Source organism: Streptomyces sp. NPDC052301, from assembly GCF_044593395.1.
GTDB lineage: Bacteria > Actinomycetota > Actinomycetes > Streptomycetales > Streptomycetaceae > Streptomyces.
On sequence record NZ_JBIUBE010000017.1, the window covers coordinates 1 to 57671 of the forward strand.

Genomic DNA, 57671 nt, shown 5'->3' on the forward strand with positions numbered 1-57671 from the left:
CAGCGTCACCGACCCGGTGGCCAACATCACCGCCGCCGCCAACTACGCCGCACACCGCTACGGCTCCATCGACAACGTCAACTCCGCCTACTGACCGGGCCCTTCCAGTCGTAGGACACGGCGTCGGTCGGTAGTTCCCTACAGCCGGTCCGCGGCCGGCAGGTCCTCGCCGGAAGACGCCATGGGCGTACGGCTGCGCGGCCGCTGCTCGGAAAATGGGCTGCCGGTCGGGAGGGGGACGACGTAGGGTGGGTTCATCGACGCGGGGTGGAGCAGCTCGGTAGCTCGCTGGGCTCATAACCCAGAGGTCGCGGGTTCAAATCCCGCTCCCGCTACGCCAAAGCGGCCCTCGCCGGCACATGCCGGCGAGGGCCGTGTGCATGGGGGAGCGTGCCGAGTGCATGTCCGTCTCTCCCGAGCGTGGTTGCGCTGTGGCCGCTGGCGGATTTGCGGCGGATGAGCAGGATGCCGCTGCTGTCGGCTCTCTGCGGGGCCGCGGGTGCGGAGGTGGATGCCCCGGACAAGCAGGGCGATACGCCTTTGTGGCAAGCGGTGTTCACGTACCGAGGTGATGGTGCGGTGCTGTCGCTCCTGGTGGGGCCGGTGCCGATCCGGACAAAGACCTCGACACCCCTCGCGCGCTGCCGACCTCGACGACGTGCCGGTGAGACGCGTGCTCGGCGTTGACATCAGCAGCCGAACGGCGGCGTCAGCCGGTCGGTGCACCGACCTTGTCCAGGGCCGCCCGCGTTCCCTACACTTCCGGCGACCGTCGCTCACCCGCCGTGGCCCCAGAAGAGATGGGCCGGGACGTCCACTGGTGCAACTGCCGCAGGTGCGCCATGCGCGACCCTGCTGGTCGGCATGGCTCGAGCAGCTCGAAGCCGGCTGCGAGACGAGGAAGCGCAAGGCCGAGAAGGAAGCCGGCCGGGACCGGCTTCGCCGCCGAACGTGCCATCGCCTCAGCTCAAGCCGGGCGGCGCCGCCTCACCACGGCTGTCACCCGGCTCTGAACCTGCCGGGCGAACCGTTTCTTCCACTGCCTGCCGCGGGGGCTTCTTTCCCGCAGTCATCGCAGCAGCCGCACGAGCCAGCTGCACTTGCACCTGCTCGAACGCTCGCGAGCCTGACCGCTTGCGCTTATGACTTCCGCTCATACACGTTCAACGCCCCACAGCGCCGTCTGTAACCGCAGTACCTCCGAATGGAGCACATAACTCCGGCCTCGAGCAACGTCAGCCGGTGACCACCGAGGAACCAACCCACCCTGAAGCAGGGCTGAGCCTGTGATGATCCGGCTGTGCCTCAGTACTCCTGGCTCGGTTGGCGGAGCGGCAAGGGCTACGAGCCCGTCGTAGCCGCCCGGCCCGACACCATCCGCAGCCTCCCCTCGGCACCCCGTCACGGGAGAGGCCGTCGACCAGAAGAACCCCCTCGGTGTCCCGGCCGTCCTGGTCACGCGTGGAGGCCTCACCGCATACAGGCGGGTTGAGCCGCCCACGGCCCGCGCCTTCGTGTGCACCCGAAACTCCCTCGGGCGTGCTGAACCTGTCCGGCCGCATCCTTTCGGTGGCCACGGCCCGCGCCTAGCCTCGACCGGGCAGCTGTCCGTTGGAACTGGCCGGAGCACCACAGGGTGGGGGAAGGGCCATGACCTCAACGCTTGCCTGCGTGCTGTGGACGGCGCTGTACGGCTGTGCCGCGGCCGTGCACGAATGGATACGGCGCAGGCGGGTCGATCCTGGCCCAACCCGTTTCGCGACGTGGGCGAGCGCCCGGCCGAGCGTGGATGTCCTCATCCCCTGCTACAACGAACACCCTACGGAGCTGGAGGCGTGTCTCTCCTCGGTGGCGGCGCTCGCGTATCCGGGCACCCTGACGGTCCATGTCGTCGACGATGGATCGGCGGAGTCCCCGGAGCTCAAGGATGTGTACGAGCGGTATGCCGCCCTGCCGGGATGGCAGGTCATCCGCTTGGGCGTCAACAAGGGGAAGCGACACGCTCAGGACGCCGCCTTCGTATGCGGGAGGGGAGAGCTCGTTCTGTGCGTCGACTCCGACACCCGCATCGCACCGGGCGCGGTCACCGCACTCGTACGACATATGGAGGACACCCGCGTCGGCGCTGTGAGCGGCACCATTCACGTTCGTGCTGCGGGCACCCTTGCCGAGCTGTGCGACCTCGAATACCAGATGACCAACGCGGACCGGGCCTGTCAGTCGACGTACGGAGCGGTGCTCTGCTGCGCCGGCGCCTTCGTGATGTACCGCCGCTCGGCTCTGAGCGCGTTGTGGCCGGCCTACCGGGACCAGCGGTTCCTTGGCGTGCCGTGCCGGCAGGGCGAGGACCTACATCTCACCAACCTGTTGCTGAGGGCCGGGCTACGAACACGCTTCGCCGCCGACGCGCACGCCTGGACGACGTCACCGGACCGGATCCGCGGCTACCTGCGCCAACAGCTGCGCTGGAGCCGCAGTCACTGGCGGGAACTGCGCTGGCTCCTCCCGCAGTTGCGCAAACTGCCGCCCTACGCTGCCCTCGACGTCTTCGTACGGGTGGCTCCGGCCCTTCAGTACGCGGCGCTGCCCCTGCTCTGCGTGACGGCACCCATGTCGCACGCGGCCGTCGTCGGGGCCGCCCTGGTGGTCGAGGAATGCATCCTCATGTTCTTTCGTGCGCAGGGGCACCCCCTCTGGCCACGCTACGCCGCGCTGCGTGTCCTGGTGCAGATTCCGGTACAGGTCTGGGCAATGTGCACCGTCTTCAGCCAAGCTTGGCTCACACGCGGTCCGACCCGGACGCCGGCAGTCGAACCACATCCCTGGAGACGTGAGTAGCGGAAAGGAACACCGAGTTGATCGAACTCTCGGCGGCGGTCGCCGCGATCCGCGAGGAAATCGTGGCCTCGATGTCCGCCGCCAACACCAGCGGCATCCATTTCCCGGTTGGCCGGATTCAACTCGAGTTCCAGGTCGGTGTCACCCGTACGGACAACGGCCGAGCAGGCCTGAAGCTCTGGGTCCTCGAACTGGGGGGCGACAAAGGCCGGTCACGGCAGGAACTGCAGACGGTCACCGTGACGCTGGAGGCGCCGGTCGACGACCACGGCGCGCCCGTGAAGGTGTTCCATACCAGCGAGAGCAAGCCGTAGTCCGATGACCGAGGTCGTCCCGGCCGATGCGTACGGCACGCGCGCCGTCGAAGTGCTCCGCCGGTACCGGACGCCGACGGGGGAGCAGTGGAGCGTCGGCTCCGGATATCTCATCACGGCCGAACTCGTACTCACCGCAGGCCACAATGTCGGCCCTGTCGGCCCACTCGGCGGGTCCGGGGGGCGGAACGAGACGTGCGAGCTGCTGGTTCGCTTCTTCGATGAGCGGGAACATCGGGCGGAGGTCGTAGCCCTGGGCAGCAGTGCTGACGCGGACATCGCTCTGATACGGCTCGCTGACGGCCACCGTCTGCAAGGGGACGTCGCACCGGTCAGGTTCGCGACCGTCGACCGCTCCGCCACCCGGAGTGTGCCGGGATGCTGGGCGGTCGGCTTCCCGCGCTACAAGCAGAAGGCCTGGCCCGGCCGCACCACGAGCAAACGCGACAGCGAGCACCTGGAGGGCACCATTCCGCCGGGCGCCGACCTGCGCCGCGGGCTGCTCGGGTTCCGGGTCACCGCGACCCCGGCCGGTCTCGGCACCGGAGGGTCCCAGTGGCAGGGCATCTCCGGCACCCTCGTCTTCGCCCCCGACGGACGCGCCCGGCCCCGCGCCGTCGGCGTGGTTACCGAGCACCATCTCCCCGAAGGCTCGTCATCCCTGACCGTCGTGCCGGTCACCGCCCTCAGCCCCGTGGGTGTCGACGGCGTCACACGCGTGTGGGACCTGCTCGACATCCCGGACCCGGACGCAGTGCCTCGACTGCCGGCCATGTCCTCTCCGGAGCGTCCATACGGCACCGGGCCCGGACCGACCGGGGCCCGGATGACCCTCAAGCGCTTCCTCGTCGACTTCGGCGGACGCGAGGCGGAACTCACTCGAATCAGCACCCTGTTGCGACGGCACGCGGGACGTGGTGCCGTCATCGTCGTCTACGGAATGGGCGGTGTCGGCAAGACGTCCCTCGCGACCCACATCGGCCACCTGCTCGCCGACGATTTCTACCACGCCCGTGTTTTCGTGGAGCTGGGCGGCATGGGGGCGGTGGAGGTGCCGGTGCCTGCCGCGATGCAGCAACTCTTCGACGCCTTCGGCGTACCGGACAGTGCGATTCCGCAAAGCCCCGGCCGCCGAGCGGAGCTGCTGCAGTCGCTGTACCACGAGGGGCCCACACTGCTCATCATCGACAACGCTACCCGGGAGCGGCACGTGGAGCCCCTGTTACCTCGGGAGCCCGGCCCCACCAGTGTCATCGTCACCAGCCGCTCCTCACTGCCCAACCTGGACGGCGTGCGGCGGATTCATGTGCGGCCGATGGCGAGCGACGAGGCCCTGGCCACCCTCGCGGGGTTCGTCGAGGACGAGGAGGTCCTCGAGGACCGGGAGAGCGCCCTGCGCATCGTCGGCCTCCTCGGTGGCCTCCCCCTCGCGCTACGGCTCGTCGGAGCCATCATCAACGGTCCCACCATGCGCGACCAGCCGCTGAGCGCCCTGGCGCGACGCCTGGAAGACGAGGAACGCCGATTGACGTACCTGGACAATGAGGACCGGGGGGTACGGGCTTCCCTGGAGGCCAGCTACCGCACGCTGCCGGAGGCGACGGCCGGCTGCTTCCGGGCGCTCGGTCTCGTCCCCGGTGTCACATTCACCACCGGCCTGGTGGCTGCGGCCACCGCAACGGACCCGTCGACGGCGCACCTGTGGATCACCGAACTGCTCAACGCCCAGTTGCTGGAGACCACTCCGCAGGCCGCCGACCGCTACCGCGCACATGACCTCGTACGCCTCTACGCTCGGCAGAAGGCCAGGGAGGTCGACCCGCCGACAGTGCTCGACGACACCGTCCGAAGGATCGTGAACTGGTACGTCGAGGCGTCCCGCATCAGCCTCATGCCACCGTCCTCCGCGCACCGGCCGTCGTCGGAGGCCCTCGCCTGGTTCGGCGCCGAGGACGTGAACGTGATGGCGGCTGCCGAGGCGGCGCGAAAGACCGGTGCTTGGGACGCGGTCGGTGCGCTGGCCGAGGCGCTTCGGCCCCTCCTGTGGTACCAGCGCCGCTGGGAAGAGTCCCAGGACATCGAAGAGGCCGCGGTCGAGGCCGCGAACCGGCGGGAGGAGCCGCAGCGTGAGCTGGAGGCGATCATCCAGCTCGCCGAGGCCCGCCGGAAGTCCGGCCGCCCCGAGGACACCGTGGTGCTGTACGAACGCGCCGTGCAGATCAGCCGCGCGCACGGCGGCCCTTCCCTCGAGGGCTGGGTGCAGACGCACTACGGCGACATGTATTGCGATCTCAAGAGGCGCGAAGCGGCGCTCGAACGCTACGACACGGCACGGTCCCTGTTCGAGTCCGGTGGCGGCGTCGGGGACCTGATCTGGCTGTCGGCGCACTACATCGACGCCCACCGCCAGTTCGGCGACCCGCGGGAGGCCGTCCGCGTCGCCGAGCGCATGCTGCCCATGGCGGCCGAGCCGTCCCAGAGCGTGTGGGTGCACTGGCATGTCGCGCTGGCTCGGGCGGACCTCGGCCAGTACGCCGAGGCCGAGGATTCCCTCCAGATCTCAGTGGACCACCACCGCACGGTGCACGACGACGCCGGTCTGGCCCACATGTTGCTACTCCTCGGCGAAGTCCGTGCCGCCGCCGGCCGCACGAACGCGGCGCGCGTGGCCCTCGCTGAGGCGCTCAACCTGGCGGAACGCGTCAACGTACCCCGGATGGTCCGCCAGATCACCGAGGACCTGGACCACCTCCATGAGGGCCGCCCCCTGCGCGGCGCCCTGGCACCCGACTCTGACCTGTAAGGGTGGCCACGCGACCCGCGGCACCGATGCCCCGTTCCGAGCATGCGCCCAAGCACCCTCTCCGACCATGCCGAACCGCCGGATCGTCGCGACTAGGCGTATACCGGGCACGTCACCTTAGGTATGACGCGTAAAACCAAACGCGAACTGTGCCATTCCTGCCCGATTTCAGGCAGGAACGTGGACGCCCCACGGTTCCCGACCTAGGGTGATTGCTCATGATCACCCTAGACGCAATAGGGACTTTCGCCCTGATAATGGGACTCCTGACGCTCACTCCGGGACTGGACACCGCACTCATCCTGCGTACCGCGGCGCTCGGGCACCGCCGTCGTGTCTGGGGCGTGGTCCTCGGCATCCAGAGCGGCACGCTGGTCTGGGGCGTGCTCACCTCGCTCGGTGTGACCGCGCTGCTGACCGCGTCACATCTCACGTACGAGACTCTTCGTTGGGCCGGAGCGGCGTACCTGGTGTGGATGGGCGGCAGGCTGCTGTGGGCCACCTGGCGCCATGCACCGAGCGAGAGCCCGCAGACGGCGGGGACCGGGGGCACGACCGGGGCCAGGACAGGCGCCGGCGACACTCTCCTCGGCGGCTGGCGGCAAGGGATCGTGACCAATCTCCTCAACCCGAAGATGGGCGCCTTCTACGTTGCGATGCTCCCGCAGTTCATTCCCGCCGGCGCCTCGCACCTCGCTCCAGGCGTGCTCCTGGCCGGTGTACACATCCTCCTGGCCGTCGCCTGGGCGTGCGCGCTGATCGCCTTCGCGCATGTGCTCCGAGACCGCCTGCAGCGACCCGCGGCCCGCCGCTGCCTCGACCGCATCACCGGCACGGTCATCGCCGCCTTCGGTATCCGGCTCGCACTCGAACAGTGAGCACGGGGCGACGCTACCGCAAGGCCTCCGACAGCGGCCGAAAGGGCAACCCGTGCATCACCTGAAGTGGAAGGACATCCACATGTGCTCGCTCCCCACCAACACAGAGGCCGTGGTCTTCGACTGCGACGGCTTGCTGGTCAACACCGAAGCCTGCTGGACCGTTGCGGAGACGGCCATCTTCGCGGCGCACGGTCAGCCCTTCGGTCCCGAACAGAAAGCCCTGGTCATCGGCCGCACCGTGGAGGGCGCTGGTGAGGCCATGGCCCAATACCTCGGGCGCCCCGGCGCTGGTGCCGAACTCGCCGCCGAACTCCTCGAAAGAGTCCGCAGAGAGCTTTCCCGAGGCGCCGTAGCCCTCCCGGGGGCGGCAGAACTGGTGCGCGCCTGCCGAGCAGTCGTACCCATCGCCGTAGCCAGCAACAGCCCTCGGGAACTGCTGGACACGGCACTGTGGTCGGCCGGTCTCACCGACTGCTTCACTCACTCGTTCGCCGCCGACGAAGTGCGCTCTCCCAAGCCCGCACCAGAGCTGTACCTCACGGCATGCGAGGCACTCGGTACGACTCCCCAGCGGTCCGTCGCCTTCGAGGATTCGGCCACAGGCATCGCCTCGGCACGTGCTGCCGGGCTCTACGTCGCGGTCGTACCGTCCCTTCAAGGAGCCGACCTCGACCACGACTGGCTGAGCACCAGCCTGGCCGAACCCGCATTGCGGGACTGGGCCAGGAAACTCGGAGTTGGCACGGTCCGCTGACCCACTCCGTTTGGTAGGCACGGGCGGGCCGCCTCGACGAGCATCTCGCCCCGGCGACCCGCAGCAGCGTGGCGAGGGGCACCGGGGCCGGCGTGCAGCAGCGGTCGTAGGCGAGTTCACCGGTGGTGCGCTTGCCGTGTCACCGAAGGCTCAGCGATGCCAGTGAAGCTCGATGACGCGTCCAGTGGGGTTGAATTCGCACGGGGCTATGACAACTGCGGTCGGGCGCCGGTACCGTCACCAGGTCAGGGGTTCATCCGAGGGGGCGGCATGCTGGAAGCGGCGTTGACGGCTTTGGCGGCGGCTGGAGGCACTGCAGTGGTTCAGGCTGCGGGCACGGACGCCTGGGGCGAGTTCAGGTCTGGGGTGGCCCGGCTGCTGGGCCGCGGGGACCAGGCCCGCGAGTACACGGAACTCGAACGCCTGGACCAGACCGTGACCGTGCTGGAGGAAGCACGTCTCGATGAGGCCGTACTGGTTCGGGCGCGTCAGGAGTCCTCCTGGCAGACCCGTTTTGAAACGCTGCTGGAGGGTTTGGCGGGCGAAGAACGTGGCGTGGCCGTTACCCAGCTTCGCGCCCTCGTCGAAGAACAGTCCCGTGGGTCTGGTGCTGTGTCGGCGGGCGACGACGGTGTTGCCATCGGGGGGAGCGCCACCCTCCAGGCTGACCGCGGAAGTGTCGTCGCTTGGAACGCCGGAGACGTGACCGTTACCCCTCAGACGCCGGGTCCGCATCAGGGCTGAGCGCACTCGGCGTCACTCCGGCCCCACAGATCACCGCTCGCACGGCGGTTTACGCCGACCGCCAAGGGCTGTCCGTCGGCCACGCCGACCACGTCACGCACTACGCCACGGCCCGGAGCCCGGCCTCATGGCCGCACCAGGTCGGGGTCATCCCGCCCAGAGCACGGTCCTTCCAACACCGACCCGAGGGGCAGCGACTGCGGTCGGCAGGCGAAGGGGTAGCGGTGTTGTGTCAAGTCCTGGTCGGAACAGGGGGAGTGGGCAAGACGCAGCTCGCCGCCGATTATGCGAACAGCTTCTGGGAGGACCGCGCCCTGGACGCGTTGGTGTGGATCACCGCATCCACACGCTCCGCGGCTGTGACCGGCTACGCCCAAGCTGGTGTGGAGCTTCTGTGTGCCGATGCCACAGATCCGGAGCAGGCGGCCAAGCAGTTCCTGGCTTGGCTCACGCCCAAGGGCTCCGCCCGCCCGTGCAGATGGTTGGTCGTCCTGGACGATGTCGCCGATGTTGCGGACTTGCACGAGCTATGGCCTCCCGCCGTCCCCAATGGTCACACAGTGATCACCAGCCGTCGGAGAGATGCGGCGTTGACCGGCCGCGGCCGCCTGATCGAAGTGGGCGTCTTCACGCAGACCGAGGCCCTGGCCTACCTCAACGACACTCTCGCGGCCCAGGGCCGGACCGAACCAGCCGACCAGCTCGCCGGCCTGGCCCACGATCTCGGATACCTGCCCCTTGCACTGTCCCAGGCGGCCGCCTATCTCACCGACGCTGGTCTGGACTGCGCCACCTACCGTCGGGACCTCGCCGACCGGGCCCGAGCCCTCGCCGACCTGCTGCCCGAACCGAGCGCCCTGCCCGACGACCAGCCGACGTCCGTCGCCGCAGCCTGGTCCCTGTCCATTGACCGTGCCCAGAGTCTGCGCCCGGCTGGGCTGGCCCGCCCGATGCTGCAATTGGCGGCCATGCTCGATCCCAACGGCATCCCGGCATCCGTCCTGACCAGCCCGCCCGCTCTGAGCCATCTGTCCGCGTGCCGCGCGGGAGCCGCTGCTTGGCGGGCGACGCCACCGCGACATGACCCCGGCCGAGCTCCTGCCGGCATCGAAGAGGCGGAGATGGCAATACGACTACTGCACCGGCTCAGTCTGGCCGACCACACCCCTGGGACCCCTGACCAGGCCATGCGTGTGCATCAGTTGGTCCAGCGCGCCGTCCGCGACCAACTCTCCTCCCACCGGCTCGATGAACTCGTCCGTGTCGCCGCCGACGCCCTGATCTCCGCCTGGCCTGCTCCTGAGCGGGATCTCAGCCACGCCCAGGCATTGCGCGCCAACACAGACGCTCTCACCAGGCATGCAGGGAAAACCTTGTACAGGCCGAGAGCGCACATCGTGCTCTACCGCGCAGGTACCAGTCTCGGCCAGACCGGCCAGGTCACCTCTGCCCGCGACTACTACCGCCAACTCTCCCGAACCACCCACCACCATCTCGGTCCCGATCACCCCGACACCCTTCGCGCTCGAAGCCACCTGGCGTGGTGGCAGGGGGAGGCCGGGGACGCCGCCGGCGCCGCCGCGGCCTTCGCGGACCTTCTGCGAGACCAGCTCCGGGCCCTCGGCCCCGATCACCCCGACACCCTCCGCACTCGACACAGCCTCGCCGAATGGCGGGGGGAGACGGGAGACGCCGCTGGCGCCGCCGCAGCCTTCGCGGACCTACTGCAAGACCAGCTCCGGGCACTGGGCCCCGACCACCCCGACACCTTCACGACACGGCACAATCTCGCGTGGTGGCGGGGGAGAGTGGGAGACGCGGCCGGCTCCGTCGCCCAGTTCGCGGACCTGCTACAGGACCAGCTGCGCGTGCTGGGATGCGACCACCCCCATACCTTGCGCACACGGCACAATCTCGCGTGGTGGCGGGGGGAAGTGGGAGACGCGGCCGGCGCCGTCGCGGAGTTCGCCGACATCTTGCGCGACCGGCTCCGTGTGCTGGGCCCTGACCACCCCGACACTCTGCGCACGCGGCACAACTTCGCATGGTGGCGGGGGAGAGTGGGGGACATGGCCGGGGCCGTCGCGGAGTTCGCCGACGTCTTGCACGACCGGCTCCGTGTGCTGGGCCCTGACCACCCCGACACCTTGCGCACCCGGGGGCACCTCGCCTGGTGGCGGGGGGAACTGGGCGATGTGGTCGGCGCCGCCGTGACGACTGCTGAGCTGTTGCAGGACCAGCTTCGGGTGCTGGGTCCCGATCACCCCCACACCCTGCGCACGCGTGGTCAGCTCGCCCGGTGGCGGGGAGACATGGGCGATGTGGCCGGGGCTGTGACAGCATTCACGGAACTGCTGCAGGACCAACTGCGAGTCCTTGGACCGGATCATGCGGACACTCTCGCCACCGGTCGAAGCCTCACTCGCTGGGAGAGCGCATCAGGCCGCCAGGTGTGCTGACCGGACCTGGTTGCAGCGACAGCAAGATGCCCGGCGGCCCCAGTGGCCGCCGGGCATCGTCGGTGCGCCACGGGTGTCATTCCCCCGTCTCGTCGGGTCCGGCGGAGGCGTCGAAAGACGCGAAGAAGAGGACGAGCAGACGTACGCGGAGTACGAGTTCCAGGTCCGCGACGACGACATCGTCACGATGCCCGACGAACTGGAGCCGGCGCTCGCTGCACCGCTGCCCGTGGCGACGAAGAGTGATGGGGTGCCTCGGATCGCTGTCGCGCTCGCTCGCCGGCCCCACTACCGAGGCGCAGAGACACCCGGGAGACGCTCTCAGAGGAAGACGCGCGCCACCTCCAGCCACTTCTGAGCGTCCTCGCCGGTCGCCGTCATGTTGGTCTCGGACGAGGGGCGACGCCGGGTGACACACAGGCAGAAGTCGACGGCGCCGCCCTGTACCCGTTGCGCGGCAGCCTCGGGGCCCCACCCCCACGTCCGTCCGTCAGGTGCTGTCAGCTCGACGCGGAAGGCGTCCGCCGGCTCAGGCAGTCCGACGGCGGCGAAGGACAGCGCCCGTCCCAACACCCCCAGCGAAGCCACGTGCCACAGTCGATCCGTCGGGCGGTGCGCCACGCCCACGGCATCGAAGACGTCCTGCCCGTGTGCCCAGGTTTCCATCAGACGAAGGGGCGCCATCAGGGCCGGGGTCACCTTCGACATGTACCAGGGGAATGCGTGGTCCCACGGTGTGTCGCGCAGTGCCGCCGCCAGTTCGGCTCGCCCGGCCCGCCACTCGTCCAGGAGTACCGACCGCGGTTTTGCCGCTCCCGCGGTGGCGGCCTTGTCCGCGTACCCGCTGCCTTCTGCTTCCGCCCGCACGAGCTCGGCGCCGAACGCGTCCGGAGTGCGTAAGGCGCTGAGTGCGTTCGCGTCCGCCCACGCGAGGTGGGCTATCTGGTGGGCGACCGTCCAGCCCGGTGCCGGTGTCGGTATGGACCAGTCGTCCACTGCACTGACCAGGACATCGAGCTCGTCGCCCTCAGCCACCAGCGCGGACAGGACTCCGGCGACATCTTGAGAGGGGACGGCGAGGTTGTAGTTCAACATGTCCGCCATGGTGTCACTCCTTCCTGGCCAACGGCGGAGACGAAGTGTGCGGGCAGACACCGATGTTGCCGGAGTCCGCCCTCTCAGCGAAGCCGAGACCCCTGACGCGGCCGCCCGACGGCTACGCCGGCGATTCGCTGTCCGGCTGCCCATCGAGGTCATCACCACCCGCTACCCGGACGCCGAAAATCAGATGCTCCTCAACGCCGCTGTCCCACCCGGACGGCCTGCACATGGGGGTCGGGGCACGGATCCGATCGGGACGGGACACAAGCAGGCGCTGTCGGTTCGGGCGGTCGGGGTCACCGCTGGGCGGCCATGGCTGCCGCGGCCGCGTCCAGGATGCGGTTCAGGACGGGGACCGGGATCGCCGGATTGGTGACCGCCGCGCGGGCCGTGTCGCGGTCGTGCAGCAGCCCGGCCAGGACGCGGGACGGCAGTCGGGGGTGGCGCGTCGCGGTCCCGCGCACGTGGTCCGCCGGGTCGTTCAGCAGCCGTACCGCGTCGGCAGGTGACAGCCGGGGGTCCGCGGCTGCGCGTTGCCGCACTTCGGCCTCGGGGTCCCGGGCGAGGCGCGCGACGTCAGCGGCGGTGGACTGCGGGTCGTCGAGGACCAGGCGGCGCATCCGTCCGCTGGGGTCGTCGGCATAGCGCCGCAGGCCCGCACGGGGGAAGTTGGGGTGGCTGCGAGGGCGGTCGGGGTGGCTGAAGCTGCCGTCCCACCAGCGCCAGACCTCCAGTAGCAGGTCGGCGGGCGCGTCGTCGCACGATTCGGCGAGGAACAGGCGGACCACCCGGTCCTCGTCCCGCGCCAGACGCTCCACGGCGTCGGGCGGGAGATGCCGGGCGCGGGCCACGCTGCGGCGGACGAGCGGATGGGGCGACGCGGCGAGGCGGCGCATCGCGGCGGGGTCACTGTGCAGGTCCTCGACCCAGGGCAGCGTGTGCGACATCGACGTCGGGTCGAAGTCGTAGCGCACCGCGGCGCGCTGTTCTTCGGTGAGGTCGGGGCGCAGTGCCACCGCGGACCGGACGTCGTCGTGCGGGTCCTGTGCCAGGACGGCGACGCCGGGCGCGCCGAGGCCCGGGTTGCCGGCCAGCGCCCGGCGTACCTCCGTGTCCCCGTCGCGAACCAGCTCGGCCTCCAACTCCGCCTCGAAGCGGCACTGTTCGAGTGCTTGCCGGTGTGCAGCCAGCGAGGCGAAGACCTCGCGGGGCATGGGGATCGCGGTGTGGTGGGCCAGGAGCGCCGCCGTTCGCACCGTGTCGTCGGTGTCGGCGAGCAGCCGCGCTCGCAGGGGAGCGGCAAGATCTTCCCATCGATTGCAGGCTGCCGCCCGGACAGGGGGATCGGCGTCGGTCACGAGGCTGGGTAGGTGGTGTGCGGGGAGCCCTGGGAGTTCGGCGGCCTGGGCGCGGGACGGGCCGGCGAGGAGGTCGTCGTACAGGTCCTCGGGGAGTGCGGCGCCCCAGGTGCAGGCTTGCTCCGCCCAGAGGACGCGCCGCCTCGGTGAGGGTTCGGCGCGGACCAGGCGTACCCACTGTTCGGCGGTGAGCTTGGGCCGGAAGGTGTCGGCAGTTCTCGCGCGCACCCGCGGGTCGGGGTGCGCCACGGCGGCGTCGAGGACGGCCGGACGGCTGCAGCCGTGCAGGAAGTCGTCCGCTACGTCCAGCAACCTGATCAGCAGCTCGTCCGGCGCGGCCGGATTGGACCCGATTCCCTCCGCCCAGTGCAGGGGCCACGCCGGCAGGCCGGGCACGGCCGCCCACACCTGGGCGCGCTCGGCCTCCGTCTCGGGTCCGGCGGCTGCCGCGGCTTCCTCCAGCCGTTCCGGCAGCCGGTCGAGGGCCGTTACCCGGGGTCCGTCGGGGCCCGGGATCTCCGCCAGCAGCACCTGTCCGTCGAGGGAGAGGGCCACGAAACCGGGGTCGCCGGTCAGTTCCGGTACACCGTCACCGGTGTTGCGGACCCGGATCCACCAGGAGTCGTTTCCGCCGATCCGATGTCCGAGCACGGCCACCAGGAACTCACCATTGCCATCGATGAGTTGGCGCCACCGCGTGGCGTCGAGCGCCTGCCCGGCCGCGCCGTCCGGCGCTGCGATCCCACGCGCGATGCGCCAGCCGGCCTCCGGCGGGAACAGGCTGCCCGGGGTCATCTCCTCGACGACGGTGAGCCCGGCGCGTTCGAGCAGTTCATGGAGCTCTTCTCGGCGTTGCACGCGGTCATGATCCCGGCGGGCTCGCGATGGGGCAAGGCCTCAGCGGATCACCTGCGCAGCGGCGATACCCCGAGGGGCCGCACCGGTTGAGGTGCGGGCCCTTCGACGTGCCCCGCCTCATTTCAGCCAGGGCTCTCCCTGCTCACGCCAGCGAGAACTTCTGGGCCGCGGAGCCGTTGCAGTCCCAGATCTGCAGGCGCGTGCCGTTCGCGGTGGCACCCGACGGCGAGTCGATGCACCTGCCGGTGGTCGGGTTGGACATCGAGCCGTCGGAGTTGGCGACCCAGTTCTGGTAGCCGCCGCCGTTGCAGTTGGCCAGCTGGAGCTTCGTGCCGGCCGCGTTCACGCCGCCTGCGATGTCCAGGCACTTGCCCAGCGTGCGCAGGGTCTGCCCGTTCCAGGTCCACTTCTGGTCGAGCGAGGTGGCCTGCTGGCAGTCCCAGAGCTGGACTGCGGTGCCGTCGCCGCCGGTGTCGTCACCCGCCACGTCCACGCACTTGCCACCCGGTCCGTAGATCGGGGTACCGATGGCGAACATCTGGGCCGCGGAGCCGTTGCAGTCCCAGATCTGCAGCCGTGTGCCGTTCGCGGTGGCACCCGACGGCGAGTCGATGCACCGGCCGCTCGTCGGGTTCCGCAGCGAGCCGTCGGGCTGGCGCACCCATGACTGGTAGCCGCCGCTGTTGCATGTGGCGAGCTGCAGCTTCGTACCGGCGGCGCTGTTGCCGCCGGCGATGTCCAGGCACCTGCCGAGGGTCTGCAGGGTCTGGCCGCTCCACGTCCAGTGCTGGTCCTTGGCCGCCGACTGGCAGTCCCAGAGCTGGACCGCGGTGCCGTCGCCGCCGGTGTCGTCACCCGACACGTCCACGCACTTACCGCCGGGTCCGGTGATCGTCTGGCCGCTCACCGAACCACCGTCGCCACCGCCTCCGGAGCCGGGCGCCTTGTTGTAGACGGCCACCGAGTCGATGACCAGCTTGCCGCCCGAGACCGTGGACGCGTTCGGGCCCCCGCCGAAGGCGTCCGGGAAGCCGCCGCCGATCGCCAGGTCGTAGATGATGAAGAAGGGGTGGTCGACCGCGTCCGACCAGGTCGTGGCGTCCACCTGGTTGGCGTTGACGGTGAAGAAGTTGTTCCCGTCGAGGTAGAACCTGACCTGCTCCGGCGAGACCGAGCGGTCGATCTCCGCCGCGTAGTCGTGAAAGCCGGTCTGGCAGCCCGAACAGGCGCGTTCACCCGAGCCGATGCCGGTCGATTCGTTGCACGGGCCACCCGGGTTCACCCCGCAGTGCAGGGTGCTGAAGAGGGAGCTGCGGCCGTTGATGTCCTCCATGATGTCGACCTCGCCGGACTTGGGCCAGGTCACACCGTCGCGCAGCGGGGCGCCGAGCATCCAGAACGCCGGCCAGTAGCCGGCGCCGTTGGCGGTGGTGACGTTGGGCTGCTGGAGGACGGACTCGATGCGTACGACGCCGCCGGCCGGGGCGCCGAAGCCCGCCGCCTGGGTCTCCACGCGCCCGGAGGTCCATCCGCCGCGCGCGTCGGAACCCGAGTGCAGGGCCTGGAGCACCAGATGACCCTGACCGTCGTGGTAGACGTTCGAGGTGCTGTCGGTCATCGTCTCGATCTCACCGGTGCCGAAGTTGCTGCCCGGCCCGGTGTCGTACTTCCACGAGCTCTGATCGATGCCGGTGCCGGACGCACCGTTGAAGTCGTCGCTCCAGGTGAGCGTGAAGCCCGACGGTGTCGGGGGTACTGCCGCCTGGGCGTCCAGTGTCGCGGTGACGGTGGCCGCCACCGTCACCACGACGACGGGAATCAGCGAGAGCGCTCTCTTCCACCGGCCGCGCTGTGCCCTTGCAGGGTGTGATTGCATAGATCTGGCCTCCGAAGAAGAACACGATCGCGTCTGTTCGCCATGCCGCCTCTGGTGATCTCCATCAACGGTGAGCAGTCCCGCGCCCTTGTGGATCTGGATCACGACGAACGGGGCGACGGCCGGCGCTCGGGCTGCGTCGACAGGCAGGCCCACAGTGGACGGCCGGGCTCCCCCCGATCGGCGGATGCTTCGTCAACTTGCCTGAGGATTCGCGGTGTTGAGCGATGTGGAATTCTGTGCGAGGCAGACGGTATTGGCCCAGACCAATACCGTCAAGGCTGCGCAACAAACTGAGAACGGCTTGGGTGCCGACCCTGTTCTGCCGGACGAGGTTGCCCAGCGGATGGGCCTGCTGGTGCCGCCCGGCAAGGAGGTGCCGGCCGGCCTTGAGAGGCGGCCGGATGACCTCGGCGAGCTTGCGGCGGCCGGCCTGCGCAGAGCGGCCGGGGGCCGTGGCGCTCCAGGAGCCAGGCGACGGCGGGAAGGTCCAGGCGGAGTCCCAGGACTCGTTCGAGGCTGGGGTGGAACTGGGTGAGCAGGCCGCGGCTGCGGTGGGAGGCGCGGTCGGCCTCACCGGCCAGGTCCTGGTCGAAGCCGGCCGCCATGGTAGCTCGGCGGTGATCCCGTCGGCGAGTTCGAGGGAGTGCGGGGTGTGGGGCATGGTGCGGGCGGCGTCCGCCGTCGCGGCCGCATCGCGGGCGTCGGTCTCGGGTTCACCGGGGTGGAGGTCGGCGATCCGGCGCATTGCGCGCCCGGGCAGGTAGGCGACCTTGCAGCCGGCGTCGCGGCCGACGGTCAGCGGCACATCGCCGAAGGAGGCGGGCTCGTCCACGACCGCCAGGACGGTGCCGAGCCACGGCTGCGCCGTGTGGACGCGAGTGACCGGAAGCGTTGCCGCAGGCAGGCGGCGGCGGGGCCCGAGGGCCCCGGCTGCGTGCCCGCCGGGACGGTGTGTCAGAGCACGGCGAGGCGGTCCACCAGCAGCACCACCCTCGGCTCGGCGTCCTCGGGCAGCAGGCGGCCCGCGCGGCTCAGGGTTGCAAGGCCGTGCAGGGCCGCCCAGAACACCTCGGTGAACAGCCCCGGGGGGACGCCGTCGCCGGTGACCTCGTCGAGAGTCTCCACCAGGGCGGCGAAGGCGTCCTTCAGCGGCTCGGGGGTGTCCTCCTGCGCGTACGCCAGGCCGCCGTCGAGCTGGAACAAGGCGTCGTAGACCGCTGGGTTGCGGGCGGCGAAGTCGAGGTAGGCGCGGGCCAGGGCGACGACCCGGGCGCGCGGGCCGTCCGCGGCGGAGGTCGCGGCCCGCACCGCCGTGGCCAGTTCGGCGGCCCCCTGCAGGGCGACGGCGCCGATGATCTCGCGCTTGCCGCGGAAGTGGCTGTAGAGGACGGGCTGACTGTATTCGATGCGCTCGGCGAGCCGCCGGGTGGTGACTGCGTCCCAGCCCTGCTGCTCGGCGAGTTCGCGGGCTGTCGCCACGATGAGGCGCTCGCGTTCCGCCCGTTCGCGCTGCTTGCGTTCCTGTACCGACATGAATCGATCCTAGCATCGCTAGACAAGCGAGCGGCAGCAGTACTAGCGTTGCCTCATCTGCTAGCAACGCTAGTTCACGGAGGGGTCGTCATGCTCAACGCTCTCGAGGTCGTCACCACCGTCGTCGTCGGGCTGATGGTGGGGGTGGAATTCTCCGTCGCTTTCATCATGAACCGGATCCTGGACGCGCTTCCCGAGGACAGCGGCCAGCTCGGCCACGCCCACGGCGGCCGGATGCTCGGCGCCCTGATGCCGTTCTGGTACATGGGCTCGCTCGTCCTCAGTGCGATCTGGGCCATCGCCGGACGGCACCACCACGGCGCCGGACTCGTCGTCACCGCCGCCGGCCTGCTGATCGTCAGCGTGGTCATGTCGATGCTGCTGCTCGTCCCGATCAACAACCGGAACAAGACCTGGACCCCCGACAACCGGCCCGCCGACTGGAAGCAGCAGTTGCGCCGCTGGGACCGCTACCACTACGTCCGCGTCGCCGTCATCATCGCCGCTTTCGCCCTGCTGGTCACCGCCCTCACCTGATATCGCCGCTGCCCCGGCATGTACTGGTCTGCCCCTGTTCACCGACGGCTTTCGCCCTGTCGGGGTGAGCCCGATTGGGCTTCGGATCTCTGGCCCTGCGGGCCGACGCCGCGCCGGCGGCGCACAATTCCCACTCCCGGGGGCGGCTGACCACCGAGGTCCCGACATTCGGGAATGCAGCTGCCGCTCAAATCCCCCGACCGCGATCCCGGCAAGCCGCGCCCCACGATCAGCCGCGTCCGCCCGGCCTGATCGGGCCCCGTACGACTCGGCAAGCTCCACGAAACTCACCAAGCTGACGAAGACTCGCAAGGAGAAGAACGATGTCGCTGAAGAAGATCAACACCGTCCTGGTCGCCGTCTTCATCCTCTTCATCCTCTGGTTCGGGACGGAGTTCATCCTGAGCCCGGAGACGACGGCGCCGGGCTTCGGACTGCCGAGCTGGCCGTCCGGCGACGGCGACGGCTTCCTGATCGTCAAGGGCATCCGCGACGTCGTCCTGGCCCTGGTCCTGGGCATCCTGCTGGTGACAGGCCACCGCCGGGCGCTGGGCTGGGTGCTGCTGGTGGAGGCCCTCGCCGCATACGGCGACATGGCCACCGTGCTGGCCCACCACGGCTCCGTGGCCACCGCGCTCGGCGTCCACTGCCTGACCGCGACACTGATGGTGGTCAACGGCCTGCTGATGATGCGCGAGACCCGCAAGGTCGCGGCCGCTCCGGCGACACCCGCCCCGCAGCCCGCCTGACCAGCTCTGACCAGGTGCCGCAGTCCGCGGCATGGGCGGCACCAGTCGGGATGGCGACGAGGGCGGCCGTCGCCGAGGCGACACCAAGGACCGCGAAGGCGCGACGCAGGCGGGTACGGATGGCCATAGTTCCCCCAGACTCATGGCTGACGAGCCGGAAATGTCGTGTTCATGCCCAAGCGTTTGGGGGGCTGGATGTTGGGTCCCGCAAGGGGGCAGGAGGCGCAGTAGTAGTAAGCGAAGCCGAGCGACCCACCACTTGAACGAGTCATCGCGGCAGGCGTCACCCGCATCGTGGCCGCCCAAGCCCCAGGGCTTCGGCGTAGTCGGATGACGTCCGGTCTGCGAACATCTGAGGCCGAGAAGCGTGAGGGGATCGCGGGGATCGCGGGCGTTGGCGGAGGTCGGCCGCGATGCCGACGGCACCGGCGAGCTTCAGCGCGCCGATGGCGCAGTTGCGGCAGGTGGCCATGGCGCGTCGCCGTCGATCCGGGCCAGCAGCCGCCGTACCGCCGACTCCGAGGGCAGCCGCCGCGCGGGCAGCACCGGGTCCGGGTGGACGCCGAGCCGTTCCAGCACCTGGGCGGGCGCGTCCGCGATCCACTCGCCCACGGACAACAGCGAGGTCGCCCCGGTCGGCACCGCGCATGCTGCAAGGGCCAGGACGACGGCCAGGGCATGGCGCACGCCGCGCGGATCACGCGAGTCCGGCACCTCAGCCGGCCGCTCCAGCAGACCCGGCACCTCCTCACGTATGGGCTCTGGCTGGTCGCGCAGCTGGTCAAGAACGAACGGGATCGGGGCCTGTTCGGGCGGTATCCGGGAGCGGTATGCAGGAACGCCTGCCCGAGCAGCCGACCCGCCGCACGAAGGCACCCTCCGGTACGAGATACTTTCCCGATGGGTTCACGCACTTCCCCGATCAGTCGGTCGATCACGATACGGAGGGCCGTCGCGCGGGATGCCAAACGGCTCACGCGGCTCGTGCGTGGCTCAGGCGCCTACGAGGGCAAGTACGCAGCCGCAGTCGCGGGTTATCGGGTCGGTCCTGATTACATCGAGGCGCACCGCGCCTTTGTGGCCGTCGGCGCCGACGAGCATGGAGGCCGGGTCCTCGGCTTCTACTCGCTCGTCCTCGCTCCACCGGAGCTCGACCTGCTGTTCGTCGCCGACGAAGCGCAAGGACGGGGTATCGGGCGACTGCTCGTCGCGCACATGCAGTCCGAGGCCCGTGCCGCCGGGATCGACCGCGTCAAGGTCGTGTCGCATCTTCCCGCAGAGGATTTCTACCGCCGCGCCGGTGCGGTGCGGATCGGGACCGCGTTCGCGAACCCGCCCGCCGTGCCGTGGGACCGTCCCGAATTCGAGTTCCGCATTCCTTCGGAATGACGCGGTGTGCAGGTTCGCAGGGCGCCGGCTTCGCCTGCATGGGGGCCGGCATGCAGGAGCCGCTGGACGCCGCGCGCTCCATGTGTGCCGTCGTCCCTGCGTCGCGGGGGTGTGTCTTGCAACGGGAAGGCCGTCGGTCAGCGTGGACACCTGATGAGCTGCTCGGACCAGATCGTCTTGCGGTCTCTGCATGGCGGCCGCCCCGTCGCCCGCCGAGTCGGGCGACGAGGAACAGGCCACGTCCTTCCTCGTCGGTGGTGTGGGCGAGCTTGCACGTTCGGCTGTCGACGTACAGGGCTACCACCCCGGGGGGCGTCCCCGCGCATCCTCCGGACGGAAGGCGCACAGCGACAGGCCCCGCCGCCGCTCCGGATCGTGCCGCCAGCTGAAGTGCCGGCGCCTGCGGATGACCGGGGCGCCCGTCTCCAGCACCTGGTGCAGTGACCGCATGGTCACGCCGCCTCGGATGCAGTGGATGGAGGAGGGCCCGCTCTTCGTGATCGCCGGGGCGGCTCCCGCGGCGAGGGCGGGTTCGTCCTGACCGCAGGGCAGGCGGCGGACAGCCCGCAGTGCATCCCCGTGCTGGAGAAGACACGGGTTCCCGGTCCCGTCGGCCGCCCCGCACCCGGCCGGACGCAGTCGCCGGGGACAAGGCCTACTCCACCCGCAGCAACCGGGCCCACCTGCGTTGACGCAGCATCGAAGCCGTCATGCTGGAGAAGGCGGACCAGGCCGCCAACCGAAAGAGGAAGGGCTCCAGGGGCGGACGACCCGTGAGCCACGACGCCGACCTCTACAAAGAGAGGAACGCCGTGGAGCGCCTGATCAACAAGCTCAAGGCATGGCGAGGCATCGCCACCCGCGATGACAAGACCCCGGACAGCTACCTCGCCGGCCTCCGCTCACGCGCATCGATGATCCGGATCAAAGAGCTCGCTTTCGCCACTCATCGCTTTCGAATCGGTGCCCACCCTGGTGCGGGCCTACAGCCAGCGGTCATACCAGGCGCGGGTGCGCCGGAGGGCGTCGAGTTGATGGGCGCGCTCGTGAAGCCCGTGGCCCTCTCGGGGGTAGACGACGAACTCGTGCTCGACGCCGAAGTGGCGCAGTGCGCGATGGAAGTGGACGGCCTGGCCGAGCGGGACGTTGGTGTCCTGCTCGCCGTGCAGGATCAGGACCGGGGTACGGATCCGGGACACGTAGGAGATCGGACTGTTCCGGTCGTGGATGTGCGGTCCCGGTCCGTTCCAGCCGGTGCTGCCGCCGAGCGCCGCGTCCAGGATTCCGTCGTCGCCGGTCCCGGCCTGCATGCCCCAGTCGCTGATGCCGGCGCCCATGACGGCGGCCTTGAACCGGACGGTTCGGCCGATGGCCCAGGCCGCCATGAAACCGCCGTGGCTCCAGCCGGAGATGCCCAGGCGTTCGGGATCGGCGACTCCCTCGGCGACCAGCAGGTCGATCCCGGAGAGGATGTCGGTCCACTCGTCGCCGCCCACCGCGCCCGCCGCCACGGCGGCGAACTCATGGCCGTGGCCCGACCCGCCCCGGGGGTTGGGCAGGAAGACCGCGTAACCTGCCGTCGCCAGCCACTGGCCGCAGTCGACCACAGTGAGTGCGAACTCGTCGGCGGAGCGGAAGTAAGGGCCGCCGTGGACCAAGGTGACAAGCGGGAAGGGACCGTCGTCCCGAGTCCGGCCGGCAGGGAGGATCAGCAGGCCGTCCAACTGGAGTCCGTCGGACGCCCCGTAGCTGAGCCGTTCCTGGACCCCCCAGCGGATTGTGTGCAGTTCGGGACTGGTGTCGCTGAGCCGCAGCAGCGGCCCGCCCGTGCGTCCCGCGTGGACGTTCTTGGGCTCGTACGCAGTGCTCGCCAGCACAGCGAGGGTCTCTCCGGAGTGACTCGCAGTGAGCCCGGCGAGCGTGCCGGGCGCGGAGGACACCTGGTGGAACCGTAACGACTGCGGATCGAGCCTGTACAGCGCGGTATCCAGCCCGTCGGCGAACAGCGCCAGCGGCGGTCCGTCGGCGACCTGCACCAGCTCGGTGGGGCAGACGGACATGCCGACCGTGAGATTGCGCTGTTCGACGGTCGGGCCGACCGCCGGCGGGACCGTGTCGATCACGGCGAGCGCGCCTACCAAGTGCCCAGGTGTCTTCGCCAGGTGGGCCAGATGCCATTCCCCATCGTGATTCCACCAGACCGGGGACTGGGCCTCGACTCCGACCGGGCCCAGGTCCTGGACGGCTCCCGTCTCAGGGGCGACCAGATGCAGTCTTGCCGTCGTGACGCCGGGGTCGAGCTCGGGGGTGGTCCAGCTCAGCACGGCCAGCGGGCCGCCGTCCGGACGCTGGGTCACCTCCACGACATGGCGGTCCCCGAGGCCGTCTGCAGTGCGGACCACGCCGGTCGCCAGGTCAAGCAGGCGTAGCCGGGAGACCGGGAGGTGCCGGCCCCAGACCTTCGCGTCGTCACCCTCGGCCTCCCGACGTTCGTCCTCCGCGGTGGGCTCGTCCTCGGCGAGCAGCGCGACGGTGCTGCCGTCGGCGAGCGGGTAGTAGTCGCAGATGCCCCCGCGCCACCTGGTCAGGGACTCTGCCTTGGCGATGTCCTCGCTGCCGTCCAGACGGATCCGCCGGAGTTGAGCGGTGCCCCGCTCCTCGCGGTCGGAGGTGAAAAACAGAAAAGCCGAGTCCGGCGCCCACTTCGGGACTGCGTCGCGGGCCGTGCCGTCGGTCAGCCTGCGCGGGGCTGCGCTGCCGTCGGCGGCGGCGACCCACAAAGAGCTGTGCGGACGTCCGTCCCTCCCGCTGTTCGCGACCACACCGTAGGCGACCAGGCGCCCATCCGGCGAGATGGCCGGCGCCACGGGGACGGCCATGTCCACCACCAGCTCCGCGGTGAGCAGGTCGATCGACTCGGGAATCGGTTGCGGTGCAGGGTGCGGCATGCGGACCGTCTTTCACTCGTCAGTACGGCGACCGGACATCCTGTCGCACTGACGAGCCTGTGTCAGTCGGGTTTGGGAGAATCGGGCCGCACACGACCTGCCCCGAATGCCCTGCCACAGCCCGTGGCCGGCACTGAACACGTCCCGGCGGAAGGGATGGCGAGCTGCACGCCTGATCGTCGCTACGCCTCGGGGCCATCCACGAGGGCAGATCGATGAACTCCTACGTAACGTCAGGTTGGTGCGCCGGTACGTGACGACCAGCAGGATTCGGTCTCCAGCGGCAGGCTCCACGGCCGGCCCTTGCGAACGGGGTCTGCGCCCTCGCGTCGTAACGCCGTGATCAGCTCGGCGAATTGTCGCGGGCTCAGACCGCTGAATGGGACTATCAGGACGGTTCCGACGCAGTGATCACACCAGTCACAGCGAGATCATCTCAACTGCCGACCAGTCGCGATGACCCGGTGAGCCACGCGTGCGGGCCGAGAAGACGGCTTTGCACCCCGTGTGATCGGCGTGGAAGCCGGCTCGCCGGGGGTACTGAAAATGACCGACGTTGTGTTGAAGCTGTCAGCCCGTGACTTGGTGCATGCGGACCTGGCATCGTGCGGGTGGTCATCAAGCCTGTCACCCGTCCCAGGGACGCCTCCGGCTTCGTCATGCTGCCCCGCCGTTGGGTCGTCGAGTGGCCGCTCGCCTGGATCATGCACGCCCGCCGTCGTGCGAGGGATGACGAACGGCTGTTTTTCCCGAACCCCTGCCCCGGGCGGGACGACGCCGAGGCGCGCGGTTATCAGGAATGCCGTGGCGGGTCATTGCCACGCCGACGCCATGATTTGTTGGTGTGCCTGTTCCCGCGGCCTGCACGACGCTAGCGTCGAGTCTCATGATCGTATGGCTCAACGGCACCCATGGCGCAGGCAAGACGACAACCAGTGCGCTCGTTCAGCAGCTGATCCCGGATTCACGGGTGTTCGACGCCGAGAAGGTCGGCGAGACCCTCATGGACATCAGACCGGGGCTGCCCGCTACGGACAACTTCCAGCACTGGCCGCCATGGCGGCCGCTCGTGGTCGAGACCGCCCGTCGCGTACTCGACTACACCGGCGGCACCTTGGTGATGCCCATGACTGTCCTGGTCGAGCAGTACTGGCGCGAGATCAGTTCGAGCCTTGCCCAGCATGCCATCCCGGTGCGGCACTTCGTCCTCCATGCCGACCAGGACACCCTCCGTGCGCGCATCGCGGGCGACACCGTTCTCGGCCCCAACTCCCCCTTCCGTCTCCGATACCTTGAGCCCTACGCCGAGGCGGCCCGCACGTGGCTGCATGCCGAGGCCGAGGTCGTCGACACCACGCACCTCACCCCCGCCCAGGCCGCCCTGCAGATCGCAGAGGCCGTAAAAAGTTGAGACGACCTGCCGGCGTCAAGCCTCGGGAGTGAACAAGAAGCCTGACTAGATGACAACCAGCGTGCTGCGGCTCTTGATCAGCAAGGTCGAACCTCCGGAAACACGCACATGATCAGACGAAGGCCGCCTCAGCGTCACTGCCGGTGTTGAAGCCGGCCAGTAAACTGGTCGAAGCCTTATGTGCCCACCGCACCTTGCACGAAGCGCCGAAGGTGGGCACGCACGATATCGGGCTGTTCCAACCAGGGTTCGTGCCCAGCTTCCTCGATCCGCGTCAGCGGAAGATCGAGCCGGAGCGCGAGTGATTCAAGTGCCGACACAGGGCGAGGATCACCGGTCCCACCGAGGAGCTCTGCTCGTGCGGGCAGACGGGCGCGCAGCTCGGCCAGGTGCGCATCGAGCGGGTCCGCGCGTCCTTCTCTGCCGAGTTCGACGTTCATGGCCCAGTTGATGGGGCGACGCCGCCGGGCGCCCTGGGCGGCCCAGTGCCACCCGCGTTCCGGATCGGCGTGGTCAGTGAACCAGGCCAGTGTGAGCAGCTCGACCTCCTGTTCCTCCGTGCGGTCCGGCGTCTCCTCCAATGCATGGAGTCGCTCCTGCTGTGCTGCGGACATGCGGCGGTCGCGCTCCGCGCGGTCCCTGCTGCGCCAATCACCGACGAACGGCCCGCACATCAGCAGCATCGCGGCAACCCGGTCAGGGTGCGTCAGGCAGAACCGGCTCGCCAGGTCGGTGCCATAGGAATGCCCGATGAGCACGGCCTTGGGGACGTCCCATGCGTCGAGCAGCTCGGCGAGATCGTCGACGTGCCGGGCGAGGGAATGGCGACCCTGCCACGGGGACCGGCCCGTGCCACGCTGGTCGTAGCGGTACACGGGCGCAAGGTCCCCGACCATGGCGGCGACATCGCCCAAGTAGTCCGGCAGACCCGGACCACCATGGAGCATGACCACGGGCAGCTTCCGGGTCGTGTCTCCCAGCGCTGTCCAACGCAACTGGGCCCCGTCGGTCATCGACGTGAGGCCTTGCGTCTCCATCGACGTCACCGCGGAGAACTTACCGGTCACACCGAAGCTCCGCCAAAGGTCAAAGAACAACCTCCTGGCCAGCGACACGTGCATCATCTCACTCTGCAAGATCCCACTCGCCCTGGACGGCTCCAGCTGGGCGACAGGCCGTCAGCTGCCCCGGCGCACGTCTACCGGTGACACTAGGGCAGGCCGCAACTATTGCTTCATGGAAACTTCTCGGCCGAGTTCACCAGTTGACTCGGCCGCCTGGACTGTCCCGCCCTCGTCGATCTCCACATCTTTGTCCCTCCTTGGACCTCTCTGTCCAGGAGAAGAGGAAGGGCCGATTCAGGCCCGCATGCACTGGACGTTCGCGGGAATGCACCGGAAATTTGTGCGACCTCCGTGGCAGGTTGTGCGCGCCCAGTGGCCGCAGGGGCCACCGGGGTCCGTCTTCCTGTGGGGGAAGTTCATGCACACCCGTGCCTTCGGCATGCCCGAACGGCGTGCCAGGAAAAGATCAACCACCGCCCTCGCGGTGCTCACCTCGGCCACGCTGGCCCTGACTCTGCTCCCCGCGGCGACCGCGGTCGCCGCGGAAGCGAAGCCGAAATCGGCATGGGGGCCGAACAGCCCCCACTTCAGGATGCCGGCCGTGAAAGTCGGCCCGAACCGGCCGGTGAAGTCGCAGCCGTCCAAGCCCCCGACAGACGCGTGGTACCTGCCGTGGCTGCGCGACCAGCGCGAGCACGCCCAGCACCCCACCCGCGGCAACACCGGCAGCAAGCCCACGAACTCCCCGACGGCCGCAGCGGGCGCCTCGCTGATGAACCTCGTCCCCGAAGGCCAGGGCAACGTCCCCTGGCACCGCACCACGTCCTTCGCCATCACGGACGCGCTGAGAGCGAAGATCGACTACTCCACCGGCAACCTGATGCTGACGGCAACAGACTTCGACATCGCCGGAGTTGGCCAGCGTCTGCAACTCGCACGCACCTACAACTCACTGGACGCTCCCTGGGGCAGGGTCTCCCAGCGCTGGTGGCAGCAGTACGAGCGCTACCTCTCCATTTCCAGCTCCGAGGTGATCTTCTACGACGCCTCCGGTGCCACCGTCCGGTTCACCGAGAACAGCGACGGCTCCTTCACCACGCCCAAGGGCTACTCCGAGGATCTGAAGAAGAACGCGGACGGCACCTTCACGCTGACCAAGTGGAAGTCGGGCACCAAGGAGACCTACAACGCCAATGGCTGTCTGACGAAGGTCACTGACCGCAACCACGGCACGATCACCCTCGACCAGCATGACGAGAACGGGGAGAACAAGGGCTTCAAGCTCACCGACACCCGTTCCGGTCGCTGGATCGACCTGTACAAGACCTACCCCTCGCAGTGGCAGGCCAAGGACAACACCGGCCGCACCGCCGTCTACAACCTCGACCCCAGCGGCAACCTGGCCACCACCACCGACACCGAGGGCAAGACCGTCACCTTCGGCTACGACTCCTCCGGCCGAGTCGACAGGATCATGACCGCCGAGGGCCGGGTCACCGTCTTCACCTACGACGACGCCAACCGCGTCACTTCCATGCTGCGCGCGACCGGCTTCAACGGCTCCGGCGACACCGGACCGACCTGGACGTACACCTACAGCGCCACCTCGCCGACCGCGGCCGGCACCACGACGGCCAAGGACCCGGAACTGCACGCCACCCAATACGTGCACGACAGCGACGGCCAGGTCACCGACGTCACCGACGCGCTCGGGCACAAGCGGTCGACGAAGTTCGACGCCAACCACAACATCGACACCGCCACCGACGCAATGGGCTCGGGCACCACCCCGGGCAACGTCACCGACTACGGCTTCGACTCCCGCAACAACCTCGAGACGGTCGCCCTTCCGACCGGCGGCAAGACGGTCAACACCTGGCAGACCATCGCCGGCGGAGACGTACCCAAGGACTCCACCGACGCCGACGGCGAAAAGACCGCCTTCACCTACGACACCGTCGGCAACACCACCTCGGTGGCCCGCACCGGAACCGGCGGCGGCAGCGTCTCCTACACCTACAACCCCGCCACACCCACCTGCGGCGGCTTCGAAGGCCAGCGCTGCACCGCGAAGACGAAGATGACGTCCACGAAGACGGTCACCACCGACTTCCACTACGACGCCAACGGCGACCTCGACCGGGTCACGCCCCCGGCACCGCTCGACAGGACGACCTACACCTACGATGACCTCGGCCGCACCAAGTCCGTCACCGACGCCCGCGGCGTGACCGTCGACTACACCTATGACAACCTCGACCGCATCCGCACCGTCACCTCCCCGAACACGGTGAAGGTCGAGTACTGGTACGACGGTGACGGCAATCTCGTCCAGCGCTCCGACGGCACCGGCACCACCAAGTACGAGTTCGACCCGCTGCAGCGCGAGACGGTCCGCCACCTCCAGGACGGCTCCCAGACCTTGATCGCGTACACCCCGGCGGGCAACGTCGACTACTACCAGGACCCGGCCGGCCCGGTCGACTACACCTGGAACGAGGTCAACAAGCTCAAGCAGCTCAAGGACCCGCAGGGCCGCGTCACGACGTACTCCTACAACAACAACGACGTTCGCACCACGACCACCTACCCCGGCGGCACCGTGCAGAAGGTCGACGTCGACACATCCAGCCGCCCCACCTCGATCAAGGCCACCTCGCCGCAGGGCACCCTGGTCGACCTGGCCTACACCTACAACTACGGCACCGACGGCAAGACCGACGGCACCAAGATCCGCACCAGCACCGACAACGTCCGCGGAACCAAGCGCACCTACTCCTACGACGGCGCCGGCCGCTTCTCCTACGCCAAGGAGGAGAAGAACGGAACGATCAACGATTCCTGGCAGTACTGCTACGACCTGGCCGGCAACCTCACCTCCCAGGGCACCGACCCGGGCTGCCCGCGCGGTACCACCTACACCTACAACGACGCCCAGGAACTGACGGCCAAGTCCAGCACCAGCGGGTCCTGGTCCTACGACCCGATCGGCAACGAGACAGCCGGCGCGTCCACCGACGACTACACCCGCACCGGCGAGAAGTGGACCGACCACTCCCAGATGTCCTCGATCACGGTGGGCGGCAATACGTACGCCGGACAGTACGGGTCCACCGACCAGAGCGAACGCATCAAACTCGGTGACACCTACTTCCACAACGGCCCCCTCGGCCTGTCCGCCAAGACAACTGCCGGCGTCGACATGGGCTTCAACCGCGAACCCGGGGGCACGTTGAACTCCATGACAACCGGGGGCAAGGCGTACTTCTACCTCACCGACGCGCTCGGCAGCGTCGTCGCCCTCGCCGACGAGGACGGCAACAAGGTCGACACCTACGCCTACAGCCCCCGCGGAGTCCGCCTGCTGGCCCAGTCCAGTGAACCGGTCGACCAGCCCTACCGGTTCGCCGGCAACTACCAGGACCCCACCGGCCTGTACCACCTCCGGGCCCGGTACTACGACGCCAACATCGGCCGCTTCACCCAGCCCGACGCCTCCGGCCAGGAGAAGAACCCCTACCTCTACGCCGAAGGGGATCCCGTCAACCGCATCGACCCGCAGGGACTGCTGTCACTCGACGTGGGTGGCGAGTTGTGCGACGTGCTGTGCCTCGGTGGTGGTGTGAGCATCAACAACGACGGCAGCGTCCATCCGTATCTGTCGATCGGCACAGGCACCCCCGGAGCCAGCGCGGACGCCAGTCTGGCATCAGGCAGCGCAGACCCCGGGCTCACAGGCGAAGTCGCCTGTGGAATCGGTCCGGCGGACGTCTCGGCGGGCACGGACGGCTCGGTGGGCGTGGGAACTGGTGGAAGCACAGGCAAGTGCTCCGCCACCGCGAAGTACACGTTCTGAGAGGGGCAAGATGCTCGAAGCGCTCTACCTGGCACAAGACCGGCGCCCTGACGGGCCTTCCTGGTTCCCCTACGTGTTCGTGGGCCTCGCAGTCCTCGTCGGGGTGTTCCTGGCCGTTCGCATGGCCCGGCGTCGGCGATGACTTGACCCAGAGACGTGCGGCGGCGGAACGGCCGCCGCACGTCGCGCGTTCCATCCGGTCCCTGACGGCCTTCCCGCAACAGAAAGCACCCGAAATGCACATCATCATCGGTGTCTTCCTTGCCCTGTTCGGGGCGGCGTTCGTGGTTCTGGCGCCGCGCCTGGCCGAAGACCGACGACTGTCCGCGTACAACCGTCAGGTGTTTCGCGTGATCGGCTCCGTCATCGCGATAGCCGGTCTCCTCTACGCCTGCGGGCTGTGGGGAAGGTGACCACGGTCTCCGGCAAGAAGTCGAGCATCACCCGCCGCGGGCTGAAGAACGACCGGCTCAACCGTGCTGGCCACCTCCGGGCATTCCCCGGTTACCGCCTAACCTCATGGCCCACTACCGGAGCCGTCGCGACGACCGCGGGACTGGCACGGAGCCGCCCAGCGTCACCTGTTCACCGCATGATCGGCCGGCTCTGCCACTTCATTCAGCACGGCCGCCGCTTCGATGAGGCCGTGGCCTTTCCCGTCCCAGCCTCTGCGGTCGCGCAGGTGACCTGAACACGGAACCTCATGGGGCCGGCCGCAGCTGGGGACTCGTGAACATCACCAGACCGTGGAAACAGGCGCTTCCCGAACCCGTGCACGACCGCCGACGCAACTCGTGAACAAAGTCATTTCCGGAACAGTAAACAGACCGCCTCCGGAATCAGGTTTTCCACCCCGGCCGCTGTCCACTCCAGCCACCCCTCGCCGTCTCCGGGTCGGTGGTCGGTGGTCAGCGGCGCGGTCAGGTCGTGGTCTGCGAACGTGTCTCCAACGCGGTGGCTACGGCGCGTAGACCTGCTCCAGGCTGTGGATGGCGCCGTCGTCGCCGGTCGCGTACTTGAACACCAGCCCGGAGTTGGGGTGCGCCTTGATCCAGTCGATCAGCTCCTGCACGCCGATGCGCTGGTTCTTGCTGCTGGCGACGATGGGGTTGGTGGCGGTGACGTACGCGGCCTGGTCGAGGGCCCAGCGGCTGTCCTCGCCGGTGACGACGAACGACGTTCCGTCGGAGTCCTTGCCAGGGCATCCCCACGCCCCATGCTGAATGACGAGGTTCACCTTCCCGGTGCTGGCGGGAAGTTCCTCGACGCGGTAGACGGCGATCTCATCGGGGTCGACATGGTCCGGATCCGGCGCCTTGCTGGAACAGCCCGGAGCGGTGGTCTTCACCGAGCCGGGGGCATTGGAGACAGGCTTTGCCGCGGGCGTTCCGGCGCCGGCCGTACCCGGTGACGGGGTCGCCGTGGCACCCGCGCCTCCCGATCCTCCGGTGCCTCCCGTGGCCTCGTCCTTGCTGCCGTCGGACGTGCCGGACGCTTGGCCGGCCGAGGCGGCGGCGCTCGGCGAGCTCTCTGCTCGAGCGGCGGAATCGTTCCCCTGGCAACCGGTGAGCACCGCGGCCAGCACGGCGGCGAGCGCGATGGCGGCGGGTCTGAGGCGATGAGCATTCATGTCGGGACGTCCCCCCTGATCAGGCGGCCATGTGGGCCGCACACCGGTCGGGACCGTAACAACGCCTCAGCTCCCACCGCACTACCAGAACGTGCTGTGTCACGGACTCCGGACAATGCCGTCACGGGGCACGGATCATGTGACGGGAAACAGAGACCAAAGAGTGCCGGGGAGTTCCGGGCGACGGCATTGACCAGGACGGGCGCGCCCTCGGGTCCGGGGAGCAGGTGTATCCCGCCACCAGGCGCCGCTTGGTAGGAGTCGTCAAGGATCGTCATGTCGGTGCCTCGTCCGGGAATGCCGGCGGACTGGATGCTTACGCCGTGCTGGTGGGACGAGAAGCGGGGCACCGGGGTGAACGCGGCGTCGTCCTGGGGGCTTTGGAGGACGGCATCAACGGCGTGGCGGCCCATGTCGACGGTGTTGATCACCGCACGACACGTCTTGCAGGGGTAGGTGGACGCCGTGAACAGGCTGGAGTTCAGCCCCGACGGCAGGACCCTGCCACCGCCGGCGCTGAGCAGAGTGTGCAGGGCCCGGCCGGTCTGGGACAGTGGCCGCGGGAAAGCCCGCTTCACGCTGACCGGACACACTCTCCTCGTGATCGATGTGGCATTCAGCCCCCCGGGGGCACACTCTCGCCACTGCCGGCCTCCACTTCACCGCGCGGCTGTGGGATGTCGTCCTGCCCTCGCCCACCGCGGCGATCAAGAGGATCTGCAGGCAGTCGACCGGGACCTCACCTCGGAGCAACTGACGGCGTACCTCGCGGGCCAGTCCGTCGGTCCCGCCTGCCCCTCGCACTGACGGCGGGCCTCGCGAACCCGCCGCCAGTCAGCCTGCGACAGACGTCATGGCCGCAACGCCGGCTCCCGCTCCGCATCCCGGACGTCCAGCTCGGAGTCGTAGCGAGCCAGTGGCTTGGCCGCGGACGGATCCTTCTCGACCGCGGGGGACGCGACGCCCCCCCACTCCAGGATCCGGGCCGTGGCGAGAGCCTTCTCCTCCGGGACCAGGCCGGCGACGTTCGCGCCGTGGTTCAGGCCGGGTGCAGTGAAGACGTAGGAGTCACGGGCGCCCGCGCCGGGGCGGAACCGCTCCGAGCCCCACGGATCGTTCTGGCCGTAGACGAACAGCATGTGCCGGGCGTGGTGGCGGACCCAGGTGTCCACGTCCCGCATCGCGAACGACTGGAAGCGCATCGGGATCGAGCGGGGGACGAAGTTCCGCGGCGGCTGGTAGCCGTAGCGGATCAGCTTCCGTTCGATGTGCGGGAAGTGGATGGTGGGCGCGCCCAACTGGGTGCCCGCCTGGTAGTAGTACGGCGTGTACTGCTCCAGGCCCTGGTCGGTGTAGGCGGAGAAGCCGGAGATCGTGTCGACCGAGGTCCAGATCTCGTCGTCGGTCGCGCTCGCCGCGTTCGCGGGGATCGAATCGCAGTCCTTCAGCAGGCTGTACTGCCAGAAGCCCCAAACGTAGTCGAGGACCACCGCCTCGTACGCCTTGTCGAGGCTGCCGATGGTGCCGAAGGTGTAGCCGTTGTCGGCGGCGTACCGGGCGTACTTCTTCTCCAGCGGCTCCCGGCGCACCAGCGCCTCCCGCTGCACCGCGTTCAGCCGATCCCGGCACTCCTTGGTGCCGACGTGCGCGAAGAAGCGGTCGTAGGCCGAATCCTCGTCGTTGGCGACGTCATTGGGGGCGACGTAGGCGACCACGCCGTCCATGTCGCGGGGGTAGAAGCGCTCGTAGTAGGTGGCCGTCATGCCGCCCTTCGAGCCGCCGGTCGCAATCCAGTTGCCGGTGTAGACCGACTTCAGGGCCTCGAAGACGCGGTGCTGGTCACTGGCCGCCTGCCAGATGTCGAGCTTGGACCAGTCGGCCGGGTCGGGGCGGGACGGGGTGAAGAAGCGGTACTCCAGGGATACCTGGTTGCCGTCCACGATCTGGGTCGGCTCACGGCGGCTCGGGGTCGTGGAGACGTTGTAGCCGCTGGTGTAGAACACCGTCGGGCGACTGACGTCCTTGTGCAGAACGGTGATCCGCTGCTGGAACGTTCCGTTGGACGGGTGCCGGTGGTCGATCGGCTGGGTGTAGTTCAGGACGAAGTAGCGGTAGCCCGCGTAGGGCTTCTCCTGGACCAGGCTCATGCCCGGTATGGCCAGGAGCCGGTCCTTGATGTCCTCCGGCTGGGCGGCGGTGGCCGCCCCCGCCGCTGTCGCCGTGCTCAGCGTGCCTATCAGCACCGTGAGCGCGAGCAGCCATCTGAGCGCCTTGCGCATGCCCAACTCCCCTGTGAGACAGATGTGTGCCGGAAGCTATCGGAGCAACACCCGTCACACCAGGGGATGTTGAGACGTAAAAGGATCACCACAGGATCCAGCCCGAGTTCATCGAACCGCCGGCCACCGAGCCCTTCACCCCCACACAGCGGTGACCGGCGCCGTGGCCGGGCCCGCCCGGCGCGGGACTGACCCCGGTCGACGACCGGCCGGTTGCCGCGGGCCTGCATGCGGACCCACATGGTGCGCTTGACGCCCCGCTTCCTGGGGAGCACCAAGGATGGCCGCTCCCCGCGCCCGCAGGGATGGCCGCGGCACGCTGAACACCACCACCAAGAACGGCCAGGGCTCCCGGCGCCCGGTGGGCGTGGTCCCAGCCTGCGCAAGCTCGGGCCCGCTCGCCAAGGCGCCGATCCCCGAGCCCGCGAGGATGGCCCCACGCCGTCCGGAGTACCCCGGAATTGGATTTGGTGGTTCCCGCGCCCGCGGGCATGGTCCCGCCTCCGACGTCAGCAGCAGCGCGAAGGGACTCCGCTGCCCGCGCCTATGGGGATGGTCTCCGTCCGAGAGGCCGCGCCATGGCTTGGCACCGACTGCTCGCCGCGCTCGCGAAGACCACTGGCAGGCCTGCGGCGTAAGCTGCCTGCTCTCCGCGCCCGCGGGATGGTCCCGCATCGATGACGGTCGCCCGGCCGAAGGGAGCCTCGCCCGCTCTTTCTCGGTGCATCGTTCCAGCTGACCAGCTCATTGGGACCTCTTCCCAGACACGGATCGTAGGTGGCGGGTGCGGCTCGCGGACAAAGCGGGCTCGCCGTCTGTGACTGAGGGGCGCTGGCTGGACGGGGCGCCCGACCATAGGGCGCTGCTCGGTGGCTGGTGAGCCAGTCGGTGACCGCGGTGTCAATGGCGGTGTCGGTGATGGGGCGGCGGTCGAGGAAGCGCCGGAACATGATCGGTCCGATGAGCTGGGCGCGGTCCGTCGATGATGTAGGTCGGCAAAGGCGCGCCGTTGATCACGTTCACCAGGTCGATCTTCTCGAGCCGGCGGATGCCCGCCGCTTCCACCAGGTCCGCGTCGATCGTGATCGATCCGACGTAGTCGAGGTGGGACTGGGCGACGGTGAAACGCGCGATCGGCGAGATATGGGCCATGCGAGGAGGTCACAGCTCAGCGTCCACGGGTTCGCAGCTGTCGCGTGCCGCTGCCACCCCGGACTGCGGCGCTTCGATCGACAACGTCAACTCCGCCGACGGATCGAGCCGTTCTGCCGCTGATCGGGCTCTCGCGCCGCCGGCCCGGCAGAGAGGCGACAAGGCCGGTTGCCCGGTGCGCGCGCCTGTCGTCCTCGCTCGTCCAGGCCGGCTCACACCCCGCTGGGCGGGCACTTCTTCTCACCTGCGGCCCTTCCGGCGCGACGCCGGGCGGCCCGTCGCTGGACCCGTGACTTGAACGGGCCCGGTCGGGCATGTCCGCAGGCCGCGCCACAAGATCCGCTTTGGTCGTCCCGTGCTTCGTGAAGTGTGACCGGATCCGCGATGGTACCGGTCAAGTGACGCGGGAAGAGCGGTGAGTCAGGGTGGGGCGGGGGTCCATGAAGCGGCCGGAGGCGGAGAACGCGGATGCGCTGAAGCCCTCTTCCCGCATGTCGACCGCGAGGAACTCCTTGCAGGCGGTTTGCGGCTGGGCCGTGGAGTCGTCGAAGCGGCAGGCGAGGCCGGTGAGCCTGATGGTGATGAAGTCCGCGATCTGGGCTCCGAACTCGATGGGCCTACCGCCGATGGTGATGTCCCCGACGCCGAAACCCTTGTCCGGCGGCACTGCGTAGACGGCGCGGACGCGGTGCTCCGAGTCGCCTCTCAGATAGGTCCAGTAGTTTTTGGGGTCGGAGCCGTCCGGGGTCTCCCAGCCGTCCGTCGACAGGTCGTCGAAATACAGGCCCACTGGGTCGGCGAGACTGATGTCGGCCTTCTGGCGGGCCAGGGCGTTGACTCCTGCGCCGATGTGGGGGTCGCTGTTGCGTTCCGCGGCGCCGTACTTGCTGCACGTGATGAGCTCCTGCTCAGTGGTCAACTCCTGGCCGTTGATGACGCGCCGGACGGTGGCTGCCGCAGCCAGTTCGATCTCTGCGCCCAGGGTGTTGTTCGGCTGAATCAAGTGCATGACGCCGTGGCTGGTGGAGTTGTTCCACTTGTTGCGCGGCTGGTATCTGCCGCTGGGCGAGAACAGATCCTCCTTGCGTACGTCCGGACTGATGAATCTCTGGTAGAGCTCGAGCGCCTTGTCCGGGTTCGTCTGTGCCAGGATCTCCCAGTACTCGGGGCCTTCACAGGTGAATGTGACCTGGGTGATCTTCCCCGAGCCGTCCCGGGCGACGCTCCATTCGCAGTATTCGTCCTGGACGTCGCGGCTGGCGTCGGCGCGCTGCCATCGTTGCAGGTCGCTGACAGAGGTGATCTTGATGGTGCGGGGGAACGCGGTCCAGGTGAGGGAGGCGCGCTGGACGTCCGAGGCCGTGTCCGTGCTGGTCAAGTTGTAGAACTGCGGTCTCGGGCTGTCGTTCAGTACCTGGTGGGGATCGGGGCCCTGGATGGCCTCGTCGACCGTGTCGGAGATGAACGTGTTCCAGGCCTTGCGGCCGAAGTCGTCCAGATCGTCGAGGTTGCCGGGAGGTCCGTAGGCGTCCACTGTGGCCACGGTGTTCTCCTTGCTCGTGTGGGCGGAGGGGCGGGACGCAGCGGCCGGCAGCGCCGCTGGAGGTGGTGCCGGGCCGACTGATGAGGGGGCGGCTTCAGGTCAGCTCTGCGACGGTGGCGTCCTCGCACATCCCGAGCGGTGGCGCACCAGGGGGAATGTCGGTGACCGGCAGGGTGAGCTCGAACTCATTCAGCTTCATGAGACGGAATTGCCGGCGGCGGTACTCGGCCAGCCGGACGTAGTCGTCGAATCCGGATGCGGTTTGGATCTGTTGGGTGACCTTGCGCAGATAGGCGTCGACCCGCTGCCCGAACTCTGTTTGCCAGGCGTCTTCAGGTACCTGCCAGTGCGCGGCGAAGCGGACTTCAGGACTGTCGGCGGGCAGGTTTCGCGTTCGCGCGGCGTCCAGGATGGCCAGGGCGACTTTCTCACACAACACCACCGCCTTGGTGGGCGTGGTCGGCACGTAGCGCATGAGGAGACTGCGGGCGGGGCTGAAGACCGGGTTGGGAAAGTCCACCATCAGCACACATGCGGCGAACCTGGCCGAGATGAGTCCATTGCGGATCATCTGCCGGACCACCTCGTTGTCCTCGTGGGCGGCCTCGGGAACGACGAAGGCGAAAAACGTGTCACCTGGTTGGGAGAAGCCGCTGAACTTCTCCTCCAGCCGGAAACCGAACCGTGTCAGGGCGGCCAGGTACCGGGCGGCATGCGCCCTGGGCGGGGCGGCCTGCGTGGACAGGCGAACGTCGTCGAACAGGATGTCCTGGTTCAGCCAGAAGCCTGTGGGCAGCGTCAGCTCGGGACTGTCCGCCGTGATGGTGCTGCTCTGCCGGTCTGTACTGGTGAGGTTGACCGTGGTGCTGGTGAACAGGTGGCGCAGCAGCCGGTCGGGGTGGTCCACGACGCCGTTCGCGGTCACCGCAGCCAAGCGGGCAGCCGTCCAGCGGGTGATGAGGGATCTGACCGTCAGTTCCAGCCGCTCGGCTCCGATGACCTGCTGGAACAGCTGGTCATGGCGCAGCGGGTCATCCTCGGCGACCCGGATCGTGGCTCGCTCCGACTGCCAGTTGATCCAGGGAATCCTCAGTTCCTTCATCACGGCGCCGCCGTTGATGTGGCTGTCGAAACAGCCCTTGCCCCGCGACTCCGGCTCCAGTGCATGCCATGAGTTGCCCGCCCACACCCAGCTGGATTCGACCCGCGTGTAGAAGTTGAAGACCCTTGCTCCGGCATCCCATGCCGCGACCTGGAGGAAACCGGTCTTCGGGTCGCCGCCGGCCTGGGTGCTGACCAGAAGGTCGACCTGACCGCCTCCCACGGCGGCGGTGATCGCGAACCGCATGCCGCGCTCGCCGATGGCATCCGGTGGGATTTGCCCGGCTTCGCTGACCAGATACACCTTGCGTGAGGCGGCGGCCGCGGCGGGGAGTTCGGACAGCAGTTCCTGCACGGTGGTCGGAAACCTACCTACGCGGAAAAACTCGACCGCCATCGGGTCGCCCAGCGCCGCCAGTTCCTCGTCACTGACCCGCCGCGCCTGATCATCCCTGCCGCTGATCCCGCGGTACAGCCACCCCGGCTCCAGCGCAGTCACGTCGGGTCCGCAACCGTCGTCCGCGACGCCATGCTCCAACGGGGAGTGGCCGGAAGAGTGACGCAAGCCAGTTGAGGCGCGGGCGGCGTCGACCTCCTCGACGGCAGTGGTCCTCAGCCATGCGGTCGCCCGCCGCTGTGCGTGGTCGGGCATGTCCGGTACGCTCCCGCGAATAGTCATTCATCGGTACTAAATGGCTATGCACACATGCATACCCACTCGTGAAAGACCGCTCCGACCACTGTCGTAGATCCACTCTGATGGCCCATCTGTCGCTGATTCGATGAAACTGGCATGGGGTCGGGCGCTGCCTCTGTCCGCTTCGTTGTCCTCGGGTGCCGGCGCAACGTCACTCACGCCAAGATCCGCGCCGTGGGCGAGCAGGTGATTTCCGTCTTCAGGACCTGGTGCCCGCTGCGGAAACTCCAGTGCAGCACCGGCCGGATCGCCGGCAACGTCGAGGCGCACAGCGGCTGCGCAGTCAGGGCTGAAAATGATCTCACCGGAGGAGCTTGAAATGGCCCACGTCAAGATCTCTTCGAATCCATAAGTGGACCCGACAGGACGGGAGTGGTCCCCTTGTCGCTCGCACGAATATCCGCCGGGCGCATATGTCGCAGAAGACGTACGACCGTGGGCGATGAGACCGGCGTCGTCGACTCGGTGCAAGGCCAACGAAGCCCCGCCACCAAGGACCGGTGTCATCAGTTTGCTGCGGCATCTCGAAGCCCAGCGCAGGATTCTCATCTGGTCCAGGGCCGGGGGAGTAGGTCCTGATGCGGGACGGGACCATGGTCGCCGCCGACCTCGCGTAGACGTGACGCAGGCCGACGCTGCTGTTGAGTGCCCTCGGAGTACAGCGAGCCTGGATGGCGGCCACCATCCAGGCTCGACGTGCAGGTGGACGGTCGCCCGCCTAGCGTGTTGGCGAACGGAAACAACCACGCAGCTTGGCGTGCCACCGGTTCGGACGGGCTTCGGAGATGCCGGCGTCGGCATGGGCAGTGCCGCACGTCACGGCTGCCCGGTGCGCGTCTTCCCTACTTCTCCCGGAGTTCGGCATGTCCCGTATCACCATCAACGGCGTGACGGTGGACCCGCTGGCCCAGTTCGATGACCTGGCCACGGCATCGCTGGTGTCCGAGGACGCCTCCGCGTCCAACTATCTACTCGTCCAGACCACACACCCACCCACAGCTGAGGAGAAGGAAGAACTCGCGGCGCTGGGGGTGGTGATCCACGAGTACGTTCCGGACGACACCTATCTGTGCGGCTTCCGGCCCTCGAATCTGAATGCCGTGCGCGCCCTGCCCTTCGTGGCCTGGGCGGACGTGTACTTCAAGGGATTCAAGATCGCTCAGTCGCTTCGGTCGAACAGGCTGCGCCCGGGGGTCGCCGTGCTGGCCGACCCCATGGAGGCGGTGGGTCCCCGGCCCCGGACCGTCGACATCGTGCTGCACGAGGACGTCGAAGTGAGCTCGGACGGGCTACGGGACCGGATCGCGGCGGCAGCCGGTGTCAGCCCCGGCGACGTAGAGCCCGACCGCGACAAGGTACGCGTGACGGTCCGTGAGGAGGACCTGCCCGCGCTGGCCGCGCTTGACGAGGTGAGGGAGATCGAGGAAGTCCCGGAGAGGGTGCTGTACAACACCGTCTCGGGGAACCTGATGCACGCCCACGTGTCCCTGAACGGCACGAAGTTCCGTGGCGAGGGTCAGATCGTGTGTGTCGCCGACACCGGATTCGACAAGGGGTCCACGACCAATGTGCACCCCGCCTTCACCGGCCGGGTCAAGCGCCTGGTGGCCCTGGGCCGTACCAGCCCCGAGCGGACGGACGACCCCGACGGGCACGGCACCCACGTGGCAGGCTCCGTCCTCGGCGACGGGACGTCGGCGTCGATGGGCGGAGCCGTCACCGGCACGGCACCCGAGGCGAGACTGGTCCTCCAGTCCATGCTGGCCGACGACGGCTCGCTGTCCGGTATCCCGCGGAACCTGCATGACCTGTTCGAGCCGCCCTTCCTGGAGGACGGGGCACGGATTCACACCAACTCCTGGGGTCCGAGCACCCCAGGTCTTCCGTACAACAAAAGCGCGCGCGAGGTCGATCAGTTCGTCTGGGACAACAAGGACTTCGTCATCTGCTTCGCCGCGGGCAACGAAGGTACGGACCGCGACGGTGACGGCCGTATCAACCTGAGGGCCGTCAGCGGGGAGACCGGGGCCAAGAACATCATCACCGTCGGCGCCAGCGAGGGCGACCGTCCCCAGATCCCCCATACGTATGACGGCCTGAGGCCGCTCTCCTACCCCGCCCCGCCGATCCGCGGCGACAGGATGGCGGACAACCCCGCCGGCATGGCGGCCTTCAGCAGCCGCGGCCCGACCCAGGAGGGGCGGTTCAAGCCCGACGTGGTCGCTCCCGGCACGGCGATCCTTTCGACGCGCTCGCGGATCGCGCCCGACGACAGTCTCTTCGGCGTCTCCACGGATCCCGCCTTCATGTTCGACAGCGGCACCAGCATGGCCACACCGCTGGTCGCCGGCTGTGTGGCGGTGCTGCGCGAGACGCTGCTGAAGAACGGCACCCCGAAGCCCAGTGCCGCGCTCATCAAGGCCATGCTGATCAACGGTGCCGATGAGCTCAAGGGCCAGTACAGCCCCTCCGAGGCGGGCCCCTCGCCCAACAACAGCTCGGGCTTCGGCATCGTCAACCTCCAGCGCGCCGTCGTCCTCCCGACCGATACCGGCCAGGCGGGCTTCACCGATGCCAAGGAGCTGGACCAGGGAGAAGAGCGCGCGTTCAGCATCACGATCCCCGAGGGCGCGCCCCGCACCCTGAAGGTCACCCTCGTCTGGACGGACCCGCCTGGCCCTGCCCTGCAGAACGACCTCGACCTGATCGTCCGCGCAGGCGGTCAGGAACGCCACGGCAACATGGGCACGGGTCCCGGGTTCGACCGCGTCAACAACGTCGAACAAGTGCACTGGCAGGAGATCCCCGCCGGGGAGGTCGAAGTCGTCGTCAGTGCCTTCCGGATCACCCAGTTCGCCCAGCCGTACGCCGTTGCCTGGCGCATCCTCTGACTCGTACACGAGCAAGGTCTCGGCCCGACGGCCGGGACAGTGACCACAGGTCGGGCGCCATCCGCCTACAGGTCAGGACGGATCGCGTCCATCGAAGGCGCGGCTTCCCGCTCCGGCTTCAGCGCCTGCAGCGCCTGGCCCGGAGGGCGTTGCAGAAGGTTTGGTGGCGGCATGTCTGGGTGATGGCTGACCTGCCGGTTCACCCTGCCATGGCGAGGTTTCGCATGGCTTGGACGGCGTGGTGGAGGCCGTCGCCCCTCTGACGGCAGTCGCGGAGGATCCTCCAGTTCTTCATCAAGGCGAAGCTGTGCTCGACCCAGGCTCGGACGCGCCGGCGTTCGGTATCGCCTTCCTCCTGGTCACACAGGAGGGGGCGTCCGGGTCTTCTGCGTGCGGGAGGATCAGCCCGGTACCCGGGTAGGCGCCGTCCGCGATCACGGTCGTGCCTGCCGCCACGGCCGGCAGGTCCGGCGCGCCAGACATGTGCGCCGGCCTTGTTGCCGGGTGCGGGCCGGGCGGATGCCACCACCAGGCGGGTGTCGGCGTCGATGATGACCTGAACATGAGCCGAGAACCGGTAGTTGCGTGAGGAGGCTGCGACCTGCCGGTGACGGGCCGCGATCAGGATGCCGTGCATGATCCAGGACCGGTCGACGGCCGGCACCGGTGGGCGCCGGCTCCAGCGTGAGCAACGGCCGAAGACGCTGGATGACCCGGCAGACGGTGGCAGGTGAGCAGCCGAAGAGCGGTGCGAGCTGCCGCATGGTGAGGCTTGCGCGGCAACACGTGGTACCAGCAGCACCCGCTCAGCCAGCGATCTGACGGCCGGCCGACATTCGCTCGACCGCACTGGGAGGATGAGCGAGGTTCGCTCAACGGAATGATCTCGTGAGGTGACTCGGCCCAGGATCTCGCGAACCGCGATGAGTCCTGTGGCGTCCGGCGGTCGTACTGTCGAACCCGCTACCGAGGAGGGCTGCCGATGCGCAGCGTGACCTATTCGATGAGCGTCTCACTCGACGGCTACATCGTTGGCCCAGACGGCAACTTCGACTGGACAGCGCCCGAGGAGGAGGTGTTCCGCTTCTGGATCGACGAGATCCGCGAGGTCGGCGTCCACCTGTTGGGACGACGACTGTACGAGACGATGCTGTACTGGGAGACAGCCGATCAGGATCCCTCGCTCGACGACTCCATGCTCGAGTGGGCCGCGCTCTGGAAGCCGCTGCCAAAGGTGGTGTTCTCCACCACGCTGTCGGCGGTGCAGGGCCGTGCCCGCCTTGCTTCCGGCGGTCTGGCGCAGGAGATCGAGCGGTTGCGAGCCGAGCCGGGGGAGGGCGACATCGCGATCGGCGGCGCCACCCTCGCCGCCGAGGCGGCCGCACTGGGTCTGATCGACGAGTACCGGGCCATGGTCTACCCGGTGCTGGTCGGCGGCGGCATTCCGTTCTTCCCCCAGCACGAGCGACGCGTGGATCTCGAACTCGCCGAGACCCGCACCTTCAGCTCGAGAGTCGTCTACCTCCGCCACCGCGTGGCGCGCTAGCCGGCTCGTCCGCCGAACCCTGGGAAGAACGGGTCAACGAGTGAGGCTCTCCCGGACATCATTTCCACTGGCCGTCGAGGACGAGGGCGGCGCGGGCGATGTCGCCTATCAGCGCGGGCTGAGGGCGACGTGCTTGAGGGCACGCCAACGTGCCTACAGCCGGGCCGCGGTGCGCTCGCCGAGCGCTCGGGCGTGTCTGATCCTGCCTTCCTCCGCGCTGCCCTGCGGCTGGGGGGAGCGTTTCGGCGTCGACGGGCGTGGCTTGGCCTCGCGCGGTTGCGCGCGGACTCTGCTGCCCAGGCCTGGCTGTCTCACGGTGATGGGGCTCGGGTTCTCTGCCAGGCGGACCGCGTCTGCTGCACAGACGGCGATGTTGCGGGCGGCACCCCCGGGAGGCGCCCCACTGACCTGTCGGGAGGCGCGACCGTGCCGGGTGTCGAAAAAGCACAACGCCATGTGCTCCGGCAGTGGTCGGCCGCCGATCAGGGCATCCAGACAGGCCAGTGCGTGCCAGCCATCGTCCAGAGTGCGCAAGACGTAGAGTGTGCCCGCCCGCATCTGGTCGCCGACGACGTCCCGCTTTGACTGGTCGTGTGCGTCGAGGGCACGCCCCAACTCGGCCCGCATCTCATCGGTGGCGCCGGGCTGGCCGGGACTGAAGAATGGACGTTCAGTGCCTCACCGAAGGCGGTGATCTCGGCCTCGATCACGGCGGGCGCCAACTCGTCGCGTCTGCGCCCGCGCCCTGGCCCCAATCGGCGGAGTCCCCCAACCCAGCCCTCTACGCATGGTCGCAATCATGCCGCACGGCCCGGAGAGCCCCCTGCCCACTGCTCCCAAGCCGATCTCATCGACGCGAGCGGACGACAGGGGGACGCACAGAAGCCGAACTCTCAGATTTCGTACGGGTAGAGGCTGATTCTGTAGCGCTCGATGAAGAGCTCGACCCACGCTTCGGCTACGTCTGCGGGCAGTAAAGTATCGAGATTTAGCAGGATCAGACTGCCGTCCAAGTCCAGCACGGCGGAACCATCCTCTGTCGGGTTCAGCCGTCCTCGCAGGACAACGCAGTGTCCGCCGGCTCGGACTCCCGGTCCGGATTCCGCAGCCGGTTTCGCATTTCGGCCCCAGACGATGTCCTCATCGACTGTCCACTCGACGTGGTACTCGCCCGGCTCCGCGTTCTGGTCACCACACCAGCGGACCGCAGTTCTTCCGAAGGGGGTCCGGATCTGAGCCAGCCAGGGACTCCAGGGGAACTTCGCGACCTTCTCTAGTTCGACCAGCATCGTTCGATCATGCAGCATCCGAGTCGCAGCCGGAACCTATGCCGTTCAGGCGCCGCCTGGCACAGGTTCGCCGGAAAGTGTGCGCTGCAGAGAAGGACTCGTTGGAGGCGCTGGCGACGCTGGCCTTCTCCTCGTGTTCGGTCAGGATTACTCCGTTGGAGGCCTGGCCTGCCCCGACTGCGACCCGGGCGCCAAGGCCGCCTGCCGGTGAGCTCCAGGAGCGCGGACGGGGTGGGGCAACGTGAAGGGCGCCGCGGTCAGCGTGAGTAGGCGGACGGGGTGAGGCGGTTGCCGGTGATGATTCCGGCGAGGAGGGGCCGGTCGGTGGTGGCGCCGCCGGGGGCGGTGGGTGGCGAGCCAGGCGAGTTCGTCGATGGGCAGGGTGCCGCTGCTGGTGGTTTTGGTGTGAGGTCGAGGACGAGGAGCTGGCCGAAGGGGGCGTTAATGTCGGTGTACTCGGCTCCCTGGGCGAGGAATTGTCAAAAGCTGCGGATCAGTAGCTGCTCACGCTATCTCGTGGTTCAGGTGAATGAGCCCTTCGATGGAGCCCAGGCGGGCCTGTAGGTCGGGGTCCGGGTCCATGCTGGTGGTAAGCAACAGCACCCTGGCGGTGGGGTGTTCCGGAGCGTAGAGGTTGTCGCCGTCGCCGTCGGGGATCGGGTTGGGCTGGATCTCAATCCGTCCGTCGGGGCTGCTGGCGAGTTGGTAGACGCCCCGGTAATCGCTGTCGTGTTCGGTGAAGACCAGCCCGAGGCAGTCACTGACGAGCGGGGCCAGCTCGCCGACAGTGTGGGTGCTGGTGCCGTAGGTGTGGTGGTCGGTCCTGGTGCACCAGACCCTATGCCACGACGGTGGCGGGACGCTCGATCTTGCCCGCGTTCGAAGCAAGCCCCGACACGAACATGGGCGACGAGGCGGGGTGTGTTCACGGCTCGCCACCGCTCCGCAGGAAGACGTGGGCCCGGCGCGGGAGGTTCACCGGGCCAGACTTTCCCTGCTGGAGCCGACATCCTGGCAGCCAACGATTCCCTCGCCGTTCCCCTCGCGGATCCACAGCAATTTCCGTACGTCGGCGTCATCGGTCTGGGCCATTTGGGCCGGTTCTCAGATTGGGAACCGGCTGGGAGCGAACACTTCGAGGGTGGTGAGGAACCCCCCTGCAGTCCGTCAGGAAGCCCCGTCCGAAGCGGCCTCCGATCCGGCTGGGAGAGATCGACACGGGGATAGTGAAACGCCTGCGGGAGCGGCACGAGCTGGGCAGCGACCCGGCGTTCAAGCGGTTCCCGGCGTTGGACGAGCTGTTCCTCGTGCTCGGGCACGCGCAGCGGTGGGCGGGCGAGCTGAAACAGCCCAAGGACATCCCGGTCAACGTGGTCGGTGAGGCCGCGGTACTGCGCGCGACGCTGTGGCAGTAGCTGCGTGAGCAGGCCGATGCCGGACAGCTGAAAGCCATCGAACATGGCAGGGCCGCCGGCTTGCCGTGGCAGCATTTCGCCGAGCGCTGTCTCTGGGTCTTGCCCCTGGTGCAGACGAGCAGTACTTCGCCGCCGCTGCATGCGCCTTGGCATCCGGTATGTCCCTCATCGATCACGATGCGGGCGGTTCGTGATGGTCACTGCAAGAGAGCCGCGCCAGTTTGACCTTGCGTGAGACGGGGCGTGTCGCAGAAGTCTGCGCATGACGAGCGGAGGCCACCACTCTGGGGCGCCTGGTGCGACAGACGCGATCCGCATCAGTTGACGTTCCCGTTCGTCCTACTGGCATCAATGCGTTTGTCCGTGAGCGCTAGTGAGCTCGTGCACGGTAGGCGGTGAGGCGTCGAGTGCTCGATCGTCGATCATGGTCGTGTGGGGGGAATGCGTCTCGTGCAGCGATCATCAGCGACCGGAGGATCACGGGCCTGTCAGCCCAGATGATCGCTGAACTCGTCGCCGAGGTAGGCCCGTTGTGGTACGGGCGACACAACGCCAAGCTCGTGTCCAGGCCGCGCAAGCGGGCTGTGGGCGCCGGTGCGAAGCACCGGCTGGTGTTCGTCGACCGGCTCCTGGCGACCTTCGTCCATCTCCGCCACGGGACCACGCACGACGTGCTGGCCTGTTGGTTCGGTGTGAACCGCTCCACCATCACCCGGGCCATCGGCGAGGTGTGTCCCCTGCTCGCCGAGCGAGGCTGCACTGTCACAACCGGAGCGCGGTTGCGGACGCTGGCGGAGGTCGTTGACTACCTTGGTGTGACCGGGGAGACCGGGATCGTCGACGGCACTGAGATCCGGGTGCGGCGGCCGGCCGCCGGACGCAAGGACCGGGACAGGTTCATCTCCGGCAAGAACAGGCAGAACGCCGTCAAGGCCATGGTGCTTACCGACGGGGACGGCCGGGTGCTGTTCTGCAGCCCGACCAAGCCCGGAAGCTGCGCGGACATCACCCATGCTCGCCAGTTAGGGCTGGTCAAGGTCCTGGCCGACGGCCTCGCCGTGGAGATTCGTGCCGACGCCGGCTACCAGGGCCTGGGCGCGCAGACCGGCGGCCGAGTGGTGACACCACCGCACCGCAAGTTCAAGAAGATCGCCCCCGACTGGTACGAGGAAATGTACGAGCGGCAGCGCAAGGCGCATTCCTCACGGCGTATCCGGGTCGAGCACGGCATCGCCCACCTCAAGAACTGGCGGGCCCTCGCCCGCCACCTCGGTCGCCGCGAGCACATGAGCGACACCCTCCAGGCCATCGCCGGTCTGCTGTCCCATCAGCAGACCACGGACCTGATCTCGACTCAGCAGCGGTGAACACCGAGGCCCACCGAAGTCCTCGACACCTCACCGCCTACCGTGCACGAGCTCGCTAGACGAACTGGCCCGACACCACCGACCGACCGCGCTCCAGCTCTCAACTCTGCTGAGGCCCAGTCGGTGGGTCATTCCTTGGCCCCTCACTGGCGAATCTCTCGGAGGCTACCCGGTGGGGCCCGCCTCGTGCCGCGGCCAGGGCCCCGGACGTCGCCGGGACACTGTCCGGGCGCCGCGGTCTGATCACGTCGAGGAGGCGTGACCTCAGGGATAACGCGGGCGCTTTCCCCCGACGTGGCCGCGGTCATCGCCGGCGGAGCCAAAGACGTTGGCGCGGGAAGCCGCGCCGCCTTCACCGGCGGCCGGCCCGCGCGCGCAGGATGGCTCGAAGCCGCTGTGGGCGCAGGCTCGGGCGTGGGGTGAGAAGATCACTCACAGCTCAGGGGTGAGTTGTCCATGAAGACCTTGATCGCCTTAGCCGATGCCGTCCGCGACACGATCACGGGGCGCCGGTCGCTGACCAGACGCGTCGACCCCGCCGCTCGGGGGCGCCGGCATGACCGGGACGCGAGCCTTCCCGGCCAGTACGTACCGAGCGCCAAGTTCCCCACGCACAACGGGTGGTGACCGCCCGGAGGGCGCCGCGTCCAGGCGCGGGGCCCCGGGCACACTGCCGACCGCGGCAAGCCACCGCCAGTCACCCGCTTCGCCGCCTCCTCGACACGGTCGTGGCGCCCTCTGGGGGCTGACCGCGTCGAGGAGGGGGAGCGTAAGGTTGCGGGGCTTTACCGGCGGCGGGCCGGCGCAACCCCGCCCCCGCATCCTAAGGACCTTGGCTGGCCGGCCGCACGCAGACCCTCACAACGCCTCCCGCGCCCAGTCCAGACCACAGCCGGTGAGCACCTGCGTCTTATTCAACTTGGCCCGCCGGGAAGGAAACGGGCCACGCGCTGGGGAGTCAGCCGGATGACCCTGCTGGCCCCGCACGCGGGTGAGGCGGCGCTGACCGCGTCGCAGGCGGCCGCGAACGTCGGGTCATCTCCCCGCCATGCCCCCGCACCGCTGATACCGAGGATCAGCTCCGCCCGGCCCGGGGAGATCCCGAGGGCCCGGAGACGAAGGTAGTCGGCCCGCAGGGTGCGGCCGCGTTCCTTCGAGGACGTCGGGATCCCGGCCGGCGAGAGCGATCGCCAGGCGGGTGTCGGTACGGGCCCTGGCCCACACAGCGCGCAGATCGATGCCGAGTTCCGTGGCCGCACTGTCCAGGTCCCGGCCGTGCCGGAGCACGGTGATGAGCCGGTTGGCCTGGTGGCCGGTGAGCGGGACGGGGTCGGTCATGCCCGCACCCTACGGGCGCGACGGGCCGGCTTTAGAACAAGGTGTCAGTGTTCTCGGAGTCCTCGGTGGGACCCGGGGCCGGCGTGCTGGGGCGGCGGGGACGCGGGGGATCCGGGTCCTTCCCGAAAAGTGGATGGGTCCCGCACTGGTCGGGTACGGCGGGCACCGGCCGACACACGGCCGCGTCGACCAGGTTGAGCGGGGCGCAGTCGTCGAAGTCGGCACGCTTCTTGCGGGTCCAGTCGCGGCCCTGGGGTAAGGCGCTCACGTGCGGTCTCCTGTCTGCACTCGGGGCCAAGGCGCGGGCGGCGCGCCCGGCGAGCCGTACTGCGGACACGGAACATCGTCTTCTCCCACCGCCGGATCGAGACAGGCGGAGAATCCCCGCAGCCTGTCGCACCCGGCAGCCACGCTGTCCAGGAACCTGCCCTGTCCCAAGGGCATGCCAGACCGGCTCGGCCGCTTCTTCGGGCACGCGCCGGAGGTGGGCGTTGATGCGACGGCAGTGGTGGGTGACCAGCGCCAGCCGCTCCGGTGGCCCCTCGTCGCCCGCCGGGCGCGAGGCGGGCTCGCCCGTGCAGGGGTCGGACGCGGGCGGCAAGGGGTCGCGGATCTGCTCCACGTGTCCCGTCCCGGGCCGTGGGGGAGTCCCGACGATCCGGCGCCTGCGGTGTGGCATGGCCACACGGTGCTGGGCACGGTGGGCTCACGCGGCACTCGGTCGCGGAGCGGCGGCCGACCTGCCGGGTCCTGGATGCGGAGCGGTGTGCGAAAGCTTTGGAGCAGGGCTGTGTGGGGCGTACGCCCCACACGCCCCTCCTTCACCACAGCGCGCCGTGTCACGGTGAGTCACCCACTAGTACTCTCGGTAATGAAAGCCGGTGGAGCAATGGGAAGGTGAACGGGCGATGCGAGTGACACGACGTGCGGCGAAGGTATGGGGGGCGTGCGTGGCGGCCGTGATCCTGGCGCTGGCAGCCCCTGGAACGGCCCAGGCAGCCCAGGGGGTCCTGTTCATCGACCGCGCGCCGCACGCCGACCCGAGCGGCTGCTTCCCGCTGGGGGACTTCGCCCCGTCAGAGGTCGCCAATTTCACGGACGAAGTGGCCTTTGTGTGGTCCGGCCCGAACTGTGACGGCCGGGTGGTGCACCCGGTCTTCCCCGGCCAGGTCGCGATCGGGCACGGTCGGAGCCTCTTTATCCAGTGACCGTCGCTGCTTGTGCGGGTGATGGCGGAGGCTGCCGGGGTGGGAGACAGCGCCCTCGGTGCCGGCAGCGCGCTCCGAGCTGCGCCCACCAGGCCCGCGTCCACGGACCCGTCCAGGTCACCTGACCGGTGGTGCGCGGACAGTGGCGGTGTCCGACCGAACAGCCCATGTACGCCCCATGTGCGCGATTGGTACGCAAAACGTTGGGAGGTGGCCCTTCACCGCCTCCGCCGCGCCCCCTCGGCACGGGCGGGGCGCTACAGGCTGACCGTGTCCAGGAAGTTGGGTCCGTTGTTGCGGACATTGTTGACGGCCGTGGAGACCGGGCGTGCGTCGAGGTGCCCGCCGGCGGGCTGGCTGAGGAGTGCGCGCAGGTGTGAGCGCCAGCGGCATGCGCGGATGCACGTGGCCGGCTGCGTCGGTGGCCTCGGTGGTGATGATCGTGCAGGTCATCAGCCAAGGCGGCCGGGTCGTCGTCCTGAGAGACGGCAGGGCCGCGCCAGTACTCGTACAGCCCAGCGAGCGCCATCACCTGATCGTCCTCGGGGTGGATGAAGTACGGCTGCTTACGCGCCTTGCCGGTGGCCGGGTCCGTGTCCGGCTGCCACTCGTAGAAGCCGTCCGCCGGGAGCAGGCAGCGGCGCTTGACGAACGCACGGCGGAAGGCCGGCTTCTCGTGCACGGTCTCCACCCGGGCGTTGATCATCCTCGCGCCGATCTTCGCCTCCTTCGCCCAGGACGGCACCATCGTCATCCGCCAGATTGCGCATCTCCTGAGCCAGTTGGTGACTCTATGCAGTCACTGAGCTGCTCTCTGTGCGCATCCTGGATCTGCCGGGATCTTGGAGCCATGAGCCCGGGCAGGCCGGTACGACACACGCCACTGGAGAGGAACACTCATGGCCATCGATCAGTCCACCGAGCCCCAGGACAGCGCGCCGCAGAACAGCGGGCTCTACGACACGCCGCCCCCGGAGCTGGCGGAGAGGGCGGAGCGCGCGCGCAAGGAGCTGGAGGCGCTGGGCGCCACCGTGGACTTCAAGGCGAAGTGGTGGGGGTTCGAGGTTCACCTGAACCAGGCGGCGGTGGACGCGTACCTGGAGATCAAGGACCTCCTCGCAGACATCCTCGGTGAGGTGCTCAAGGAGCCCCTCTCATCGCTGGTCACCCTGGCGGCCATGGCGCAGAAGGTCTGGGTGCAGGCGGTGTCGAGGGGGTATGGCTGCAAGCTGGTCTCGCCATGGGTCTCACCGACGATGCTCATCCCGATCGCTGTCAATCCCGCCGAGGACCCCAACTTGTGGTGGACGGTGTTCGGCCGGAATCCGGATACTGGTCGCTTTCAGTGGAACGAGGACACCATGTTCCCGGGCCACGCCAGCGCCGCGAACCCGGCGGCGGCGGTGTTCAACGGCCGTCTGATCGTCGTCCACCGGGGTCACGGCAACGGCGACCAGCAGCTGTGGTGGACCGAGTTCGATCCGGACAACGGCTGGTCCGAGGACAAGCAGTTCCCGGCCCACTCCAGCGCTGCTGGCCCGGCTCTGGCCGTATACGAAGGGAAACTGCACTGCGTCCACCGGGGCCACGGGAACGACACCCAGCTGTGGCACACCACCTTCAACGGCAACAGCTGGTCCCAAGACAAGCGGCTCGGCGCCCACTCCAGCTCTGTCGGCCCGGCCCTGGCGGTGTACGACGGGAAACTGCACTGCGTCCACAAGGGCGCCAGCTCTGACAGCCAGCTGTGGCACACCACCTTCGACGGCAACCGCTGGTCCGAAGACCGTCGGCTCCCCACCCACTCCACAGCCTCGAACCCGGCCCTGGCGGTGTACGGCGGCAAGCTCCACATGGTCCACCGCGGCAGCGGCAACGACACCTCCCTGTGGCACACCACCTACACCACCAGTGGTGGCTGGACCACAGACAACCGGTTCCGCGCCCACTCCAGCCTGGAAGGGCCCGGTCTGGCGGTCTTCGACAACAAGCTCTTCTGCGTCCACCGCGGACATGGCAGTGCCGACCAGAATCTGTGGTGGACCACCTACCAGAGCGGCAGCCCCTGGACCGACGATCAGCAGTTCCCCGGCCACACCAGCGGCGCCGGACCAGCCGTGGTCGTCTACCGGGACAAGAACGGCACGCAAAACCAACTCATGGTCATCCACCGCGGCTACGGCAAGCGCGCCGCCGGCACCGACAGCGCCGAAGTGCAGGCCCGCATCGCCGCCGAGGAAGGCGCCAGCTGATCACCCGCGCTCCCGCTCACCGGCCCTGATCGCCGGTCAGCCGGAGCGCCACCCGCGCCGGTCTTCTGTGGCTGTGACCCATCCGGCGGAGCGGGCGGGCGGCACACCGAGTGCCGCCCGGCCCGGCCTCCGCCGTCCCCCGTCCTCAACCCCCTCACCTACTCGCATCCGGTGACCTGGGCAGCTTCGAGGTATTCCGCCCAGCTGTTCTGGGCGTACTGGGCCCCGCGTAAGCGGTGTGAGGGTGCATGCCGAAGAGGTTGCTGACGACGATGGGCGGGAGGTCAGTGATCACCTCCATCATGGCCGTGTTGCGGGCGCTGATGCCCGGCAGGCCGTGCTTCCTCGTGTAGCTGCGGACGGTATCGGCGCGTCGGGGACGGCTCGGGGGCCGGCCGGAGAAGAGGAAGCCGGGTGTGCCGTCGTACGGCTCCTGGAGGACGGAGGTGCGGCAGCTGGGGCTGGCGATCTGCTTCTCGATGAGGACGGCGAGTCTGGGCGGGAGGAGGACGGGGTTGCGGTCGATCGTTAGGTAGGCGTCGTCGCCGTCCCGGTGGAAGCGGTCGGTCGTGAGCTCGACGATGCGGGTGGTGGGCAGGGCATAGAGGCTGGTAAGAGAGCCGATGATGCGGGCCTCCAGCGGGAGACTGTCGTCGTTGAGGCAGCGGCGAAGCTGCTGGTTGAGTTCGTCGCTGTGCAGGAATCGGCTGGGCAGCCCGTACCTCTTCAACGGAACGGTGACCTTGCCCGTCAGGCGGCGGGCCACGGCCCAGCGGATGAACGCCGATAGGCCCCGAACCTGGGCGGAATGTCTGGTTAGCCAGACGTCGAGGACTTCCTGGCTGAGGTCGGCGAGCGTGATCGAGTTGTCATCGAGCCAGGTCATGAACCTGATCGCGGTCCGGATGTCCGTCCGGTCGTTCGAGGCGGCGCCAGCGGTGTAGCGGCCCTTGTCCGCCCGGCGCCGGGTGTCGCGCAGGACACCCCACTCGGCGAACGGGCGGATGACGCGGGCGTGGTGCGAGGGGAGGTCCGCGAGCGCGTCGTTGAGCCAAAGACGCAGGCGGGCGAAGTCTTCCTGTCGTTTGGGCAGGCCGCTGGCGGCGACGAGAAGTTCGCGGACGTAGAGGGTTTGCCAGTTTTGAGGCAGGCCGTCGAGCAGGTCGTGGGTGACTTCCTGGTGTTGTGCAGCGAGGCCCGCCAGCATCCGGGCCGAGTCACTGCGGCGGGTCCAGGCGATGACGGCGCTGGGGGACTGGGCGGCGCCGAACTCTTCCGCGAGCGGTTGCAGCTGGGGGTGAATGGTGCCGTCCTCGTTGCCGAGGAGGTCGTGGACCCGGTCCTTGGCGACGCAGTGCGTGCAAGAGCCGTCGGCGTAGATGTCGCCGGGGTAGCCGCAGCGGCGGCAGGCGAAGTCGATGTCGGTGCCGCAGCATGAACCGCAGATGTTCTTCGCGTCCTCCGTCCGTCCGACGAGCGTGCGCAGAGTGCCGCACTGAGCGCATGGGGCGGGGTTGCGTTTCCGCCGCTGGTGGCATGTGTCGCAGAGGGTGCCGACGGGCCAGTTGGGCACCGAGGCCGCGATGGCCGGCTTCCGGGTCACGTACGTCCTGGCCACCAAACTCGTCAACGAGCTCGTCGACCCGGGCCCGGCGGCGAGCGTCCGGCCGCCCCGGCAGCCGGCCCTGAGCTGGTCGAGGATGCCGAGGGCTGTGTCCGGTCGGCAGCGGATGCGGGCCGTCACCCGCTGGCGGAGTGCCTCCATGCCCTGCTGTCGGGTGGCCGGGCGGCAGCGTCCGCTCGTGGCCGCTGCCCAGCACTCGCCGGTGTGCACACCGACCGGCGGGCCGATGGACGCCTTCGGGGTCGGCGAGTACCGGATGTCTGCCCGCTGGCTGGCGGCCGGTTCTGCCCTGGCTGGGCCCGCCCCGCGGCCGGCCGTCGCTCTCTGATCAGCGACTTGGCGGTGGTGGCCTTGTCGTGGCGTGGGCGATGCCGTGCTCGACGCGAAGGCGTCGCGCGGCGTGTGCCTTGCGCTGTCGTTCGTGCATCTCCTCATATCAGGCGGGAGTGTCTTTCTTGAACTTGCGGTGTGGAGGTGCCCCCACCCGCCCGTCTGCGCGCTCATTCCCTGGTAACCGGCGTTTGCGCGCCGAACCGGCCGGCCGCCAGTGCGCCGGTGGCCGTCAGTGGCGTTCGGCGGCGAACGGCCCCTCGTCGACGAAGCGGCGCAGCTGGCGTGCGAAGGCTTGGGCGTCCTCCTGAGGCCAGGTGGTGAGTGAGGACTCGATGCCGGCCGCCAGTCGCTGCCTGGTGACCGACACGATGTTGTGACCCTCCTCGGTGAGTGCGAGGAGGGTCGCGCGGCCGTCGGCCGGGTCGGGGTGGCGCTGAAGCAGGCCGGCCTGTTCCAGTCGGTCGGCTCGGCGGGTCACGGTGGTGCGGTCCAGCCCGATCTCACGGCCCAGGTCGGCGGCGCTGCACGCCCCGGTACGGGCCAGGCCGCTGAGGACAGGGTAAGTGAGGTCGTCGACCGCTTCCCCCAGCCCCTCGGTCAGCTGGGTGTAGAGGCTGGCGCGAGTGCTCCGCCGCAGGAGCAGGCCCAGCGCATCGGCGATGTCGTGTCCCGTCGAGTTCTTCACCCCTCCAGATTAGCGTGCGCCGTGCACGCTTTTCCTGTACGGTAATAAGCGTGCTTGAGGCACGCATCTCCGGCTGATCCGCGCCGGGCCACTACCGCACCCACCGAAGGGATTCCCATGAACCGCACAGACGTCCGCACTGCCCTCACCGACCTGCTCCTCACCCCGGGCCTCGACCTCGACGAGGCCGCCGACCGGCACTTCGCCCCCGACTACCGCCAGCGCACCGACGGAAGCTGGGACAACCGCACCGAGTTCCTCGCTCACATCGCCCACCTGCGCACGGTTGTCGCCGGCGGCTCGGTCGAGGTCCACGACGAGCTCTTCTCCGGCCACCACTACGCCGACCGCCACACGATGGAGGTCATCAAGATCGACGGTTCCACCGTCCGCATGGAGGTCTACCTCTTCGGCGAGTTCGCCCCCGACGGCCGTTTCCGCCGCATCGAGGAGACCACCCTCATGCTCGAAGGCACCGACGCCGACCGGAACCTCGGCAGCGCCCGATGAGCCGCACTGCCCACCTGACGCCACCAGGTCCCTGCCCCAGCACATCGGCGCGCCGCCGTCACGGCGCATCATCCGAAAAGTGAGAGGAAGTGGTCGTCGTGCTCGACGTGCTCATCGCCGGGGCCGGCCCGGTGGGGCTCTGGCTCGCCGCGGAGTTGCGCCTGCACGGGGTGGAGGTGACCGTCGTGGAGCGCCGGACGGCACCGGACGGACGGTCCCGCGCGGTCGGCATGCAGGCCGGCACGCTGGACACCTTCGCCACCCGCGGCCTCGCGGAGAGGTTTATCGAACGCGGCACCCCGGTGCCGACCGGCCACTTCGGCGCGGCGACCACCCGGCTGGACTTCTCCACAGTCGGGGCGGTGCACCCCTTCATGCTGGCGCTCGGTCAGTCCGTCACCGAACAGCTCCTGGAGGAGCACGCACTCGCCGTGGGCGCCCGAGTGCTCCGCGGGGAGGAGGTCGTCTCGCTCACCCAGGATCCGGACGCCGTCGAAGTGGTGATCCGGGCCGGCGGCACCCACCGGACCGTGCAGGCCCGCTGGGTGGTGGGCTGCGACGGCACCCGCAGCGCGGTGCGCCAGGCGGCCGGCATCGAATTCCCCGGTCAGGACACCACCCTGACCGGGTGGCTCGCCGACGTCGAACTCGACGATCCGCCCACCGCGCCGCTCGCCGCCACCGGGCCGGCCGGTTCCTTCCTGGCCGCCCCGATCGGCGACGGCGTCCACCGACTGGCGGGCCTCTCCACGGCCACCATGCACCGCGGCACCGGCGAACCGCTGACCCTGGAGGAGGTGCGCGAGCAGACCCGCGCGCTGCTGGGACGGGACCTGGGCATCCGCAACCCCCGGTGGCTCTCGCGCTACGGCAATGCCACCCGCCAGGCCGCGCGGTACCGGGCCGGACGTGTGCTGGTGGCCGGGGACGCGGCGCACATGTTCTTCCCGGCCGGCGGGCAGGGCATGAACCTCGGCATCCAGGACGCCACCAACCTGGGCTGGAAGCTGGCCGCCACCCTCCAGGGCCGGGCGCCCGACGGACTACTCGACAGCTACGACACGGAGCGCCGGCCGGCCGGCCGCGCCGTCATCGACAACACCCGCGCGCAGCTCGCCCTGTTCGCCGCGGCGAGCCCGGAGCAGATCGCGCTGCGCGAGGTCTGGTCCGCCGCGCTGACCGAACCGCGGACCAACCGCCAGTGGGCCCGCCGGATCGCCGGATTCGACGACCCGCTCCCCGCCGAAACCAAACCCGGCGCACACCCTCTGAACGGCACCCGACTGGCCGGCCTCGCCCTGGACACAGCCGGCGTACCCACCGCCCACCCGTTGATGCACCACGGCCGACCACTACTGCTGGACCTCGGCGGGACGCGGACACCGTGCCCCGCGGCTGGCCTGGAGCGGAGGGCAGGAAAGATCAACGCCGAGGCGGCGCATCCGATCTGGCGGAACGTCACCGCCGTCCTCATCCGGCCGGACGCCCGGATCGCCTGGGCCAGCACCGACACGGACCCGCAGCGGCGGGCCGCGGACTGCCTCACCACCCTGCGCACCCTGTACCGCTGAACGGCGCTCGGTGAGCCCACCCGCCGGCCCCTCAAGGGCCTCCGCTGCCATGGTGGACGACGACCGGGACGAGTGGTGGTCGCTGGTCCACTGGGCGGTCACAGGAAGTAACGCGGCCGTGCCCTCCGCGTGTCGCCGCAGAGATGGGCATCTCCCGGCCCACAGCCCACAAGTGGATCCGGCGCTGGCGGTCCGAGGGCGAGAGCGGACTCATCGACCGCTCCAGCCGGCCCCGCAGGACACCGCACCAGACCGCAGCCGCCACCGAGGCGCATGTCTGCAGGCTGCGACGGGACCGCAAGCTGGGCCCGGCACGTATCGGATGGATCCTGGGCCTGCCCGCCTCCACCGTGCACCGCATCCTCGCCCGACACGGCCTGAACCGTCTGGCCTTCCTGGACCGGCCCACCGGGCAGGTCATCCGCCGCTACGAACGTGACCGGCCCGGCGAACTGGTCCACGTCGACGTCAAGAAACTCGGCCGCATCCCCGACGGCGGCGGCCACAAGGTCCTGGGCCGACAGGCCGGCCGGGCCCGGCGAAGCAGGGTGGGCTTCGACTACGTCCACTCCGCCGTCGACGACCACAGCCGCCTCGCCTACAGCGAGATCCACCCGGACGAGAAGGCCGCCACCTGCGCCGCCTTCCTCCGCAGGGCGGCAGCCTTCTTCGCTGCCGCCGGCATCGACCGCATCGAACGCGTCCTGACGGACAACGCCTGGCCCTACCGCAAGAGCTTCGCCTGGCGGCAGGCACTGGCCGACCTCGGCGCGGCCGGCAAGCTCACGCGCATCTACCGGCCGCAGACCAACGGCAAGGTCGAACGCTTCAACCGCACCCTGCTCGACGAATGGGCCTACCTGCAGCCCTGAAGGACCGAAGCCCTGGCAGACTTCCTCCACAACCGCTGCCACACCGCACTCGGCGGCCACCCACCGATCAGCCGTGTGAACAACGCTTCAGGTCAATACACGTGTGCGAAGTCACAGTCCCGCAGGACGCCGGTCTCGTGGCAGGGCCGGGAATTCACCAGCGAGGTGCGCCCTCGGCGAGCTGAAGTTCCCCCCTGCCGAACGAGAAGCTCTCGTTCGGGACCGGTATCAGCGCGATGAACACGTCGTCGGGCGAGATGTGGAGCGCCTCGACCATCAGCTTGTTGATGGCCGCCGCTACGGCCCTCTTGTCTGCGAGAGGCCGGTGGGCGCCCAGGAGAAGCGTAATGATCATGGCATCGCTACTGCGCCCCATACCCATGAAGGCGGGATCCAGGAACAACTCGTTCTCGCCGTGCTCGCTGATCATGATGAAACGGTCTCCCTCGGGAATTCCGAGTCCCTGGACCAGCGACTGGTTGAGCGCGTCGGCGAGTGCGCGCTTTTGTTCGGGCGTGTAGCGGTTGGCGGGGATGTGGGCGTTGAAGACTGGCATGGCAAGCTCCTCGAAGGTTCGTCTGTTGTTGTGGCCGCCGGGTTCGGCAGGTCGTAGGTCGCAGGAGGGGAAGCCGCACCGCCGGGCCGCCCGCACTCATCGGTTCGGCCGGCTTCCTCCGGGCCGGGCGCTTCACAGCTCGCCGAGCGCCGCACCGAAGTCGAGTTCCGTGCGGGAGCGTTCCTGCATGCCACGCTGCATGAGGGCGCCGATCCGTGCGGTGCTCGATGTGTCGCGTGCCAGGATCTGGAAGAAGCCCGAGTCGACCTGGACGTCCTCCTTGGGCGGGAGGGCGGCCGCGTTGATCCGGCGCTTGGCGAGCCGCACCGCGCTCTC

40 protein-coding genes, 1 tRNA gene and 8 pseudogenes (1 of these 49 running past the window's edge) are annotated in these 57671 nt (G+C 68.9%); 26 read left to right on the forward strand and 23 right to left on the reverse strand.

Going from position 1 to position 57671, the window contains the following annotated elements:
• The first annotated feature begins 261 nt into the window (after positions 1 to 261).
• From ACIHEJ_RS34600 to ACIHEJ_RS34635, 8 genes are all read left to right on the forward strand, one after another.
• A tRNA-Met gene (locus ACIHEJ_RS34600) sits at positions 262 to 335 on the forward strand.
• Positions 336 to 1650: 1315 nt separating this feature from the next.
• Positions 1651 to 2838: a glycosyltransferase gene (locus tag ACIHEJ_RS34605; protein ID WP_400141581.1), complete on the forward strand. Its 1188-nt coding sequence runs from the start codon at positions 1651 to 1653 to the stop codon at positions 2836 to 2838.
• Positions 2839 to 2855: 17 nt separating this feature from the next.
• On the forward strand, positions 2856 to 3152 hold the full coding sequence (locus ACIHEJ_RS34610; RefSeq protein WP_400141582.1) for a trypco2 family protein: 297 nt from the start codon (positions 2856 to 2858) through the stop codon (positions 3150 to 3152).
• A 4-nt stretch (positions 3153 to 3156) separates the two neighbouring features.
• On the forward strand, positions 3157 to 5955 hold the full coding sequence (locus ACIHEJ_RS34615) for an NB-ARC domain-containing protein (RefSeq protein WP_400141583.1): 2799 nt from the start codon (positions 3157 to 3159) through the stop codon (positions 5953 to 5955).
• Positions 5956 to 6212: 257 nt separating this feature from the next.
• Positions 6213 to 6833: a LysE family translocator gene (locus ACIHEJ_RS34620; protein WP_400141584.1), complete on the forward strand. Its 621-nt coding sequence runs from the start codon at positions 6213 to 6215 to the stop codon at positions 6831 to 6833.
• Between the two features lie 52 nt (positions 6834 to 6885).
• Entirely contained in the window at positions 6886 to 7590 is a 705-nt protein-coding gene (locus ACIHEJ_RS34625) for an HAD family hydrolase (protein ID WP_400141585.1), read from the forward strand.
• A gap of 270 nt (positions 7591 to 7860) precedes the next feature.
• Entirely contained in the window at positions 7861 to 8334 is a 474-nt protein-coding gene (locus ACIHEJ_RS34630) for a hypothetical protein (RefSeq protein ID WP_400141586.1), read from the forward strand.
• Between the two features lie 197 nt (positions 8335 to 8531).
• Positions 8532 to 10793: a tetratricopeptide repeat protein gene (locus ACIHEJ_RS34635; RefSeq protein ID WP_400141708.1), complete on the forward strand. Its 2262-nt coding sequence runs from the start codon at positions 8532 to 8534 to the stop codon at positions 10791 to 10793.
• Between the two features lie 321 nt (positions 10794 to 11114).
• Here the strand turns inward: ACIHEJ_RS34635 and ACIHEJ_RS34640 are convergent, their stop codons facing one another.
• The 5 genes and pseudogenes from ACIHEJ_RS34640 to ACIHEJ_RS34660 all read right to left on the reverse strand — a co-directional run bounded on the left by ACIHEJ_RS34640 (position 11115) and on the right by ACIHEJ_RS34660 (position 17522).
• Positions 11115 to 11897, reverse strand: coding sequence for a TIGR03084 family metal-binding protein (locus ACIHEJ_RS34640; RefSeq protein WP_400141587.1), 783 nt, complete (start codon positions 11895 to 11897; stop codon positions 11115 to 11117).
• A 293-nt stretch (positions 11898 to 12190) separates the two neighbouring features.
• Positions 12191 to 14110: a hypothetical protein gene (locus tag ACIHEJ_RS34645; protein ID WP_400141588.1), complete on the reverse strand. Its 1920-nt coding sequence runs from the start codon at positions 14108 to 14110 to the stop codon at positions 12191 to 12193.
• A gap of 142 nt (positions 14111 to 14252) precedes the next feature.
• Positions 14253 to 15914, reverse strand: a complete 1662-nt coding sequence (locus ACIHEJ_RS34650) for a ricin-type beta-trefoil lectin domain protein (RefSeq protein ID WP_400141589.1) — start codon at positions 15912 to 15914, stop codon at positions 14253 to 14255.
• 469 nt (positions 15915 to 16383) lie between these two features.
• Positions 16384 to 16839: pseudogene (locus tag ACIHEJ_RS34655) on the reverse strand (transposase); the annotation flags it as partial.
• Positions 16840 to 16943: 104 nt separating this feature from the next.
• Positions 16944 to 17522: a TetR/AcrR family transcriptional regulator gene (locus ACIHEJ_RS34660; RefSeq protein WP_400141590.1), complete on the reverse strand. Its 579-nt coding sequence runs from the start codon at positions 17520 to 17522 to the stop codon at positions 16944 to 16946.
• Positions 17523 to 17612: 90 nt separating this feature from the next.
• Between ACIHEJ_RS34660 and ACIHEJ_RS34665 the strand changes: the two genes are divergently transcribed.
• A complete protein-coding gene (locus ACIHEJ_RS34665) occupies positions 17613 to 18059 on the forward strand; it encodes an anthrone oxygenase family protein (protein ID WP_400141591.1) in 447 nt (148 codons plus the stop codon).
• A gap of 323 nt (positions 18060 to 18382) precedes the next feature.
• Positions 18383 to 18808, forward strand: coding sequence for a DUF4267 domain-containing protein (locus ACIHEJ_RS34670; protein ID WP_400141592.1), 426 nt, complete (start codon positions 18383 to 18385; stop codon positions 18806 to 18808).
• Positions 18809 to 19243: 435 nt separating this feature from the next.
• On the opposite strand, the gene ACIHEJ_RS34675 is transcribed toward ACIHEJ_RS34670, so the two are convergent.
• A complete protein-coding gene (locus tag ACIHEJ_RS34675; protein ID WP_400141593.1) occupies positions 19244 to 19552 on the reverse strand; it encodes a transposase family protein in 309 nt (102 codons plus the stop codon).
• 156 nt (positions 19553 to 19708) lie between these two features.
• Between ACIHEJ_RS34675 and ACIHEJ_RS34680 the strand changes: the two genes are divergently transcribed.
• Together ACIHEJ_RS34680 and ACIHEJ_RS34685 are read left to right on the forward strand one after the other, a co-directional pair.
• Complete coding sequence (locus ACIHEJ_RS34680; RefSeq protein WP_400141594.1) at positions 19709 to 20197, forward strand: GNAT family N-acetyltransferase; 489 nt, start codon at positions 19709 to 19711, stop codon at positions 20195 to 20197.
• A gap of 534 nt (positions 20198 to 20731) precedes the next feature.
• Positions 20732 to 21132 (forward strand): annotated as a pseudogene (locus tag ACIHEJ_RS34685) (transposase); the annotation flags it as partial.
• Between the two features lie 48 nt (positions 21133 to 21180).
• Here the strand turns inward: ACIHEJ_RS34685 and ACIHEJ_RS34690 are convergent.
• Both ACIHEJ_RS34690 and ACIHEJ_RS34695 read right to left on the reverse strand, forming a co-directional pair.
• Positions 21181 to 23145 carry a S9 family peptidase gene (locus tag ACIHEJ_RS34690; RefSeq protein WP_400141595.1) on the reverse strand — a complete coding sequence of 655 codons (1965 nt, stop codon included), beginning with the start codon at positions 23143 to 23145 and terminating at the stop codon, positions 21181 to 21183.
• Between the two features lie 222 nt (positions 23146 to 23367).
• Positions 23368 to 23569: pseudogene (locus ACIHEJ_RS34695) on the reverse strand (IS5/IS1182 family transposase); the annotation flags it as partial.
• A gap of 462 nt (positions 23570 to 24031) precedes the next feature.
• Between ACIHEJ_RS34695 and ACIHEJ_RS34700 the strand changes: the two are divergent.
• On the forward strand, positions 24032 to 24556 hold the full coding sequence (locus ACIHEJ_RS34700; protein ID WP_400141596.1) for an AAA family ATPase: 525 nt from the start codon (positions 24032 to 24034) through the stop codon (positions 24554 to 24556).
• A 176-nt stretch (positions 24557 to 24732) separates the two neighbouring features.
• Here the strand turns inward: ACIHEJ_RS34700 and ACIHEJ_RS34705 are convergent, their stop codons facing one another.
• The gene (locus ACIHEJ_RS34705; RefSeq protein WP_400141597.1) at positions 24733 to 25623 is read right to left on the reverse strand and encodes an alpha/beta fold hydrolase; all 891 of its coding nucleotides are present in this window, start codon (positions 25621 to 25623) and stop codon (positions 24733 to 24735) included.
• 415 nt (positions 25624 to 26038) lie between these two features.
• Here ACIHEJ_RS34705 and ACIHEJ_RS34710 point away from each other — a divergent pair, with 415 nt between their 5' ends.
• Entirely contained in the window at positions 26039 to 29476 is a 3438-nt protein-coding gene (locus tag ACIHEJ_RS34710) for an RHS repeat-associated core domain-containing protein (protein WP_400141598.1), read from the forward strand.
• 236 nt (positions 29477 to 29712) lie between these two features.
• A complete protein-coding gene (locus tag ACIHEJ_RS34715) occupies positions 29713 to 29889 on the forward strand; it encodes a hypothetical protein (RefSeq protein WP_400141599.1) in 177 nt (58 codons plus the stop codon).
• Positions 29890 to 30434: 545 nt separating this feature from the next.
• On the opposite strand, the gene ACIHEJ_RS34720 is transcribed toward ACIHEJ_RS34715, so the two are convergent.
• The 5 genes from ACIHEJ_RS34720 to ACIHEJ_RS34740 form a co-directional block, all read right to left on the reverse strand.
• Positions 30435 to 31106, reverse strand: coding sequence for a hypothetical protein (locus ACIHEJ_RS34720; RefSeq protein ID WP_400141600.1), 672 nt, complete (start codon positions 31104 to 31106; stop codon positions 30435 to 30437).
• An 851-nt stretch (positions 31107 to 31957) separates the two neighbouring features.
• Positions 31958 to 33385 (reverse strand): S28 family serine protease, encoded by a 1428-nt coding sequence (locus ACIHEJ_RS34725; protein WP_400141601.1) that lies wholly within the window; start codon positions 33383 to 33385, stop codon positions 31958 to 31960.
• 900 nt (positions 33386 to 34285) lie between these two features.
• Positions 34286 to 34537: an aspartate 1-decarboxylase gene (locus ACIHEJ_RS34730; RefSeq protein WP_400141602.1), complete on the reverse strand. Its 252-nt coding sequence runs from the start codon at positions 34535 to 34537 to the stop codon at positions 34286 to 34288.
• Between the two features lie 394 nt (positions 34538 to 34931).
• Entirely contained in the window at positions 34932 to 36080 is a 1149-nt protein-coding gene (locus ACIHEJ_RS34735) for a hypothetical protein (RefSeq protein ID WP_400141603.1), read from the reverse strand.
• Positions 36081 to 36174: 94 nt separating this feature from the next.
• Positions 36175 to 37833 (reverse strand): hypothetical protein, encoded by a 1659-nt coding sequence (locus ACIHEJ_RS34740; RefSeq protein ID WP_400141604.1) that lies wholly within the window; start codon positions 37831 to 37833, stop codon positions 36175 to 36177.
• A gap of 219 nt (positions 37834 to 38052) precedes the next feature.
• On the opposite strand from ACIHEJ_RS34740, the gene ACIHEJ_RS34745 reads away from it, so the two are divergent.
• Both ACIHEJ_RS34745 and ACIHEJ_RS34750 read left to right on the forward strand, forming a co-directional pair.
• Positions 38053 to 38196 carry a hypothetical protein gene (locus ACIHEJ_RS34745; protein WP_400141605.1) on the forward strand — a complete coding sequence of 48 codons (144 nt, stop codon included), beginning with the start codon at positions 38053 to 38055 and terminating at the stop codon, positions 38194 to 38196.
• A 545-nt stretch (positions 38197 to 38741) separates the two neighbouring features.
• The gene (locus ACIHEJ_RS34750) at positions 38742 to 40769 is read left to right on the forward strand and encodes a S8 family serine peptidase (RefSeq protein WP_400141606.1); all 2028 of its coding nucleotides are present in this window, start codon (positions 38742 to 38744) and stop codon (positions 40767 to 40769) included.
• 199 nt (positions 40770 to 40968) lie between these two features.
• On the opposite strand, the pseudogene ACIHEJ_RS34755 reads toward ACIHEJ_RS34750, so the two are convergent.
• Positions 40969 to 41601, reverse strand: a pseudogene (locus ACIHEJ_RS34755) (transposase family protein); the annotation flags it as partial.
• Between the two features lie 150 nt (positions 41602 to 41751).
• On the opposite strand from ACIHEJ_RS34755, the gene ACIHEJ_RS34760 reads away from it, so the two are divergent.
• The gene (locus tag ACIHEJ_RS34760; protein WP_400141607.1) at positions 41752 to 42315 is read left to right on the forward strand and encodes a dihydrofolate reductase family protein; all 564 of its coding nucleotides are present in this window, start codon (positions 41752 to 41754) and stop codon (positions 42313 to 42315) included.
• 893 nt (positions 42316 to 43208) lie between these two features.
• On the opposite strand, the gene ACIHEJ_RS34765 is transcribed toward ACIHEJ_RS34760, so the two are convergent.
• Together ACIHEJ_RS34765 and ACIHEJ_RS34770 are read right to left on the reverse strand one after the other, a co-directional pair.
• Positions 43209 to 43604 carry a hypothetical protein gene (locus ACIHEJ_RS34765; protein WP_400141608.1) on the reverse strand — a complete coding sequence of 132 codons (396 nt, stop codon included), beginning with the start codon at positions 43602 to 43604 and terminating at the stop codon, positions 43209 to 43211.
• A gap of 504 nt (positions 43605 to 44108) precedes the next feature.
• Positions 44109 to 44492, reverse strand: coding sequence for a hypothetical protein (locus tag ACIHEJ_RS34770; protein WP_400141609.1), 384 nt, complete (start codon positions 44490 to 44492; stop codon positions 44109 to 44111).
• A 338-nt stretch (positions 44493 to 44830) separates the two neighbouring features.
• Here ACIHEJ_RS34770 and ACIHEJ_RS34775 point away from each other — a divergent pair, with 338 nt between their 5' ends.
• Positions 44831 to 45019, forward strand: coding sequence for a hypothetical protein (locus ACIHEJ_RS34775; RefSeq protein WP_400141610.1), 189 nt, complete (start codon positions 44831 to 44833; stop codon positions 45017 to 45019).
• Between the two features lie 407 nt (positions 45020 to 45426).
• Positions 45427 to 46386, forward strand: coding sequence for a transposase family protein (locus tag ACIHEJ_RS34780; protein WP_400141611.1), 960 nt, complete (start codon positions 45427 to 45429; stop codon positions 46384 to 46386).
• 1369 nt (positions 46387 to 47755) lie between these two features.
• On the opposite strand, the gene ACIHEJ_RS34785 is transcribed toward ACIHEJ_RS34780, so the two are convergent.
• Entirely contained in the window at positions 47756 to 47992 is a 237-nt protein-coding gene (locus ACIHEJ_RS34785; RefSeq protein ID WP_400141612.1) for a hypothetical protein, read from the reverse strand.
• Positions 47993 to 48674: 682 nt separating this feature from the next.
• Between ACIHEJ_RS34785 and ACIHEJ_RS34790 the strand changes: the two genes are divergently transcribed.
• On the forward strand, positions 48675 to 48932 hold the full coding sequence (locus ACIHEJ_RS34790; RefSeq protein WP_400141613.1) for a hypothetical protein: 258 nt from the start codon (positions 48675 to 48677) through the stop codon (positions 48930 to 48932).
• A 257-nt stretch (positions 48933 to 49189) separates the two neighbouring features.
• On the opposite strand, the pseudogene ACIHEJ_RS34795 reads toward ACIHEJ_RS34790, so the two are convergent.
• Positions 49190 to 49689 (reverse strand): annotated as a pseudogene (locus tag ACIHEJ_RS34795) (SOS response-associated peptidase); the annotation flags it as partial.
• Positions 49690 to 49831: 142 nt separating this feature from the next.
• Here ACIHEJ_RS34795 and ACIHEJ_RS34800 point away from each other — a divergent pair.
• A complete protein-coding gene (locus ACIHEJ_RS34800; protein WP_400141614.1) occupies positions 49832 to 51184 on the forward strand; it encodes a hypothetical protein in 1353 nt (450 codons plus the stop codon).
• A 1565-nt stretch (positions 51185 to 52749) separates the two neighbouring features.
• Positions 52750 to 52827 (forward strand): annotated as a pseudogene (locus ACIHEJ_RS34805) (AAA family ATPase); the annotation flags it as partial.
• Positions 52828 to 52898: 71 nt separating this feature from the next.
• Here the strand turns inward: ACIHEJ_RS34805 and ACIHEJ_RS34810 are convergent.
• Together ACIHEJ_RS34810 and ACIHEJ_RS34815 are read right to left on the reverse strand one after the other, a co-directional pair.
• Positions 52899 to 53312, reverse strand: a pseudogene (locus ACIHEJ_RS34810) (DUF6233 domain-containing protein); the annotation flags it as partial.
• 58 nt (positions 53313 to 53370) lie between these two features.
• A complete protein-coding gene (locus tag ACIHEJ_RS34815) occupies positions 53371 to 53826 on the reverse strand; it encodes a MarR family winged helix-turn-helix transcriptional regulator (protein WP_400141615.1) in 456 nt (151 codons plus the stop codon).
• Positions 53827 to 53943: 117 nt separating this feature from the next.
• On the opposite strand from ACIHEJ_RS34815, the gene ACIHEJ_RS34820 reads away from it, so the two are divergent.
• The 3 genes and pseudogenes from ACIHEJ_RS34820 to ACIHEJ_RS34830 form a co-directional block, all read left to right on the forward strand.
• Positions 53944 to 54336: a nuclear transport factor 2 family protein gene (locus tag ACIHEJ_RS34820; RefSeq protein WP_400141616.1), complete on the forward strand. Its 393-nt coding sequence runs from the start codon at positions 53944 to 53946 to the stop codon at positions 54334 to 54336.
• A gap of 98 nt (positions 54337 to 54434) precedes the next feature.
• Positions 54435 to 55907: an FAD-dependent monooxygenase gene (locus tag ACIHEJ_RS34825; RefSeq protein WP_400141617.1), complete on the forward strand. Its 1473-nt coding sequence runs from the start codon at positions 54435 to 54437 to the stop codon at positions 55905 to 55907.
• 131 nt (positions 55908 to 56038) lie between these two features.
• Positions 56039 to 56878: pseudogene (locus tag ACIHEJ_RS34830) on the forward strand (IS481 family transposase); the annotation flags it as partial.
• A gap of 55 nt (positions 56879 to 56933) precedes the next feature.
• On the opposite strand, the gene ACIHEJ_RS34835 reads toward ACIHEJ_RS34830, so the two are convergent.
• The gene (locus ACIHEJ_RS34835; RefSeq protein WP_400141618.1) at positions 56934 to 57335 is read right to left on the reverse strand and encodes a tautomerase family protein; all 402 of its coding nucleotides are present in this window, start codon (positions 57333 to 57335) and stop codon (positions 56934 to 56936) included.
• A 132-nt stretch (positions 57336 to 57467) separates the two neighbouring features.
• A protein-coding gene (locus ACIHEJ_RS34840) for an enoyl-CoA hydratase/isomerase family protein (protein ID WP_400141619.1) crosses the window boundary here: on the reverse strand, positions 57468 to 57671 show its final stretch. 621 nt of this gene lie beyond the right edge of the window; 204 of the gene's 825 nt are visible here — the last part of the coding sequence; its start codon lies off the right edge, out of view — the gene reads right to left on this strand; the stop codon is at positions 57468 to 57470.

Coding starts and splice junctions, on each gene's coding strand:
- ACIHEJ_RS34605 (WP_400141581.1), top strand. CDS start 1,651: ATGACCTCAACGCTTGCCTGCGTGCTGTGGACGGCGCTGTACGGCTGT.
- ACIHEJ_RS34615 (WP_400141583.1), top strand. CDS start 3,157: ATGACCGAGGTCGTCCCGGCCGATGCGTACGGCACGCGCGCCGTCGAA.
- ACIHEJ_RS34620 (WP_400141584.1), top strand. CDS start 6,213: ATGGGACTCCTGACGCTCACTCCGGGACTGGACACCGCACTCATCCTG.
- ACIHEJ_RS34630 (WP_400141586.1), top strand. CDS start 7,861: ATGCTGGAAGCGGCGTTGACGGCTTTGGCGGCGGCTGGAGGCACTGCA.
- ACIHEJ_RS34640 (WP_400141587.1), bottom strand. CDS start 11,897: ATGGCGGACATGTTGAACTACAACCTCGCCGTCCCCTCTCAAGATGTC.
- ACIHEJ_RS34660 (WP_400141590.1), bottom strand. CDS start 17,522: ATGTCGGTACAGGAACGCAAGCAGCGCGAACGGGCGGAACGCGAGCGC.
- ACIHEJ_RS34665 (WP_400141591.1), top strand. CDS start 17,613: ATGCTCAACGCTCTCGAGGTCGTCACCACCGTCGTCGTCGGGCTGATG.
- ACIHEJ_RS34670 (WP_400141592.1), top strand. CDS start 18,383: ATGTCGCTGAAGAAGATCAACACCGTCCTGGTCGCCGTCTTCATCCTC.
- ACIHEJ_RS34680 (WP_400141594.1), top strand. CDS start 19,709: ATGGGTTCACGCACTTCCCCGATCAGTCGGTCGATCACGATACGGAGG.
- ACIHEJ_RS34690 (WP_400141595.1), bottom strand. CDS start 23,145: ATGCCGCACCCTGCACCGCAACCGATTCCCGAGTCGATCGACCTGCTC.
- ACIHEJ_RS34700 (WP_400141596.1), top strand. CDS start 24,032: ATGATCGTATGGCTCAACGGCACCCATGGCGCAGGCAAGACGACAACC.
- ACIHEJ_RS34710 (WP_400141598.1), top strand. CDS start 26,039: ATGCACACCCGTGCCTTCGGCATGCCCGAACGGCGTGCCAGGAAAAGA.
- ACIHEJ_RS34715 (WP_400141599.1), top strand. CDS start 29,713: ATGCACATCATCATCGGTGTCTTCCTTGCCCTGTTCGGGGCGGCGTTC.
- ACIHEJ_RS34720 (WP_400141600.1), bottom strand. CDS start 31,106: ATGAATGCTCATCGCCTCAGACCCGCCGCCATCGCGCTCGCCGCCGTG.
- ACIHEJ_RS34725 (WP_400141601.1), bottom strand. CDS start 33,385: ATGCGCAAGGCGCTCAGATGGCTGCTCGCGCTCACGGTGCTGATAGGC.
- ACIHEJ_RS34730 (WP_400141602.1), bottom strand. CDS start 34,537: ATGGCCCATATCTCGCCGATCGCGCGTTTCACCGTCGCCCAGTCCCAC.
- ACIHEJ_RS34740 (WP_400141604.1), bottom strand. CDS start 37,833: ATGCCCGACCACGCACAGCGGCGGGCGACCGCATGGCTGAGGACCACT.
- ACIHEJ_RS34750 (WP_400141606.1), top strand. CDS start 38,742: ATGTCCCGTATCACCATCAACGGCGTGACGGTGGACCCGCTGGCCCAG.
- ACIHEJ_RS34760 (WP_400141607.1), top strand. CDS start 41,752: ATGCGCAGCGTGACCTATTCGATGAGCGTCTCACTCGACGGCTACATC.
- ACIHEJ_RS34765 (WP_400141608.1), bottom strand. CDS start 43,604: ATGCTGGTCGAACTAGAGAAGGTCGCGAAGTTCCCCTGGAGTCCCTGG.
- ACIHEJ_RS34800 (WP_400141614.1), top strand. CDS start 49,832: ATGGCCATCGATCAGTCCACCGAGCCCCAGGACAGCGCGCCGCAGAAC.
- ACIHEJ_RS34820 (WP_400141616.1), top strand. CDS start 53,944: ATGAACCGCACAGACGTCCGCACTGCCCTCACCGACCTGCTCCTCACC.
- ACIHEJ_RS34835 (WP_400141618.1), bottom strand. CDS start 57,335: ATGCCAGTCTTCAACGCCCACATCCCCGCCAACCGCTACACGCCCGAA.